Source organism: Mesorhizobium sp. WSM4828 (assembly GCF_055811175.1).
This window is the reverse complement of record NZ_JBVVQK010000024.1, coordinates 1-57671: the sequence shown is the minus strand read 5'-3', so window position 1 is coordinate 57671 and position 57671 is coordinate 1. Positions and strand designations below refer to the sequence as shown.

The following is a 57671-nucleotide window of genomic DNA, read 5'->3' as shown; positions in this document are numbered from 1 at the left end:
CTACATTGCCGGCCAGAAATTGGCGCGCACTGACGCCTGATCATTTCCGCGCCATTCTTGTGCATTGCACAAAAAATGTGCGTGCAACTGCGCTAATGAACAATCCTTAGCTTGCGCGCCCAGCGGGCCGGCGCGCCGAAGATTGTGGCATGTCATTGATCTCATTGATGTTTGTCATCCATTCCGAAACTGGCACGGTTCCTGCTTTGTAATAGGCAGACTCTTCTCGGAGTCACGGAATGCGCGTCCAATGGCGGGCGCTACAGGCAAAGCTGCCGCTCAGGTCAACACGCGATCCCGGATGGACGGACGCGCGAGGCCTGGCCGGCGGCTTTTTTGTTTTCACGCAATCGACGGCGCCGATCCCAAGCCGCGCCCAACCGGAGATGACGATGACGAAACGCATCAAGAGCCATTCCGCGCAGACCATCAGCCGTCGCGATTTCCTGAGGATCAGTGCGGCCACCGCGGCGACGCTGGCCGCGGCGCGTGCGCTGCTTCCCTCCGGCGCCTATGCGGCACCCGCCGCGCCGGAAGTCACCGGCGCCAAGCTCGGCTTCATTGCGCTGACCGACGCGGCGCCGCTGATGATTGCCAAGGAGAAAGGCCTGTTCGAGAAATTCGGCATGCCCGATGTCGAGGTGCTCAAGCAGGCCTCCTGGGGGGCGACACGCGATAATCTGGTGCTCGGCGGCGAAGCCAACGGCATTGACGGTGCCCATATCCTGACGCCGATGCCTTATCTGATGCACACCGGCAAGGTGACGCAGAACAACCAGCCGCTGCCGATGGCGATCGTGGCGCGGCTCAACTACGACTGCCAGGGCATTTCCGTCGCCCAGGAATATGCCGCCACCGGCGTCGGCCTCGACGCCTCCAAGCTGAAGGAGGCCTTCGCCGCCAAGAAGGCCGCGGGCAAGGAGGTCAAGGCCGCCATGACCTTCCCGGGCGGAACGCACGACCTCTGGCTGCGCTACTGGCTGGCCGCCGGCGGCATCGATCCCGACAAGGACGTCTCGACGATCGTCGTGCCGCCACCGCAGATGGTTGCCAACATGAAGGTCGGCAACATGGACGTGTTCTGCGTCGGCGAGCCGTGGAACGAGCAGCTCGTCCATCAGGGCGTCGGCTTCACCGCCGCCACCACGGGCGAACTGTGGAAGGGCCATCCGGAAAAGGCGCTCGGTCTGCGCGCCGCCTTCATCGACAAATACCCGAACGCCACCAACGCGATCCTGATGGCCGTCATGGAAGCCCAGCAATGGTGCGAGGCCAAGGAAAACAAGGACGAAATGGCCGCCATCATCGGCAAGCGGCAGTGGATGAACGTGCCGACAGCCGACATCAGCGGCCGCCTCAAAGGCGACATCAATTACGGCAATGGCCGCGTCGCCAACGGAACCGACCTCTATATGAAGTTCTGGCAGGGCGGCGTGTCCTATCCCTTCAAGAGCCACGACAGCTGGTTCCTCGCCGAAAACATCCGCTGGGGCAAGTTCGCGCCGACCACCGACATCAAGGCGTTGGTTGCGCAGGTCAATCGCGAGGATCTGTGGCGCGAGGCGGCCAAGGATCTTGGTGTCGCCGCGGCCGATATTCCGGCGTCTTCGTCGCGCGGCCCCGAAACCTTCTTCGACGGCAAGATCTTCGATCCGGAGAACCCGTCCGCCTATCTCGACAGCCTGAAGATCAAGGTGTCGGCCTGACCCTGACATAGACGCGCGGGGCAGGCGGTGGCAACGCCGGCTGCCTTGCACGTGCCGCCATGGAGTTTTTCGAAAAAATGTCTATGCAAGCCATCGAGGACAGCAAGGTCAAGCCGTTCCCAGCGCCGGCCAAGCCCGCCGAGGTCATCGCGTTCACAGCCAGGGCGCGGCGCCGCTTCGACCCGGCCGCGATCGCCGGCAAGCTGGCAAGCACGCTGGTGCCGCCGGTCATTGTCATCACCATCATGCTCGTCGTCTGGCAGGTCGCCTGTTCGTCGCCCACAGCCAGCCTGCCACCGCCAAGCCAGGTGTGGAACGAGGCCTATGACCTGATCGCCCACCCGTTCTTCGACAATGGCCCGCAGGACATCGGGCTCGCCTGGCGGGTGCTGATGTCGCTGCAGCGCGTCGCCATGGGCTTCGGCTTGGCGGCAATCGTCGGCGTCGCGCTCGGCGCCCTCGTCGGCCAGTCGATCTGGGCGATGCGCGGCCTCGATCCGGTCTTCCAGATCCTGCGCACGGTGCCACCGCTCGCCTGGCTGCCGCTGTCGCTGGCGGCGTTCCGCGATTCCAGCCCGTCGGCGATCTTCGTCATCTTCATCACCTCGATCTGGCCCATCATCATCAACACCGCGGTCGGTGTCCGCAACATCCCCGAGGACTACCGCAACGTCGCCCGTATCCTCCGGCTCAACCAGTTCGAGTTCTTCGTGAAGATCATGGTGCCGGCGGCCGCGCCTTACATCTTCACCGGATTGCGGATCGGCATCGGCCTGTCGTGGCTGGCCATCGTCGCCGCCGAAGTGCTGACCGGCGGCGTCGGCATCGGCTTCTTCATCTGGGACGCGTGGAACTCGTCGCGGCTGCCCGACATCATCGTCGCACTCGCCTATATCGGCGTCACCGGCTTTTGCCTCGACCGCCTGGTCGCGGCGGTCGGCGTCTTCGTCACCCGCGGCACAACGGCAAAGTGAGGAGAGCGCCATGACGGCCTATCTGAAGCTCGACCATATCGACAAATCCTTCGCCCGCGGCAGCCAGGTCAGCGACGTCCTGAAGGACATCCGGCTGACCATCGACAAGGGCGAATTCGTCTCCATCATCGGCCATTCAGGCTGCGGCAAGTCGACCTTGCTCAACCTGATCGCCGGCCTGACCAAGGTCTCGGCCGGCGCCGTGCTGCTCGAGGACAAGGAGGTCGACAGCCCCGGTCCCGAACGCGCCGTGGTCTTCCAGAATCACTCGCTGCTGCCATGGCTGACCGTCTACGAAAACATCAATTTGGCAGTCACGAAGGTCTTTGGCCGGAGCAAGAGCCGGGCCGAGCGGCATGACTGGATCATGCGCAATCTCGATCTCGTGCAGATGGCGCATGCCAAGGACAAACGTCCGGCCGAGATATCGGGCGGCATGAAGCAGCGCGTCGGCATCGCCCGGGCGCTGGCAATGGAGCCGAAGATCCTGCTGCTCGACGAGCCCTTCGGCGCGCTCGACGCGCTGACGCGCGCCCATCTTCAGGACGCGGTGATGGATATCCATTCCAGGCTCGGCTCGACGACGATCATGATCACCCATGATGTCGACGAGGCGGTGCTGTTGTCCGACCGCATCGTGATGATGACCAACGGCCCGGCGGCCACCATTGGTGAGGTTCTTCCCGTGCCGCTGGCCCGGCCGCGCCGGCGCATCGAGCTTTCCTCCGACCGCACCTTCCTGCGCTGCCGCGAGGCGGTGCTGAAATTCCTTTACGAACGCCACCGCTTCGTCGAGGCCGCGGAGTAAGGCGATAACGGAAAACTCGTCATCATCATTGGCAATCTGCATCGGCAATGGGCAATCTACCGCATTGCACAAATATTATGCTGCTGTGCAAGGCATTCTGACTAATCTTTGATCCGCTGCCGAGCTTGCTCAAAAGTCGCGCGGCTGCAGTTCACATTGATTTCATTCGATAATTCAGAGCGCTGTCGAATTGGCACGCTTCCTGCTTTCCAAAATGTAGGTCCGCAAGGGCCAAGTGACACGGCGTCCAATGGCGGGCGCCACAGGCAAAGCTGCCGCTCAGGTCCACACGCGCTCCCGGAACCCCGGACGCGAAGACCTGGCCGGCGGCTTTTTTGTTTTGACGCAATCGACGGCGCTGGTCCCAAGCGGCGCCCAACCGGAGACGACGATGATGAAACGGATCGGAACTGGCGCGTCCCTCGCGGACTTCACACGCCGCGATTTTCTGGCCGTCAGCGCGCTGACCGCGATGCCGCGCCGCTGACAGTCGCGAACGAACAGACAAGGGCGGTGCCTCCCACGCCGCAAACCGGAGCCAGAAAATGACCGCAAATCTCCCAGCAGCGCCCAGCCAGGACAGTGCTCCCCGGCAGGCGCTTGCCATGTCCACCATCGCCTTCACCGTCTGCTTCGCGGTGTGGACGATCTTTTCAATCATCGGCGTGCGCATCAAGCAGGAGCTGGGCCTGAACGAGACGGAGTTCGGCCTGCTCGTCGGCACGCCGATCCTCACCGGCTCGCTCGTGCGTATGGTGCTCGGTGTCTGGACCGACCGTTTTGGCGGACGGCTGGTATACACCGCGACTATGCTTGCGGCGGCGGTCGCGACCTTTCTGCTCGCTTTTGCGCACACCTACGGGCAGATGCTGGTCGCTGCGCTAGGCGTTGGGCTCGCCGGCGGTTCCTTCGCCGTCGGTGTCGCCTATGTCTCGCGCTTCTTCCCGGCCGGCAAGCAGGGCACGGCGCTTGGCATTTTCGGTGTCGGCAATGTCGGCGCCGCGGTCACCAAGTTCCTGGCACCGTTCGTGCTTCTCTCCTGGGGCTGGCAGTCGGTCGCGCTGATCTGGGCGGCAGCACTCGTCGTCATGGCCGCCGTCTTCTGGTTCACGACCGGCGACGATCCGGTCATCCGCGAGCGCCGCGCCGGCAAGGCAGCGCCCGCGAGAAGCTTCTGGCAGGAATTCGCGCCGCTCAAGAACCTGCAGGTCTGGCGCTTCGCCTTTTATTATTTCTTCGCCTTCGGTGCATTCGTGGCGCTCTCGCTGTGGCTGCCCCGCTACCTGATCGGCGTCTACGGCTTCGGGCTTGCGACCGCCGGCATGATCGGAGCGGCCTATTCAATTCCGGCAAGTATTTTCCGCGCCTATGGCGGCGTGCTTTCCGACCGGATCGGCGCCCGCACCGTGCTCTACTGGACCTTCGCTGTCAGTGCCGCCGCGACTCTCGTTCTGTCTCTCCCCTCGGCAGACTACGTCGTGCGCGGTGTCAGCGGGCCGATCGCCTTCCATTTCGAGGTCGGCCCGCTCGCCTTCATAGCCGTTGCATGTGTGCTCGGCTTCTTCATGAGCCTTGGCAAGGCTGCCGTCTACAAGCACATCCCGGCTTACTATCCGCAGAGTGTCGGCGCGGTCGGCGGCGTTGTCGGCATGATTGGCGGGCTCGGCGGCTTTATCCTGCCAATCGTCTTCGGCGCGCTCAACGACCTCACCGGCGTCTGGTCGAGCTGCTTCATGCTGCTCTTCGTCATCGTCGCCACCTGCTTTGCCTGGATGCATTTTTCCATCCGGCGGATGGAGCGCACGGCGTCTGACGAAGCGTCAGGCCTTTCCTACGCGGCTGAGTGAGACCGGAGTGGATCAGGACATGACCGAGAAACTCGTTATCATCGGCAACGGCATGGCCCCCGGGCGCATGCTGGAGCACCTCCTGGAAAAGGCGCCTGGGCGCTACCAGGTCACCATCTTCAACGCCGAGCCGCGCGTGAACTACGACCGCATCATGCTGTCGCCGGTTCTGTCGGGCGAAAAGGCCTATGAGGAGATCATCATCCATGGCGACGGCTGGTACATCAAGCACGGCATCACCCTCTACAAGGGCCACAAGATCGTCGCCATCGACCGGCAGGCAAAGACCGTCACCTCCGATCATGGCGTGACCGAGCCCTACGACAAGCTCGTCATCGCCACCGGCTCGGTGCCGTTTATCATTCCGGTGCCCGGCCATGACCTGCCGGGCGTGCTCACTTATCGCGATCTGGACGACGTCCGGGCGATGATGCTTGCCGCCCAGTCACGGGCCAAGGCCGTGGTCATCGGCGGTGGCCTGCTCGGGCTCGAGGCAGCAGCGGGCTTGAACGCGCAAGGTATGGACGTCACCGTGCTGCACGTCATGCCGACGCTGATGGAGCGTCAGCTCGATCCGGCCGCCGGCTATCTCCTGCAGCGCGCAGTCGAGCAGCGCGGCATCAAGGTCATCACCAAAGCCAACACCCAGGCGATCACCGGCAACGGCAAGGTCGAGCGGGTGGAGCTTGCCGACGGCACCATCATCCCGGCGACGCTTGTCGTCATGGCGGTAGGCATCAGGCCGAATGCGGCGCTGGCCAAGGAAGCCGGCATTGCGGTCAATCGCGGCATCGTCGTCGACGCCGGCATGCGCAGCAACGATCCCGACATCTATGCAATCGGCGAATGCGCCGAGGTCAACGGCCAGGTCTACGGGCTAGTCGCGCCGCTCTACGAGATGGCGCGCGTCGCCGCCAGCCATCTGGCCGGCAATGAGGCGGCGGCTTTCGTCCACATGGACACGCCGACCAAGCTCAAGGTCACCGGCATCGAGCTGTTCTCGCTCGGCGACTTCGCCGAGGGCGAGGATCGCCAGGAGATCGTGCTGCGCGATGCCGCAGCCGGCGTTTACAAGCGCCTGGTGCTCAAGGACGACCGCATCATCGGCACCGTGCTCTATGGCGAGACAGCGGACGGCGCCTGGTTCAACGACCTCAAGAAGAAGCAGACCGACATATCCGAGATGCGTGACACGCTCATCTTCGGCCAGTCCTACCAGGGAGGCGCCCCCCTGGACCCTATGGCGGCCGTTGCAGCCTTGCCGGATGATGCGGAAATCTGCGGTTGCAACGGCGTATGCAAGGGAAAGATCACCGGCGCGATCACGGCCAAGGGCCTTACCTCGCTCGACGACGTGCGCGCCCACACCAAGGCGTCCGCGTCCTGCGGCTCCTGCACCGGGTTGGTCGAAAAGCTGATGGTGCTGACCATCGGCGACAAATACAACCCCGCGGCGGTCCAGCCGATGTGCAGCTGCACCACGCTCGGCCATGATGAGGTCCGCCGGCTGATCAAGGCCAAGGGCCTGAAGACCATTCCCGCCGTTATGCAGGAGCTGGAGTGGAAAACCTCCTGCGGCTGCGCCAAATGCCGGCCGGCGCTCAACTATTATCTCGTCTGCGACTGGCCCGACGAATACGCCGACGATTACCAGTCGCGCTTCATCAACGAGCGCGTCCACGCCAACATCCAGAAGGACGGCACCTACTCGGTGGTGCCGCGCATGTGGGGGGGCGTCACCAACGCCGCCGAATTACGCGCCATCGCCGACGTCGTCGACAAGTTCGAGATCCCGATGGTCAAGGTCACCGGCGGCCAGCGCATCGACATGCTCGGCATCCGCAAGGAAGACCTGCCGGCGGTATGGGCCGATCTCGGCCAGGCTGGCTTCGTCTCCGGCCACGCCTATGCCAAGGGACTGCGCACGGTGAAGACCTGCGTCGGCTCGGACTGGTGCCGCTTCGGCACGCAGGATTCGACCGGCTTGGGCATCCGCATCGAAAAATTCATGTGGGGCTCGTGGACCCCGGCCAAGGTCAAGATGGCGGTCTCGGGCTGCCCGAGGAACTGCGCCGAGGCGACCTGCAAGGATGTCGGCGTGATCTGCGTCGACAGTGGCTACGAGATCCACTTCGCCGGCGCCGCTGGCCTCGACATCAAGGGGACCGAAGTGCTCGGCCTGGTCAAGACCGAGGACGAGGCGCTGGAGCATATCGTCGCGCTGACGCAGATGTATCGCGAGCAGGGCCGCTATCTCGAGCGTATCTACAAATGGGCCAAGCGCGTCGGCATCGCCGAGATCAAGCGCCAGATCATGGACGATGGCGAGAAGCGCAAGGCCTATTTCGAGCGCTTCCTCTTCAGCCAGAAATTCGCGCAGGTCGACCCCTGGTCGGAGCGCGTCTCCGGCAAGGACAAGCATGAATTCCGGCCGATGGCTTCGGTGGGATTTGCCGAGGCGGCGGAGTGATGGAGATGTCTGCGCGAGGCGCCCCCCTCTGGCCTGCCGGCCATCTCCCCCTCAAGTGGGGAGATTTGCTGTCGCAAATGCTTTCGCCACTCTCCAACGTTGCAGACTGGGCGGTGCCCGCGAAACTGCCAATCTCCCCCCTTGAGGGGGAGATGTCCGGCAGGACAGAGGGGGGTGCCTTGGCGCGTTCCTATCAAGCAAAGGCAGCCCAATGAACTGGATCGCTATCGGCACGCTCTCCGACATCCCCCGCCGTGGTGCGCGCTGCGTCGACACCCCTCAGGGAAAAATCGCCGTCTTCCGCACGGCGGACGACCAGGTCTATGCCATCGATGACCATTGCCCGCACAAGGGTGGGCCGCTCAGCCAGGGTATCGTCCATGACGCTGCGGTGACCTGTCCCTTGCACAATTGGGTGATCTCGCTGGAAACCGGCAAGGCGCTCGGCACCGACGAAGGTAGCGTGCGCACGATTCCGGTGAAGGTCGAGGGCGAGCGGCTGTTCATTGCGCTGGACGCGCTGGCCAGCCGCGCGGCGTGAACCATGCGGATTGATGAAGCGCGCGAGGTGAGGACCACCTGCCCCTATTGCGGGGTGGGTTGCGGCGTGCTGGCGAAGGTCGCCGCGGACGGTGAAATAACCGTTCGTGGCGACCCGGACCACCCGGCGAATTTCGGCCGGCTCTGCTCCAAAGGCTCGGCGCTGGCCGAGACCATCAACCTCGACGGCAGGCTGCTTCATCCGGAGATCCACGGTCGCCGCGCCGACTGGGACGAAGCGCTCGATCTTGTCGCTTCGACCTTCTCGCAAACCATAGCCGAGCACGGCCCCGGTTCGGTCGCCTTTTATGTTTCCGGCCAGTTGCTGACCGAGGACTATTACGTCGCCAACAAGCTGATGAAGGGCTTCATCGGCTCGGCCAATATCGACACCAATTCGCGCCTGTGCATGGCCTCGTCGGTCGCCGGCCACCGTCGCGCCTTTGGCTCGGACACCGTTCCGGGAAATTACGAGGATCTGGAACTTGCCGACCTGATCGTGCTGGTCGGCTCCAATCTCGCCTGGTGCCATCCGGTGCTCTACCAGCGCATTGCCGCCGCCCGGGAAAAGCGGCCCGAGTTGAAGGTGGTGCTGATCGACCCACGCCGCACTATGACATCGGATATCGCGGACATGCATCTGGCGATCGCGCCCGATGGCGACGTCGCTTTGTTCACCGGCCTGCTCGCCTATCTCGGCCAGCACAACGCGCTGGACCGCACCTATATCACGGCGCACACGACCGGCTTCGGGCAAGCGCTTTTCGCTGCCTCGGCGCTCGACCCTGCCGGCATCGCGGCGGCCACGGGTCTCAGTGAGGACGAACTGGCCCGCTTCTACAGCCTGTTTGCCGCGACGGCGAAGACGGTGACCGTCTACAGCCAGGGCGTGAACCAGTCGTCTTCGGGCACCGACAAGGTCAACGCCATCATCAACTGCCATCTGGCCACCGGCCGCATCGGCAAGCCCGGCGCCGGGCCGTTTTCGGTGACCGGTCAGCCCAACGCCATGGGCGGCCGCGAGGTCGGCGGCATGGCCAACATGCTGGCTGCCCACATGGAGATCGAAAACCCCGAGCACCGTAATCGCGTGCAGCGCTTCTGGAATGCCCCAACGGTCGCCGAAAAACCCGGCCTGAAAGCGGTCGAGATGTTCCAAGCGGTGGCCGACGGACGCATCAAGGCGCTGTGGATCATGGCCACCAATCCGGTCGATTCGATGCCGGATGCCGATGCCGTCGAAGCGGCGATCAAGGCCTGCCCGTTTGTCGTGGTGTCGGACGTGCTGCGCGAGACCGACACGGTCCGCCACGCCCATGTCCGGCTGCCGGCCACCGCATGGGGCGAAAAGGATGGCACCGTCACCAATTCGGAGCGCCGCATCTCGCGCCAGCGGGCTTTCTTGGCCACGCCCGGCGAGGCAAGGCCAGATTGGTGGATCATCGCTGAGGTCGCCAAGCGGATGGGGTTTGGCGAGGCGTTTTCGCATGTGTCGCCGGCCGACATCTTCGCCGAGCATGCCGCGTTGTCGGGTTTCGAGAATGACGGCGCGCGCGATTTTAATATAGGCGCGTATGCCGGGATTGATGCAGGGACCTATGAGAAGTTGGCGCCATTCCAATGGCCAGCGCCGGCCTCACCCTCCCCCTTGAGGGGAGGGTCGGCACGCGCGTTGAGCGAAGCGAAACAAGCGGGACGGGGTGGGGTCGGTGAAGCCTACGAGGTGGAGCCCGGTCGTGCCGACCCCCTCTGGCCTGCCGGAGGACAAAAGTACCCGCTTCTTCGCCAACGGCAACTTCTACACGCCCGACGGCAAGGCACGCTTCATTGCCATCCGCCCAACCGTCGAAACCCGCACCAACCCGGACTATCCGCTGATACTCAACACCGGGCGCGTGCGCGATCACTGGCACACCATGACGCGCACGGGAAAAAGCCCGCGCTTGTCGCAGCACATGGCCGAACCGTTCGTCGAAATCCATCCGGCGGATGCGCAGCACTACGGCATCGGCGATGCCGATATCGTGCGCGTCTCAACCGCGTATGGCGAGGTGCTGGTCCGCGCGTTGGTGACGGTGCGCCAACGCCAAGGCTCTGTGTTCGTACCGATGCACTGGACCGATCAGTTCTCCGCCCGCGCGCGCGTCGATGCATTGGTCGCGCCGACGACCGACGCGAGTTCAGGCCAGCCGGCCTCGAAGAATGTTGCCGCCCGCATCGAGCGGTTCGCCGCCACTGCCTTCGGCTTCGCCGTGCTTGCCGAACGGCCCGCATCCATCGACGCCGATTACTGGGGCCTCGCCCGCTGCCCCGCCGGCTGGCGGCTTGAAATTGCGCTGCAGGACAGCCGCGACTGGACCGCGTTTGCCGCCTCCCTGTTAGGCATGGAAGGCGAGACGCTCGCCTATCACGACATCGCCGGCGGGCACCATCGCTTCGCCCGTTTCGCGGGCAGTCGGCTGGTCGGCGCGCTCTATCTTGCGCCTACTCCGGTAGCGGTGTCGCGCGGCTGGGCGGTCGAACAACTGGATGCCGACCATGCCGATCGGCAGGCGCGGTTGGCGATTGTCGCCGGCAGGCCTGGTGGCAAGAGCGTCGATCGCGGCGCCATCGTCTGCGCCTGTTTCGGGGTCGGTGCCAACCAGATCGCGGAAGCGGTGCGCGGCGGCTGCACCAGCGTTGCGGCAATCGGCGCCGCCCTTCACGCCGGCACCAATTGCGGCTCCTGCCGCGCCGAGATCAAGACCATTATCGACGGGCGGCGTCTGCAAGCTGCGGAGTGATGCGCCGAGGAACTCTGCCGCGCCTCCGCATGATGCTTACTAGCAATTTACAAACCATGGGCTACCAACGTTCTGACTTCGATTCGTTCGGAACGGGAGCCCTATGAGCAAAGCCCTGACCTCATTCGCACTTGCCGCCGTGCTGACGGCCTTGCTGATGGCGCTCAGCCTGGCGGTGGCCAGGCATGGCTATCCCTATGGCGCGATCGGCGCCAAGCGCCTGAGCGACGTCGCCGATGCGGCGGCGTTCATTCCGCTCGCGGCGGTGTATTTTTTCAGCGCACTGCTGATGATGGTTCTGCCGATCAGGCTCGCTGGCATCGTCCTGACACATGCCGCCGATGCGATCTTCTGGACGGTCATCGTGTTGTTTGCGGTCATCGTTGGATGTCTCGCCGCGAGATTTGCTTTCGGTCAGCGCGATGTGCTCTCGACACTGCTGAACTGGCGGCTCCTGTTTGTCGCAGCCGTCGTCGGATGCCATCTCTTCATCAACGAGCTGCGCCGCAACATCCTGTTGAGAAGCCTGTTCTTCGTCGTCTTCGCTGCGGCGACACTGGCCTGCCTGTTTTGGTCCTTCAGCGTCTGAGTATGTGCGACCGTCGGGCGGACGGCTTAATTCTTGTCGACCGGCTTTGAGCGCATTCGCGAAACGGTCTCACGCTCGGCCCGCTTCGAACGCATCGGTGGCAGGCCGCGGTCGACCAAGTCCATGTCTTCCAGCACCATGTCGCCCATCCGCTTGAAGGCGACGTCGAGCGCACCGGCCCTATGGGCGGAGCGCAGGAACCCCGGCAATGTGCGGACCGGGTGATCCTGGGCCAGCGGCTCCTCAGGAAAAACATCGCTGGCGGCGACGATATGGCCGCTGCGGACAGCATCCATCAGTGCCGGGAAATCTACCACGCCGGCTCGGCTGAGCAGGATGAAAGCGGCTCCCTTGCGCATCCTGGCAAATGCCTCCGCACCGAGGAAACCCTGGTTTTCGCTGGTCACCGAAGCGACGACGAAGACGAAATCGCTGTTCGACAGAACGTCGTCGAGAGAGGCCGGCTCGACGCCGTTTTCGATCAGGATCGACGGCGGCAGCCACGGGTCGAAGACTTTTGTCCACGTGCGAAAGCCCGACAGCAGCCGGTTGAGCGCACGGCCAAGATCGCCGAAGCCGATAATGCCGACATCCGCACCGGAAAGAAGCCGCGCCGTCTGGTTGCCGTCGCCGCCCCACAGCTCCTTGCCCTGACGAAATGCAAGATCGGCGTCGACGATGCCGCGGGCGAGGTTGAGCGCCATGGCGAGGCCGAGCTCGGCCACCGGTTCGGCAAACACCAGGCCGGTGGTGACGACATGGATGCCGCGCGAAAACAGCGTCTCGTAGGGCATGTTGTTGATGAGGTTGCTCTCGACATTGAAGATGCAGCGCAGCGCCTTCATTTTTTCCAGCGTCTCCGGCGCGATCGGTGGCTGGCCGACGATGTAGCGGGTCTCGGCAAGGATATCCGCCGGCAGCGCCGCCACCCCATCGGGCGACGTTTCGACAATGCGGTATTTCGATCGAAATTTCGCCAGCGCAGCCGGCGTGAAGATCAGGTCGAGTGTCCGCGGTTCGGGTGCGCTGATCACCAGCGGCAAGGCGCTGTCGGACATGATACTTCCTCCCGTGCGATCCGCGTCGCACCACACTAGAATCGTCTTTTCCCGCCCCCGACACCTATCACATGCCGGTCGAGGAGGAGAAGTTTGCCTTCTTCGGCCTTGCGGTGTGGCGGTCGGTGGTCCAGATAGACGGCGATCGAAGGACGACAAGGAAGACAGTGACATGATCCCGTTTCGAAAGAACCTCATCGATGGCGAGTGGGTAGGCGATGCCGGCTCCCGCAACATCAACCCGTCCAATCTCGACGACGTGGTCGGCGAATATGCGTCGGGGGACGCCGAGCAGGCCCGGCAGGCCATCGCGGCGGCGAAAGCAGCATTTCCGGCATGGTCCCGATCGGGCCTGCTGGCACGCCATGCTGTGCTGAGGAAGGCGTCGGACGAGATCACCGCGCGGAAAGATGAAATCGGCCGGGCGTTGGCGCGCGAGGAAGGCAAGACGCTGGTCGAGGGCATCGGCGAGACTGTGCGGGCTGCACAGATATTCGACTTCTTCGCCGGCGAGACGCTGCGTCTGTCGGGCGAGCTGGTGCCGAGCGTGCGGCCCGGCGTCGGCGTCGAGATCACCCGGGAGGCGGTCGGCGTCGTCGGCATCATCACGCCGTGGAATTTCCCGATCGCCATTCCGGCCTGGAAAATCGCTCCGGCGCTGGCCTACGGCAACACCATCGTCTTCAAGCCGGCGGAACTCGTTTCGGAGAGCGCCTGGACCATTGTCGACATCCTGCACCGCGCCGGGCTGCCCAAGGGCGTGCTCAACCTGGTGATGGGCAAGGGTTCGGTCGTCGGCCAGGCCATGCTCGACAGTCCTGACCTCAACGCCATCACCTTCACCGGCTCGGTCGGCACCGGCAAGCGCGTCGCCGCCGCCAGCGTCGAGCACATGCGCAAGTTCCAGCTCGAAATGGGCGGCAAGAACCCGCTTGTCGTGCTCGACGATGCCGACCTTGCCGTCGCCGTCGATTGCGCCATCAACGGTGCCTACTTCTCGACCGGCCAGCGCTGCACGGCCTCGTCCCGCCTGGTGGTGACGGACGGCATCCATGACCGCTTTGTCGAGGCGCTCAAGGACCGCATGGCCAAGCTGGTCGTCGGCGACGCTCTCGATGCGAAGACCCAGATCGGACCGGTTGTCGACCAGAGCCAGCTCAAACAGGACGAAGACTATATCGCCATCGGACGTCAGGAAGGTGCCGACCTCGCTTTCGGCGGTGAGCGGCTCGATCGCGAAACCCGCGGCTTCTATTTGCAGCCGGCGCTGTTCACCGAAACCACCAACGCCATGCGCATCTCGCGCGAGGAGATTTTCGGACCGGTCGCCAACGTCATCCGCGTCAAGGATTATGACGAGGCGCTGACGGTGGCCAATGACACGCCGTTCGGCCTGACCTCCGGCATTTGCACCTCGAGCCTCAAGCATGCCACGCACTTCAAGCGCAATTCGGAAGCCGGCATGGTCATGGTCAACCTGCCGACGGCGGGCGTCGACTTCCACGTGCCTTTCGGCGGGCGCAAGGGATCGAGCTACGGCCCGCGCGAGCAGGGCCGCTATGCCGCAGAGTTCTACACCACGGTGAAGACCGCTTACACGTTTGCCGGCTAAGAAAAGGCGGCAGACCAGCCAGGCAGGCGAGCAAATCGATGACATCTGAGAATACCGACCTGACCTGGCTCAATCCGCCGCCGCACCACGCCTTCGGCAACGATACGGTGCAAGTGCGGACCGGCAAGGAGACCGACTTCTGGCGCGAGACGTTCTACGGCTTCTGGCGTGACAATGGCCATTTCCTCTATCGTGAGGTCGAGGGCGATTTCAGCGCCGAAGTCACGGTCAAGGGGCAGTATGAGGTGCTTTACGACCAAGCCGGCCTTATGGTCCGCCTGAGCGAGACGCACTGGATCAAGGCCGGCATCGAATACACCGACGGGCTGATGTATTTTTCCGTCGTCGTCACCAACGATGCCTCCGACTGGTCGCTGGGTAGCATTCCCGCCGACCCCGACGGGGTCAGAATCCGCCTGACCCGCCATGCCGAGACGATCCGCGTCCAGTATCTGGACGCGTCCGACAAGCACTGGAAACCGGTGCGGCTTGCTTATTTCCCGCCGTCGAAAACGGTCGATGTCGGCATGATGTGCTGTTCGCCGCAGCGCGAGGGCTTCGAGGTGACGTTCAGCGATTTTTCGATCGGCCCGCCGATCTCGCGAGAGCTTCACGACTGAGGCGCCGCGATGCGGTCGGGCGGTTTGCGTCGGGCCGGCCTCAGTAGGTCGCCCGGCCGCCGGAGACGTCGAAGACGGCAGCCGTCGTGAACGAGCATTCCTCGGACGCGATCCAGCAAATCAGCGCCGCCACCTCCTCGACCTCGCCGAACCGTGCCATCGGTATTTTGGACAGCATGAAGTCGATGTGCTGCTGGCTCATCTGCTGGAAGATCGCGGTGCGCACGGCCGCGGGCGTGACGCAGTTCACCGTCACCTTGGTCTTGGCCAGTTCCTTGCCGAGCGATTTGGTCATGCCGATCACCGCCGCCTTGGAGGTGCTGTAAGCCGAGGCGTTCGGGTTACCTTCCTTGCCGGCAATCGAGGCGATGTTGACGATCCTGCCGTAATTGCGTTCGAGCATATGCGGGACCAGCGCCTTGTTGCAGAAGAAGACGCCGTTGATGTTGATGTCGATGACCCGGCGCCAATCCTCCACCGAATACTCCCAGGTCGTCATGTTCGGTCCGGTGATGGCAGCGCTGGTGACAAGGACATCGACTGCGCCAAGCGCTTCGATCGTCTCTCCGGCGGCGGCTTCGACCGCTATGGGGTCGGCGACGTCTAAGGTGACGCTGTGCAGGCCTGGAAGAATGGCCTTGGCCTGCTCGATCTGAGCCGCATCGCGATCCCAGACCGAAACACGTCCGCCTTCGCCGGTGATCCTTTGCGCGACGGCCAGGCCGATGCCTGAGGCGCCGCCGGTGATAACAGCAGATCGTCCGGCAAATCGTCCTGCGAAACTCATCGGCATGTGGTCTTCCTCCCAATCGGCGGCGAATGTGCAGTCAACGGCGGACAAGTTCAAGCGCGGACTTGCAGCGTCAGAACAGCTTGTGATGGGCCAGCACCAGGCAATTGGACGGCACCGCCTCCTGGCCAAAATCGTCTCGTCCGGTATTGCGGAGAACGGCTGGAACGACTTGGCCGGCTGGCATCCGGGTGACAGGCGGCGCTGGATGGGTTATATTGCACTGCACAATGCGAGCGCCTGCAGGCGAGGCTCCCATCGATCCGACGAATCGGCCCATGAGCGGTCCATGAAATCGGCATTGAGCTGCAAGGACGGAAAACCGCTACCGAGATGAAGATTCCAAAATCTCTGTTGATTGATCCGGACAAGAACACGGTCTATGGCAGCTTTGCCGTTGCCGTCTCGATCTGGGCGTTCTCCTACTCGACCATTTTCGGCCAGGCCATGATCCTGGCCTACTATGCAGTCTGGCTGCCGCTCATCCTGGTCGACTATCGGAAGATATTAAGGCACGCTTCCAGCGCCTGGCTTCCGCTGGCCTTTGCAACCTATGTCTGCTTCTCGGTGTTCTGGTCGGCGTCTCCCGGCACCACGGCAAGGACGGCCGTCCAATATTGCTCCCATATCGCCTGCGCCTACATTGCCGCGCGCACCGTCAGCGTCCGGACTTTGACCATAGGCGCCCTGATCGGGATTTTCGTCGTCCTGCTCTACTCGCTCAAGGTCGCGAGTTATTCCTACGACGTTCTCGATGGGACGTATAATTTCGTCGGCGCGTTCAGCTCCAAGAACCAGATCGGCTTTGTCGCATCGCTTGGCATCTATTTCTGCGTTGTCTACCTCGCCTTTCTCAGGCGCGGCCGGATAAGCTTTTTGCTGATCGTACCGATTGTCCTTCTATCGGGCTATCTGCTGGTGGTGTCGCATTCGGCAACTTCGATGGCATCGACCCCGGCGGTTCTCGCTCTGGTCGCCCTGCTTTCCATCGGCAAGCTGCTTTCGCTCCGCCATCGCCGGGTGATTTTCATGATCGGTGCGGGCGGGCTGGTCGCCTGCACCGTGATTGCGCTGAATCTCGGGCTGATGGACTTTGTCCTTGGCCTTTTCGGCAAGGATTCGACGCTCACCGGACGAACCTACCTCTGGCAACAGGGCTGGAATGCCGCGCAGCAATCGCCCATCCTCGGCGTCGGCTACGCGGCCTATTGGGTGCAGGGCTTCTCCGAGGCCGAGCGGCTGTGGAACGAATTCTACATCGCCGCGCGAAGCGGCTTCCACTTCCACAACACCTACATCGAGACCTTGGTGGAACTCGGCTTCGTCGGCGCGACACTGCTTTCGCTGATCATCCTGCGCACGCTCTGGGGTCACGTCTCGGCGCTGATATTCAGGACATGGCAAGCCGACTCCGTGATTCTTGCCGGCGTCATGGTGCTTCTGTTCATCCGCTCCTTCGTCGAGGTCGAGACCCTTAACCCCTACATCATGGGATCGTTTCTGCTGTACTACAGCTACTTCAAGCTGGTGAGGGTGCCGGCCGTCGCTCCTTCCCGGTGGAGCGCCGTGAACCACCTAAAGGAACCGGACGCCGTGCGAGGCTAGAGCGGGCGGATCCAGGCGGTTCCTGCCCGAAGGCCGCCTTGTTTTCTGATCTATAAGATACCAAACGCAAAAACCCCGCAGACCGCTGCCTGCGGGGTTGGTGCTTCGCTCCGGTGGAAAGAAGCTACTGGATGGCCAAGGGCGCCGGTTTGACCTTGATCACGTCCCCTGGCAGCACCGGTGTGTCTTCATCGGCGGTGATTTCGCTGGTCTTGCCGTCGACCACCCGCACCAGGGAAAATGACAAGGCCGCTGGTTCGTTATTGCCGTAGAATTGCGGCATGGGGCTGCCCGACAAGGCCTCGGACATCAAGGCCTTTTCCATATTCAGCTTCAGCGTCACCTCGTTGAGATCGGCTTCCGTCTGTTGCCGGTCGGTCGCGAGGCTGGAGTTCTGGGTGTTCTCGAGATCGATGGCGTCCTGGGTGGCCTTGCTGATCGACTGCTTGGCCGTGAGAATTGCCGTTTCGTAATCCAGGATCTGGCCTTCAAGGTCGGCGATGGTTTGCTGCGAGTTCAAAACCCGCGTGTTGACGACCAGGCCCTTTTGCGCCAGCGAGCCGATGCCGTTGAGCTGCTCCTTCGCCAGATCGACCTGCTTCTGCTGGTTGACGATCTTTTTCTGCAGCGAATCGATCTCGCTCTGCAGCAGCGCCTTCAAATCGTCGAGCGCCTGCAAGCGCAGCTTGAGTTTCTTCTGGTCGGCCGCCAGGATCGCCGTTTCATCGGCAACGATGCTGGGCAGTTTCGGATCGTCGGCTACCTCTTTCGGCACCGCGAATGTCGGCTTGTCCGCCAGTTCCGCTTCGACGCGGGCGCGCTTGACGGTCAGCCTGACCAATTGGTCTTGTAGTACGTCGAAATTGCCCTTGGCATTGATCAGGTCGCGGTCGAAGCGCTGCCCGCTCTCCGGGTTCCGCCGGGCTCCGCCGGCAATGCTCATCGCTTTCAGCACGGACAACCCAGGCACACAAGGGTACTGGCCGGGCGATTGCACCTCGCCAGAGATGTAGAATGGCCGGTACTGCGCCATTTCGACGGAAGCCTCCGGCTTGTCGGCCAGAGCGAGCTTGCGCTGCAGTGCCTCGCCGAGCGATGCCGCGATCTCCGAAGTCGTCTTGCCGGATGCGGGCATCTCGCCGACGAAGGGAACCGACAAGGTTCCAGCGGGGCCGACCGTGTATTCTCCATTGATGGCCGACCAGTCACGGAACGTGCCTTCGACGGTCTGCCATTCCGCCACGCGGATGGTCAGCTTGTCCTGTGCTCCAAGCCGATAGTCGTCGGCGAAGGCGAACTGTGGCAGGGCTAGCGACAGCGTCAAGCCGGTCGCCATTGTGAGGCAAGTCGTCAAAAGCCGTACTCGCCGCATGTGTCTGGAGAGAATGCCGGTGCAAAAGATATCGATTATATCTGCTTTCAACTGAGCGTTTCCGATCTGGTTTGCCCCGCCCGATGAGCTGCCGATGCCTGAGTCAGGGGCCTGAGTTCCGGGCCCGAATTCTGGACAGTCGCTCCTCGATGCACGGCCAGCAAGCGGCCGTCAGTAGCAGCCTCGCGACATCCAGACCGCAGGTACGGTCTTGATGATGATGCGAATGTCTTCGAACATCGACCAGTTCTCGACATAGTGCCTGTCGAACGCGACGCGGCTGTCGTAGGAAACATCGTTGCGTCCGCTGACCTGCCAGAGCCCGGTCAGGCCGGGGCGCGATTTCAGGTAATAGACGGCCGAATTGCCATAGATCTCCAGCTCATCGCGCACCACGGGACGAGGCCCGACCAGGCTCATATCGCCCTGCAGGATGTTGATGATCTGCGGCAACTCATCGAGGCTGAGCTTCCTCAGCACCGCTCCGACGCGCGTGATCCGCGGGTCGTTCTTCAACTTGCGGGTCGCCATCCATTCGGCGTTGGCCTCCGGATTCGCGGCGAGATAGGCAGCAAGCACCCGCTCGCCGTCTGGAACCATGGTGCGGAACTTGAGGCACGGAAAAATCCGTCCTCCGCGGCCGATTCGGCTGTGACCATAGAAAATCGGCCCGCCATCGGAAAACCTGACAAGCAGCGCTATCATCACGAACAGCGGGCTGAGAGCGACCAGGCCGATCAGCGAACCGGCAATATCGAAGCTGCGTTTGAGCAGGCCGCCGATCGGTGGCGGAAAATCGAGGCCGGCCTGCGAAAAATCCGCATCGGCCGGCTTGGCTACGTCCCTCATGCGTAAACTCCATACGTTGAACGGATGGTTTGGCGCACGATACCAAAAAAATGTTGCAGCGCAACACACAATTTCCCAGCCGGCTGTAATAGTCGCGTCATGAACTGACTAAATAATAAACTCGTCCTGCACAAAATTTCGCCTTTATGTCGCAAAAGAGACAGATTATGGGCAATTTTGGAAAAGCTAGTCCAATTTTGGGGCTGATTTTAGGCGATTCGCTCTTTATACGCTGCTACGGAGCTTTGCCGTCATTTAGAATTTCAAAATATCGACTGATCTCATGATAAAATACTAGTCGATATTATAACTCTTACTAGAGCGAGTCGATATCCGGCAATCAGTGGTGATGCCGACGTGTGCATTGCACCATGGCAGAGTCGATCCCGAGGATTCGTTTAAAATTATTCCGCAGCTGCCCTTGCCGCCTATTGCGCGGCTCAATAGAGTTGCAAATTGTTTCTGTCGGACTATGGACAGATTGGGCTAGGCCGGAAGCAACCGGCCAGAAGCGGGCAACCTAAATAAGCTCGCAGAGTTTAAGGGAGGTGCTCGGGGTGGGCTTGTCGACATTTTTTCCCGAGCCGGTTGATGGGCTATCGGGTATGTCACTGCCAAAGTTCATTATCGGAATGTGTTTTGCGCTGGCGATCGTGATCGTCTGGTCCTATTTGGGCGGCGCCTCGCTCGGTACGACGCTTTTTCGCGTCATCGGCTGTGCCATAGTCATCCAACTCGGTTATTTTCTGCTGGTCTTTGCCATGGTCGCCAGAAATGCCCCGACCCCGGCCGACAAAATTCGCGACACAGAACGAAAGCTGAGTTCGAACGAAGCGGCCGAGGGCGAGAAACTCAGCGCCAGGAGAGGCCTTCACTGATTTCGGGCCTGGCCGTGGTCTGCGATGTCCCTGTGACCTGTGGGTCAAGCTCGCCGGTCCTCTGACGAATTGCTCGCCTCAACAACACCGGCAGTCGGCATTCCTGTTCTTTCAAATCCTTGACACTGCGGGCCTCGACGCTCTCGCTCCGCCCCACCGCCGTCCGGTCGGCGAGGATCAGCAACTGGTTTTCTGCCAGTCGAGCGCTCTGATGGAGCGTGTAGGAACGGCTCTGCCAAGCGGCGCATTTCTGGAGCCATCCCGATTGAGGCTCGCCGCCTGCCCAACCGGGCCATGACACCCAGCAAAATGAAAAACTGGACGGCGTCGATGATTTTGGCGATGCTTGCTTCGCAATTGCAGCATAGGCATTTCGGCCGATGCATTTCAGATGGGCGATGGGGCATTGAGCGGACGAGGCGAGGAAATCCGCAACGACTTCTGCAATCGAGAGGCATGTCCATGACATCATCCCAGGTCTGCGTGATCATCGCCGCCCGCAATGCGGCGCGCACAATCCCGGCTGCCATTGCATCGGCATTACGCGAGCCTGAGGTTGCGGAAGTTGTCGTCGTCGACGACGCGTCCACCGACGATACCGCGAAAGTCGCCCACGCGGCCGGCGACGGCACGGGCCGCCTTTCCGTCATCCGCTTCGACGTCAATCGCGGCCCATCCTTTGCACGCAACGCCGCGATAGCCGGTTCCAGGTCGCCGTTCATCAGCATTCTGGACGCTGATGATTTCTTTTTCGAAGGCAGGTTTCACAGACTGTTCGCCAGCACCGATTGGGATTTCGCTGCAGACAACATCATGCTTGTCAGGGACGACGCGGCAACTGATGTTTCGAAAATCGTCGCTCCACCGTTCTCGCCCGAACCGGAATTCCTCGATTTCGAGGGTTTCATCGACGCCAACATCTCCAGGCGCCGTGTGCAACGAGGGGAACTGGGCTTCCTCAAGCCACTGATCAGCCGCGCCTTCCTCGATCGGTATGGGCTGCGCTACGACGAGAAGCTGCGCTTGGGTGAAGACTATGAACTCTATGCGCGCGCGGTTGCCCATGGTGCGCGCTTCAAGGTCATCAAATCCTGTGGCTACGGCGCGATCGTGCGCGCCGATTCGCTGAGCGGACGGCACAAGACCCAGGACCTCAAGCATCTGGCCGATGCCGACCTGGCACTGCTGGCGATCGACAGTTTGCCGGAGGCATCGAAGGCTGCGCTGAGAAGGCACGAGCGGCACATCCGCGACAAATACCGGTTGCGGAAGTTTTTAGACGTCAAGGCTGAGCGCGGGCTGGCGCCGGCCGCGGCCTACGCCTTGGCCGGCCCGTCCAACCTCACAGCCGTCGTCCGCGGCGTCGCCTCCGACAAGCTGGATGCGCTGTTTCGCCGCGCTGGCCTCACCGCGAAACGTCAGCATGTGCCGCCGCTGCGCTTCCTCATGGCCGGAACCAGCACGGCTGGCGAAAGCTAGGCCCGTCAACGTGCGACGGCGGTAGCTACTCCCTTACCCTTCTGTCGGCTCGCACCGTTTCAACGAGATTCATGAGTTTACGATCTAGGTGGTTGCCTATCCGCGCAGGGAATGGCAATCTATGTTGCGGTGCAGCAATTTTGGACGGCCAACCGAACTGGCCCGAGACATCCCCTGTCGGAGGAGCTGGACGATGCAAGAAATGTCTTTCGAATGTGGACGGGCACCAAGGCCGTTCACCAGCTCGACGATGATGGGGCGCTGACTGCATGGCCTCGATCTTTCGCTTCCGATCGAGAGATCCGGCGCGCGACACGCAGACCGACACCTCGCGCCTCGATCGGTTGGCAAGGCTGCTGGACCAGATCGCGGCCGAAGTCGAGGCGGAGAAGAGCGGACTTGAGAACCGCTACAGGACAACGGCCACCAATGCCGCCTTTCTGGTCGAGGCCATGGAGAACGGAGCGGTCTCCTCTCGCAGGTCTTCAGAAGTCGGCGAACTGACCAGGTCGATCCTGAATTGCGAGCGGCGCATCGCAGCGTTGTCGCGCCAGATGCAGATGATGAAGGATCTCCGTCATTCGCTGGATGAAATCTTCGAACGGAGGCGGCAGAACGACCCCGACATAAGGAGCGATTTTGTGAAGCCTGCCGATTCCGGTACGGGCTGAGCGAACACCCCGGGTCGGCGTAATGGTTTTAGGCACAACACGGAGCTTGGGAGCGACAGAGGTCAAGATCAGGTTGTTTCGTCACGGTTCGAACGATCGCTTTGGGGGCGCACAGCACAAGGTGAGTTTGACATGAATGCAGATCCTAAAAGCACGTCCGCCCCGGCAACCCGCGGCACCCCGTTCGCGCGCCCGATCCCAGGCAAGCTGCGGCGGCTCCGTCCAGACGGCGCGTTTCTGCTGGTCGTTCTCGTCAGCCTGGTTGCGGGCCTGGTGCCCGTCCGCGCCCAGGATCTCCCAACCGCGCCGTCCTTTGTCGATGATTTCACCAGCCTCAGTCGCGCGCGCTGGTACATTTCCGACGGCTGGACTAACGGCAAGCATCAAAACTGCACCTGGTCCAAAAGCCTGATCGGGCTTTCCGACGGCATGCTGACGCTCGGTTTCGAGAAGCGAAAGCTGAAGGATCGCGAATTCGCCTGCGCCGAGATCCAGACCAAGCAGCGCTTCGGCTACGGCACCTACGAGGCGCGGATGAAGACCGACACGGGCTCCGGCGTCAACGCGGCATTCTTCAGCTTCGTCGGCGATGCCGACAAGCAGCCGCATGATGAAATCGATTTCGAGGTGCTGACCAAGGACACGTCCAAGGTCCAGGTCAACGCCTACATAGCCGGCAAAGGCAAGAACGAGAAACTGGTCGACGTCGCCGGCGGCACCGACAAGGCCTTCAACGACTACGCCTTCGTCTGGGAAAAGGACCGGCTGCGCTGGTACATCAACGGCAAGCTTGTCCACGAGATCACCGATCCGGCGAAATTGCCCACCCATTCGCAAAGGATCTATTTCAGCCTGTGGGGCAGCGATACGATGAAGGGCTGGATGGGGCCGTTCTCGGATCCCGGCCGCAAGCTCACGATGCAGGTGGATCGCGTTGCATTCACCGCACTTGGCCAGCCCTGCCAATTCCCGGAATCGCTGGCATGCAACACAAACTAGAAGCGCATCTGAACCGGCCGGGCCGAAGATGGTCCGAAGCCCGAAGCTCGAACAGGCCCGAAGCCTTGAACAGGAATGAAACCGAATGAATTTGACTGTCTTTGGAATCGGCTATGTCGGTCTTGTACAGGCAGCGGTGCTTGCCGAAGTCGGCCATCAGGTGGTCTGTGTCGACATCGATGCAAAAAAGGTCGAGCGGCTCAACCAGGGTCATGTCCCGATCTTCGAGCCGGGGCTCGAAAACATGGTCAAGGAGAACCATGCCGCCGGCCGCATCAAGTTCACCACCGACGCCGCCGCGGCGATCAGGCATGGCCAGATCCAGATGATCGCCGTCGGCACGCCGCCGGGCGAGGATGGTTCGGCCGACCTCAAATATGTGCTGGCCGTCGCCGAGGCCATCGGTCGTGAGATGGAGGAGCCCAAGATCGTCGTCGGCAAGTCGACCGTGCCCGTCGGCACCTGCGAAAGGATAAAGGCCAGGATCGCTGCAACGCTGAAGGCGCGCGGGCGCGAGGATCTGGCTTTCGACGTCGCCTCCAATCCGGAATTCCTCAAGGAAGGGTCCGCTGTAAGCGACTGCATGAAGCCCGACCGCATCATAGTCGGCACCAGCAACGAGGACACCGAGGCGGTGATGCGCGAGCTCTACGCGCCGTTCAACCGCAACCACGAAAAGATGATCGTGATGGACGTGCGCAGTGCCGAGTTCACCAAATACGCGGCCAATTGCATGCTGGCGACCAAGATCAGCTTCATGAATGAAATGGCCAACCTGGCCGAGCAACTGGGCGCCGACATCGAGGAGGTCCGCAAGGGCATCGGCAGCGACCCGCGGATCGGCTACCACTTCATCTATCCGGGCCTCGGCTATGGCGGCTCGTGCTTCCCGAAGGATGTGCGTGCCCTGATCAAGACCGCCGAGGCCGTCAAGTTCGACGCCAAGCTGCTGCGTGCCGTCGAGGAGCGCAACAACCAGCAGAAGTCGGTCCTGTTCGAGAAGGTGGACCGCTATTTCAAGGGCAATCTCAAGGGCAAGACATTTGCTCTGTGGGGCTTGGCCTTCAAACCCAATACCGACGACATGCGCGAGGCCCCGGCCCGCACGCTGATGGAAGCGCTCTGGGCCGCCGGTGCCAATGTCCAGGCCTATGATCCGGAGGCGATGCAGGAATGCCAGGCGATCTACGGGCTGCGCGACGACCTGCAACTGTGTGGCACCAAGGAGGCCGCGCTGCGAGGCGCCGACGCGCTCTTGATCGTGACCGAGTGGAAGAGCTTCAGCGCACCGTCCTTCGATGCCCTGAAGAACGCGCTAACCACGCCCGTCATCTTCGACGGACGCAACCTCTACGACCCCAAGGTCATCGCCCGCCACGGCATCGAATACCACAGCATCGGCAGAATGGCGGCGTGACGCCAGGGCGGTCCAGCAAGGAGCCAGGTCCATGAAAGTTCTGTTTGCAGGCGGCAACGGCTACACCCCGCAGTTCAGCGGTGGCGTTCAGTCGAGCACGCACCATCTGGTCGAGCAGCTGCGCGAGCACGGTCATGACGCCTCGGTTCTGGCGGCGCTGTTCGGTGACGGCATGTTCGGTTTCAAGGCGCGCGCCAAGATGAAACTGCTTCGCCAGCGTGCGGTCATCGACAGCTATCCCGGCTATCCGGTCGTGCGGGCATGGTTTCCCTGGGAGGCGGCGCGCTTCGCGGTCGAACGGCTCGATCCCGATGTCGCCGTCGTGCAGTGCCACAAATCGGTGCCGATCGGAAAGGCGCTGCAGGCGCTCGGCGTGCCACTAGTGGTCTACCTGCGGAACGTCGAATTCCACGAATTGGCCGGCGACCTGCGCGAATTGCATTCGGCGCTTTATATCGCCAACTCCGAATTCACCGCGCGCACCTATAAGGAAAAGTTCGGCATCGATTCGACCGTGATTCCACCGACCATCAATCCCGGGCTCTATAGCACGCCGACCACCGGCGAATTCGTCACGCTGATCAATCCTTACAATGAAAAAGGGTTCGAACTCGCCGTGCGCATCGCCGGCCAATGCCCCGAAATCCCGTTCCTGTTCGTCGAAAGCTGGAAGCTCGACGACGACCACCGGGCGCAGATCGAACAGATCATCGCGCCGCTGCGCAACGTCAGGCTGGAAAGCCGCACCAGCGACATGAAGACCGTCTACGGCCGCACCAAGATCCTGCTGGCGCCCAGCAAATGGGAAGAGGCCTGGGGGCGGGTGGCATCCGAGGCCCATTGCAGCGGCATTCCAGTCGTCGGGTCCCGTCGCGGTGGCCTGCCGGAAGCGATTGGCGCCGGCGGCGTGGTGCTCGACTACGACGCACCGCTCGACGACTGGGTCGCCGCGGTCAGGCGGCTATGGAGCGACAAGGCCGAGTACGACCGCCTATCGGCGGCGGCGCAGCTGTTTTCGGAGCGGCCGCAAATGAACCCCGACAGCCAGTTCGCGACTTTTCTCGGCGTTCTCGACCGCGCCAGGCAAGGCGCGCTGGAGCGTGCCGCCTGATGCATTTCGTCCAAAACCATGCATGTCGCGTAAAAGCCAGCGTTCGCGCCTGACCCGAGGGGATGGCTTGGGACAACATCACGCACAACACCAGACGCTTGAAGCGCCTCGCATGGCGGCGACGGGCATCAGCCCTCATCCGCGCGAGCCGATCGACCGGCCTCGAAAGATCGTCCATTCGATGAAGATTTGCTTCGTAGTTGATAAGTTCCCCTCTTTGTCGGAGACCTTCGTCCTCGACCAGATAGAAGGGTGCCTCGAGCGCGGCATGCAAGTCGGCGTCGTCTGCAACGAGACATCCTTCGGCAAGGACAGCAACATCGACGATCGCCGCTGGCAGGCTCTCCCTGGCAAGGTCGTCTGCTGGTGGGGCGGGCTAGGGCGCTTTCGCCCGACGCTCAGGAGATGGTCGGGCAGGTTCTGGGATAAGCTCTCGACCGCTGTCGACATCGCTTTTGCGCGCAAATTGCAGAACGCCGATGTGATCGTCGCGCATTTCGGCAATAACGGCATGCGCGTCGCCCGCGCCATGAAACGAGGCCGGATTTCCGCTCCGCTGGTGACCATATTCCACGGCCGCGATGTCGGCGAACCGCTGCATGACAACACGCTCACGCGCTACAAGGTCGTCTTCGAAAAGGGCGTTCTCCAGCTGCCGGTGAACGCGTTTTTTCGCGACGCCCTGATCGGCGTCGGCGCACCCCCCGCGCAGGTCATGGTTCACCATATGGGCGTGCGGCCCGGTGAGATCGGCTACCATTGGCGTTCCTGGGAACGGGACACACTGTCCTTCATCTCGGTCTGCCGGCTGACCGAAAAGAAGGGCATCGAATTCGCCCTTCGGGCGCTGGCCAGCCTGCCGCGGCGTGACTGGGTCTATTCGGTAATTGGCGGTGGCGAATTGCTGGAAGAGTTGAAGAAGCTCGCCGCAAATCTCGGCATTGCCGACCGGGTGACTTTCCTCGGGCCGCGTCCGCACGCCGAGGTCAAGCACCGCCTGCGAGATGCCCACGTATTCCTGCTGCCCAGCGTTGCCGCGCGAGACGGCGATCTAGAGGGTATTCCGGTGGCGCTGATGGAGGCCATGGCCGCCGGACTGATCGTGGTCAGCACCTATCACTCGGGCATCCCCGAGCTGATCGAGGATCAGGAGACAGGTTTCCTCGCACCGGAGCGAGACGTTGCGGCGTTGGCCCGCAAGCTTGTCTGGGTGGCCGAGAACCCGGACAAATGCGAACGCATCGCACGTGCGGCGCGCCGTAAGATCGAGCAGGATTTCAACGCGGACGTGCTCAACGAACGTTTTGCGCAGATCGTTGCCCAGCTGGCCGAAGCCAGGCACCCGGCATGAATGCCAACCCGCCCCCCCAGTTCGGTCGCGTCGCCCTGCGCGGCGGCGTGGTGACGATCGGCGCGCAAGGCTTCAAGATGGCGATCCAGTTTCTCTCGGTCATCGTGCTTGCGCGTCTGCTCGTGCCCGAGGATTTCGGCTTGGTGGCTTCCGTCGGGCCGATCGTGGCCTTTGTCGGACTGCTTCAAAACCTTGGCCTGCAGCAGGCCGTGGTCCAGCGCAAGGACATCAGCACCGAGCAGCTCAACCAGGTATTCTGGATCAGTGCGTTGGTGGGGCTGGGCAGTGCCGTGGTGGTTGCATGCCTCGCGCCCGCCATCGCTGCCTTCTATGGCGATCAACGCATGGTCGGGATCACCATCGGCTCTGCCTTGCCGCTGCTTCTTGGCAGTCTCGCCGCGGTGCCGCTGGCGCTGATGAACCGCCATTTGCGCTTTGGCCAGCTCGCATTGAACGATGTGATTACCGCCGCTGCCGGACTTGCGACTACCGCAGTGGCCGCCTATGCGGGGCTGGGCTATTGGTCGCTGGTCATCGGCCCGGCGGTTTCGGCTGTTGTCGCGCTCGCCGCGGCATGGCAGGTGGCGCGCTGGACGCCGTCACGGCCGGACCTGAAGGTCGATACCGACATATTATCGTTCGGCGCCAATCTGACCGGCTTCAATCTGGCCAACTTCTTCTCGCGCAATCTCGACAACATCCTGATCGGAAAATATTCGGGCGCGATCGAACTCGGCTACTATGACCGCGCCTACAAGCTCCTGCTGTTTCCGCTGCAGAACATCAACCAGCCGCTGACACGCGTGATGGTGCCGCTGCTGAGCCGCATCCATGAGGACAAGGCACGGTTTCGCGATATCTATGTGCGAACCAACTGGATGCTGGCGGCCATCACCATGCCCGGCATCGCGGCGCTGACGTTGACGTCGGACCAGGTCGTCGGGCTTCTCTTCGGCGAGCGCTGGACGGCGGTGGCGCCGATCTTCGCCTGGCTGGGCATTGCCAGCCTGATCCAGTCCGTCTCGAGCACCACCGGATGGATCTTCATCTGCCAGGGCAAGACCAAGACCATGTTCCACTGGGGCATCTACTCGTCGCTGACGACGGTCGCCGCCTTCATCATCGGATTGCACTGGGGCGCCGTCGGTGTCGCGGCGGCCTACGCGATCAGCGGCTATGTGCTGCGCGTCCCGGTACTTGCCGTTCTTGTCCACCGGGTCGGCCCGGTGACCGCAGCCGACTTCCTGGTCATGCAGGGGCTTTTCATAGCCTCGTCGCTGCTTGCCTGGTCCGTCTACCGCGAGTTGCCGGCATCGCTGACCGGCCAGTCAGACCTGCTCGCGGTGGTCCTGGCGGTTGCCCTCAATTATTCGATCGGACTGGTCCTCATGCTTGCCCTTCGCCAGTCGCGCAGCGCCCTGTTCAGCACGCTTTCCAGCGCCATGCGCAACGCCCGCTAGGCCGGCAATCACCGGCCTCAACAGCGCACCCGCCGACATCGCCGACGTATGCTCCTCAAGTACTGCCTGAAGGCTCGTCCTGCGATAGAGGTCGAGATTGGCGGTAAGTCTGCCGAGCTTCTCGCTCGCTTCCTCGGGCGTCACCGTGTCGATGTCGAGCAGCAGGTCGGCGACGCCGATCCGCTTGGCAAGTTCCTTGGTCTTGAATTCATAGGCAATCGGCAGCACCGGCGTGCCGACGCAGAGCGACATGATCATCATGTGCATGCGCGTTGCGACGACGAAGTCGAAGCCCTTCACCAGTGCCATCAGTTGCTCCGGCGTGTGGAACGAAGCGTCCACGCTGACATGCTTGGCGATCTCCGGATCGAGTTCGGCAACAATCGTCCGCGCCGTCTTGGAATCATCATGGGCGTATTCCGGCACGCCCTGGCAGGTGGAGACGAAGGTGACCTCCTTGGCGTGGTCCCTGACCAGGATGGTCGCGATCTCGCGGATCGAGTCGATGTAGCGGCGCATGCCACCCTCGCCGTCGCTGACATAGTTCCAGTGACGGACGGAAATGGCGACGCGGCCGGTGACGGTTGTCGACTGGCCGGAGGCCAGAATTTTTCCGATCCTGTCGGTGTCGGCCAGGGCAAAGACGGCGTCGGCCACGACGTGGCATTTGCCGGGGTCTTTCACCATGTCCACAATGTGGCCTCTCGAACGTTCGTCGCGCAGCAGGATGAGCGGGCTCCGGTCGAAGATCGGGCTCAACTCCTGGCGATTGTAACTTTTGTTGAACGGGCCGAGCGATTGCGTGAAGAAGACGGGGTCCTTGCCCAGAATCGCATCAATCCGGAATTGATTGAGCCGCCGCTCCAGATTGTAGGTCTCGACGAGATAGGTTCCGCCTGTCGTGACCACGAGGTCGGCGTCTCTGTAGATGTCGAGACCACGGCGATTGCTTGGGCTGAAAAAACGCCCGAGAACGCCGGTGCCGAACCGCCGCAGGGCAGTGAGCACGAGCCGATTGTAGAGCGGCTTGAACAGGTTCTTCAGTCCGCTGCCGTATTTGTAGCGGAACAGCGATTCCGACAGCAGCTTGTGGAATGCGAGATCCGGATAGTCCTTCTTCGTGTAGAGCCTCGCCGCCACCTCCGGCTGGCTGTCGAAGACGTAGAACTGGATATCTTCTTGCACGATCGTCTTGAAAACATGGCGGATCGCCAGGAGGATCGCTGCATCCCCGGTATTCAGGCAGACGGTGTTTTCAACCGCGATCTTCATGGAATGACCTCATTTCGTGAGTAGTCCCGTGCTTCCATCGACGGGTGCGAAGGGGGCGGATTGCAGGCGGGTTGGCCGAAAATGCTGCACGCCAAGGATGGTCCTCGCGTCGTGATTATTGGCGCGCAGCCCGATGGCAGGCCAACGCGCGGTCCATGCGGCCCAAGCAGAGCGAGATTAACCCATCGATTTTGCAGTGCAACAAAAAATGTGGATCTTTGTTACGCTGCAACCAAAAATGTTGCGATGCAGCAAGAGCTGTACTAGCATCGTAGCGGGCGGGCCAACAGCGGTCGAGTTTTCATGCTGCATGTCTTGTACTTGGTACACGACGTCTCCGACCCGGCAGTGCGCCGGCGGATCATAATGCTCAAGGCAGGCGGCGCCCAGGTTACGCTGGCCGGCTTTCGTCGTACGGCAAGCGCAGTTGCTGATGTCGAGGGCTTGCAGCCGATCGATCTCGGCCCGACTCGTGATGGCCGATTCGCCCAACGTCTGGCCGCGATCATGAAGGCGGTGGTCTCGACCGGCTCGAAGCTGGGCTCAATGCCACGGCCCGACCTCATTATCGCGCGCAATCTGGAAATGCTGGCGCTTGCCCGCCGCGCGAGGTCGGCCTTCCAGGCAACGGTGCCGATCGTCTACGAGTGCCTGGACATTCATCGCCTGCTGCTTCGCGACGATCCGCTGGGCTGGGCGATGCGCGGCGCAGAACGCTTCCTGGCCAGGGATGTGAAGCTTCTGGTGACCAGCTCTCCGGCCTTCATCGCCAACTATTTCAAGCCGTTCGGACAGATTGCCGCCCCGGTCGAACTGCTCGAAAACAAGTATTTCGAGCCGGCCGCGCCCCCGCTGGATGACCGGGCGGCGCCGGAGAACCCCGTTGCGCCGCCTTGGCGGATCGGCTGGTTCGGGGCGCTCCGCTGCCGCCGTTCCCTGGAGCTTCTGGCCGACTTCTCGCGCCGCCTCGACGGCCGCTTTGAAATCGTCCTCAGGGGCCGGCCGGCGCTGTCCGAATTTCCCGATTTCCACGGTTTCGTCGAATCGGAGCCCTGGCTCTCGTTTGGCGGTCCCTACCGCAATCCCGAGGATATGGCGGCGATCTACCGCGAGGTTCACTTTTCCTGGGCCATCGACTTTTTTGAGCAGGGCCTGAACTCCGAATGGCTATTGCCCAACCGGCTTTATGAGGGCTGCCGCTTCGGAGCCGTGCCGATTTCGATGGGAGCCACCGAAACCGGCCGATTCCTCGACCGGCAAGGCATTGGGGTTCTTTTGCCAGAAGCCACGCCCGAGGCGCTCGAAGCCGCCGTCGGCACGATTGAGCAGCATCGGTTCGAGACATTGAAGGCGCGTGTTCTCGCCCGCAATCCGCGCACCTGGAGCTACGACCGCGCCGATTGCCGGGCGCTCGTCGAAAAGCTCCGCGGGCTGACTGCGGCTCCCGGTCCATATGCTGCCGAAGCATTGGCATAGAAGGACTGCCGATGACGCAAACCGACATTCCATCCTGCATGATCGTGGTTCCGTGCCTGAACGAAGCGGCCCATATCGGCACGTTGCTTCGAGAGCTCCGCCCTGTGGCCGAGAGGCTGGGCGCCGTGATCATCGTTGCCGATGGCGGCAGCACGGACGGCACCAGGACGATCGTCGCGGACATCGCCGCAAAAGATCAGCGGGTGATCCTGCTGCACAATGAAAAGCGCTTGCAGAGCGCGGCGATCAATCTCGCCGTCGCCAGACTCGGGAACGGCGTCGACTATCTCATTCGCATCGACGCGCATGGCGGCTATCCCGCGGATTATTGCGACCGGCTGGTCGAAGAAGCGCAGGCCACCGGCGCGGATTCGGTCGTCGTCTCGATGCTGACCAGTGGCAGCGGCATGGTGCAGAAAGCAGCGGCGGCGGCGCAGAACTCCAGGCTCGGCACCGGCGGCTCCAAGCACCGGCACCTTTCGGCGGGGGAATGGGTCGATCATGGCCACCATGCGCTGATGCGGATATCGGCCTTCACCGCGGTCGGCGGCTATGACGAGACGTTCAGCCACAATGAGGATGCCGAACTCGACTATCGGCTCCGCCAGGCCGGCTACCGCATCTGGATGACCGGCAAGACGCAAATGATCTACTACCCGCGCTCCTCGCTGAAGGGCCTCTATTTTCAGTATCTCGGCTATGGCCGTGGCCGGGCGAGGAACGTTCTCAAGCACCGCATGATCCCGAAGATCCGGCAGATGGTGCCGCTTCTGGTGTTCCCCGTGGTTCTTCTCGCCGCCTTTTCCTTCGTCCACTGGCTGGCGGCCGTGCCGTTTTTGCTATGGGCGTCGGTCTGCCTCGGCTACGGCTTTTGGACCGCCGTCAGCCAGCGCAAAGCCGACATTGCGCTTGCCGGGGTCTCGGCAATGGTCATGCATTTCGGCTGGTCGGTCGGTTTCTGGCTGCAACTGCTCGCACCGCGACCGCAGCGCGGGGTAGCGTGATGGACCCGGTCAGGAAAAATCGAAGCATCGATATCTGCGTCTGCACATTTCGCCGGCCGGAGCTTGCCGACACGCTTAGCTCCATAGCGGCCATGGATATGCCCACGGGGTTCGACGTCGGTGTCATCATCGCGGACAACGACGATACGCCGACGGCTGAAACGCTGGTCGCCAAGCTGGCGGGGGAGTTGAAGCTGCCGGTGACCTACCGGCACGCTCCGGCCCGCAACATCTCGATCGCGCGCAACGCCTGCCTCGATGCCAGTGCGGCGGATTTCGTCGCCTTTATCGATGACGACGAGATAGCTACCGCTGGCTGGCTTGCCGAACTGGTTGCGACGGCGGAAGCAACTGGTGCTGCGACGGTGCTTGGGCCGGTGCAAGCCCGTTACCTGCCGGATGCGCCCGCCTGGATGCGCAAAGGTGATTTCCACTCGACCTTGCCGGTCTGGTTGAGCGGCGAGATCCGCACCGGCTACACCTGCAACGTCCTGCTCAGGATTGGTGCTGAGAGCCTGCGCGGCCGGCGCTTCAGCCTGGCACGTGGCCAGACCGGCGGCGAAGACACGGAATTCTTCGACCAGATGGTCAAGGCCGGCGGCCGCATCGCCTTTTCGCCGGAGGCTCGGGTCGACGAAGCGGTGCCACCTGCCAGGGCGGCATTCGACTGGCTCGGCCGCCGCCGGTTCCGCGTCGGGCAGACGCACGGTCATCTTCTGGGGCGCAACGCACACGGCCTTGCCCGGCTCAAGCAAGTCGGAATTGCCGCGGCAAAGGCCGGCTACAGTTTCCTGTCGGCAATTCCGGTCGCCATCGACCCCGTACGCCGGAACCGCAGCCTGCTTCGCGGCATTATGCATGTCGGCGTCGTCAGCGGCCTCGTCGGGGTTCGTGAAATCCGCCAATACGGCCTGTCTTCGCCGCAGCAAGGGGGCAAGCGTGCAGCCTGACGTGAGCTTCGTGATTGCCGCCTACAATGCCGAGGCGACCATCGATCGGGCGATTGCCAGCGCCGTCGCCCAGCGCAATGTCAGCGTCGAGGTCATCGTCGTCGACGACAAGTCGCGCGACCGGACGCTCGACCTGGCGAGATCCTATCCCGAAGACATCGTACGCGTTGTCGCGCTTGAGCAAAACAGTGGCCCCGGTGGCGCCAGGAATGCCGGCCTTGAGCTTGCTCGCGGCAGGTGGGTCGCGGTCCTAGATTCGGACGACGCGGTCTATCCCGGGCGAATCTGCACCATGATCGAACGCGCGGAGAAAGCGGGCGCCGAGATCGCGGTCGATAATCTGCAGGTCGTTCGCGAGGATGGCGTTGCCGAAGAGACGATGTTCCCGGCCGACTATCTGGAAGGGCTCGGTGAAATCTCGCTGGCGGATTTCATCGGCGGCAACGTCCTCTTCGAATCGAGGTTCAATCTCGGCTATCTCAAGCCGATCTTCCAGCGCCGGTTCCTGAACGAGAACGGGCTTCGCTACGATGAAAGCCTGATCATTGGCGAAGACTATATCCTCCTGGCCAGTGCTCTGGCCAAAGGCGGCAAATGCGTGGTCGAGCCGACGACGGGCTATATCTACCACATTCGCACGGGTTCCATCTCCCGGGTGCTCGAACTTCATCACGTCGAGGCGATGCGCAGGGCCGATGCCACCTTCGCCGCGACCCATTCCATGGATGCTGCGGCCGAGGTGGCGTTCGCCAGGCGCGCTCGCAGCCTGCGCCGGGCGGCATCATTCCTGTCGCTGGTTCAGCACATCAAGGCGCGATCGCCGCTCAAGGCGATATGGACGGCGCTCAGCGATCCGGCGGCGGTTCGGCATATGGGCATGCCGATCGCCGTCCGGCTGCGAAGGGTAGCGGCACAGTTTGCCGTGGTGGCGGGGAGGTGAAGGGCTGCAGGCGAATGGATGAAGACAGTTTTCGCCGCCTGCGACAGGTTGAAATCGATCTCCTCAGAAGGAACATGCAATGAAAAAAGTCAGGAAGGCAGTCATACCGGTGGCGGGGCTTGGAACGCGGTTCCTGCCGGCGACCAAGTCCATGCCGAAGGAAATGCTGCCGGTGGTCGACAGGCCTGTCGTGCAATATGCGGTTGACGAGGCGTTTGAGGCCGGCATCGAGCACATCGTTTTCGTCACCGGCCGCAACAAGGCGGTGATCGAAGACTATTTCGACCTGCATCCTGAACTGATCGGAACCCTGGAGCAGAGCGGCAAGAAGGCGCAACTCGAATCGCTTGAAAGCCTGCTTCCCGTCGCCGGCGCGACGAGCTTCATCCGCCAGCAGTCGCCGCAAGGCCTCGGCCATGCCGTCTGGTGCGCGCGCGAAGTCATCGGTGACGAACCCTTCGCATTGCTTTTGCCGGACATGGTGTCCTTCGGCGGGCGCGGGTGTCTCGCCGAGGTCGCCGATCTTTATGCGCAGACTGGCGCAAACGTTATCGCCGTCGAGCGGTGCGATCCGACCGAGACCAGCAAATACGGCATTGTCGGGCGCGGCGCGGATGTCGGTACGGGCTTCGAGGTGACGGCCATGGTCGAAAAGCCGGCTCCTGCCAATGCGCCGTCGAACTTCTACATCAACGGCCGCTACATCCTGCAGCCCGAGATATTCTCGCTGTTGGCCAGCCAGCAACGGGGCGCCGGCAACGAGATCCAGCTGACCGACGCAATGGTGCGTCTCGCACAGACCCAGGCCTTCTTCGCCCAGCCTTTCGACGGCCGCATGTTCGACTGCGGCTCGAAGGAGGGCTTCATCCAGGCCAACGTGGCTTTCGCGCTGGCGCGGGAGGATATGAAGGGCCCGATCTTCGAGATGCTGCAGGAATTCGTCCGGTCGCATCAGCGTCGGGAAGAAGCCGCATAATGTCCATTTTTTTGAGGCATTGTGTGTGCGGCTGATGACGCAGGACAGGCCGTTGCGCCGCGCGTAACGCGCACTGTCCGGCGCAAGGTTTGCACCCTATGTCCCGACCTTCGAGGCGGTAGCGCCTGCAAACTAGAATTGGACCGAAGATGAACTATGCCAATTTTCCTGTCGACAAGAGGACGCCGTTGCCGGCTTCAAATGCGGCAAACGCCGAAGACTTCATCGACATCGAGCGCCTGCTTGGCATGGCCGCGCGGCAGGCGAAAGTGGTTGCCGCCTGCGCCGTCATCGGTCTCTTTCTCGGCGTGCTCTATTTGCAGACGACGCCTCCTACCTATGTGGCGACGAGCAGCGTGCTGATCGACGAAGGATTGAACAAGGTCGTCGACGACATTTCGGCGGCGTCGGTCAGCATGCAGACCGACTCCGCCGTTCTAAGCCAGATCGAAATTTTGCAGTCGGCCAGGCTGGCGGGGGTGGTCGTCGACAAGCTGAAGCTCGATCAGAACGACGCTTTCATGAACCCTCCGACATCGGCCATTTCGAAGGTCGCAAGCTTTGTGCGCGGTATCATCCAGTCGGTCCGCCCCAAGCGCGCCGCTAGCACAACCGATGTCACTCAGCTTGATCCTGCGACGCGTGACGCGATCACCGCATCGTCGTCGCCCCGCGACTACGCAATCTTCAAGCTGCAGAACCAACTCGACGCCGAGCGGATCGGCCGAAGCTTTGTCATCAGCATCTCCTTCCAGGCGACGGATCCGGCGCTTGCGACCGCCATCACCAAGGCCTATGCCGATGCCTATCTCGCCGATCAGCTCGATGCCAGCTTCGACGCGACCGAACGGGCGGCGGTCTGGCTGCAAGGCCGGCTGACCGAGCTCCGCGAGAGCTCCCAGGCGGCCGCATTGGCGGTCGAAAAGTTCAGGGCCGAACATGGACTGGCTGTCAATGACGGCCAGTTGATCAGCGACAAGCAATTGTCCGATCTCAACACCCAGCTGATCGTCGCGCAGGCCGATACCGCACGTGCCGGCGCCCGCTATCAGCAGTACAAGTCGATCGTCGAAAGCGGCTCGGACAATGCGTTCAAGGACGCTGCGATATCGAATGACCAGCCGAGCAGCTCGGTCATCACGACGCTGAAGAACCGCTATCTCACCGTCGCCAAGCGGCAGCAGGACGTCGAAGCCAATTTCGGCCCGCAACATCCGCAGGCCGTCGCGCTCGCCAAGGAGAAGGCCGACATATCCGCGCAGATTTTCGGCGAGCTGAAGCAACTGACCGAAAGCTACCGCAACGAATACGAGGTCGCTCTGGCGCGCGAAACCGCGCTCCGCGCAAATGTCGCCTTGGCGGCTGGCAAGAGCTCCATCGACAACCAGTCGCAGGTCAAGCTGCGTGAGCTGGACCAGAAGGCGACGGCGCTGTCGACGCTCTACCAGACGTTCCTGAACCGCTATGAGGAGGCCGCCCAGCAGCAATCCTTCCCAGTCGGCAAGATCCGGGTCATCTCGGACGCGACGATGCCGCAGTCGGCCGCAACCCCGCGCACGGCTATCGTGCTGGGGCTTTCGCTGGCGCTTGGCATAATGATGGGAGCAGGGGTTGGTGGCCTGAATGAATTCAGGGAACGCTTCTTCAGGACCGGCGAGGATGTGCGCGACCGCGTCGGCCTCAAATTCCTCGGCTACCTGCCGGTCATCGGCAAGGCTGGCAAGGACGACCAGCGCGACGGAGGTCAGCCCGACGTCAAGGTCGTCGAATCCAGGACCGCCAAGTCCTCCAAATCCCAGCCCTCCAAAACATTGTCGGCAGCCGAAAAACGTGCGCGCATGCGAGTAACCGTCGATGCGCCGGCATCGATGTTCTCCGAGACGCTGCGCAACGCAAAGATTGCCTTCGACGTCGTGATTGAAGGCCAGGGCAGCCGGGTCATCGGTGTGGTCTCGGTGCTTCCCGGCGAAGGCAAGTCGACGGTGGCGGCCAATCTTGCCGGACTGCTTGCCGCCAACGGATCGAAAACGCTGCTGATCGACGGCGACCTGCGCAATCCCGGCCTCAGCCGCAGCCTTGGCATGGAGGCCGAGCAGGGCCTGATGGAAGCGGTGGTGAGCGGGCAGACCTGGCAATCGGTCGGCAAGATCGATCGGCAGACCAAGCTGGCGATCATCCCGGCCGTCCTACGTGGCCAGTTTTCGCATACAAGCGAGCTTCTGTCTTCAGCCGGCATGCGCCGCTTCATCGACAACGCCAAGGAAACCTTCGAATACATCATCGTCGATCTGCCGCCACTCGGGCCTGTCGTCGACGCCAAGGCCTTCGCTCCGCTTGTCGACGGCTTCGTGCTGGTCACCGAGTGGGGACGCACGCCGCGTGCGATGGTGCAATCCGTGCTCAGCTCGGAGCCCTACATCGCCAAGAAGATCATTGGCGCGGTGCTGAACAAGGTCGAACTGAAGAAACTGCCCAAGTATGGCGCGATCGGCGGCTCGGAAAAATTCTTCGACAAATATTCGAGCTACTATCTGGAAAAATCGGAAGCACGCACCAAGGCAGCCGCCTGAGCGACGATATCGCGCTTAGGAAAATATGAACTTGGCGCGGTTGTCGACGATCCTGAGGGCGGTCAGCCGGCCGGTTTGGAAGGCGCCGGTATCTATGCCGAGCCGGCGTCCCTCGAGCTTCGGAACCTCGACCGGCGTATGTCCGTGCACGACATAGCGGTCGAGAAGATGCGCGGCGTCGAAAAACTCCGAGCGGATGTTGAGCAGGTCTTCCTCGTCCTGCGCGGCCAGTTCGATGCCGGGCCTGATGCCGGCATGAACGAACACGAATTTCGCCGAATAGACCATGACCGGCAGCGCGCGCATGAAGCCGACATGGCCGGCGGGGATGATCTCCCGAATGCGCCGGTCAACCTCGTCGCTTGACCCATAGAGATCGGCCATGCGCGACGGGTCGACGCCGTAGGAAAACAGCGTTTGCAGGCCGCCTATCGCCAGCCACGACTCTCTCGAAATGATCCCGTCGAGATAGTTCAGCATCACGACTTCGTGGTTGCCGGCAAGGCAGATGCGCTGGAAATCATGGAGCGGCGGCGCCAGCAGATGATCGAGCACACGCGCCGACTGAGGCCCACGATCGACGTAGTCGCCGAGCATGATGATCAGCTTTCTTCCTTCGAAGGGCACCGAATCGAGCAGGATCTTCTGCTCCAGGGCGCGGAGTTCCTTGTAGCAGCCATGCACGTCGCCGATCGCGTAGACGATTGTGCCCCGCATATCGATCTCCAGCCGCCGGCGTGCCGCGGCCTGGGGCTTTCTCGATCGCTGGAACAGGGTCACGTATGGCATCTCGCATGGCTGTGTGTGCGTCTCGATTCCGAAGCAACATGACGACACACCGCGTGGATACCATGTCTGGCGCCGGTCGTTCCATACCGGAGCTTCGGACGCAACTCGGCTTCGGCCTCTTACAGGCCGATGCCGCGGCGGTTCAGCGCGGCGGTGATCTCGTCGAGGATGGCCGGGTCGTCGATCGTTGCCGGCATGGCCCATTCCTCCTTGTCGGCGATCTTCTGCATGGTGCCGCGCAGGATCTTGCCGGAGCGCGTCTTAGGCAGGCGCTTGATCGTCACCACCGTCTTGAAGGCAGCGACCGGGCCGATCCGGTCGCGCACCAGCGTGACCACCTCGTTTTCGATGATGCCGGCGTCGCGGTCGACGCCGGCATTCAGCACGACGAAGCCGAGTGGAACCTGGCCTTTCATAGCATCGGCAATACCGACGACGGCGCATTCGGCAACGTCGGGATGCGCGGCCAGCACCTCCTCCATGGCACCGGTCGACAGCCGGTGGCCGGCGACATTGATGATGTCGTCGGTGCGGGCCATGACATAGAGATAGCCGTCATCGTCCATCATGCCGGCATCCGCGGTTTTGTAGAAGCCGGGGAACTCCTCGAGATAGGCTTGGCGAAACCGCTCGTCGGCATTCCACAGCGTCGGCAGGCAGCCGGGGGGCAACGGCAATCTCACCACGACATTGCCAAGCGTGCCGCGCTTGACCTCATGCCCGGCATCGTCCAGCACGCGGATGTCGTAGCCGGGCATCGGCACGCCGGGCGAGCCGTATTTGACCGGCAACAGGCCCAGTCCGGCGGGGTTGATCGTCATCGGCGAGCCTGTTTCCGTCTGCCACCAATGGTCGACCACCGGCACGTTCAATTTCTGCTCCGCCCATTTGATGGTTTCCGGATCGGCGCGCTCGCCGGCGAGGAACAGCGTGCGGAATTTGGACAGGTCGTATTTCGGGACGAATTCGCCTTTCGGGTCCTGTCCTTTGATGGCGCGAAAGGCGGTTGGTGCGGTGAAAATTGCGACCACGCCATGCTCGGCGATCACACGCCAATAGGTGCCGGCGTCGGGCGTGCCGACCGGCTTGCCTTCAAACAGCACGGTCGTGCAGCCATGCAGCAGCGGGCCGTAGACGATGTAGGAATGGCCGACCACCCAGCCGACATCGGAAGCCGCCCAGAACACTTCGCCCGGCTTGACGCCGAACTCGTTTTCCATCGACCATTTCAGCGCGACCATATGGCCGCCATTGTCGCGCACGATTCCCTTCGGCTGGCCGGTCGTCCCCGACGTGTAAATGATGTAGAGCGGATCGGTGGCAAGCACCGGAACGCAGTCGACATTGGCGCCGGCGGCCCGCTCACGCGCCACGGCGTCGGCATAGTCGATGTCGTAGTTTGCCCTGAGCTCGCAGCGCAATTGGTCGCGCTGCAGGATGAGGCAGCTTTCCGGCTTGTGCCGCGACATCTCGATCGCCTTGTCGAGCAGCGGCTTATAGGCGACGACGCGCCCTGGTTCCAGGCCGCAGGAAGCGGAGATGATCAGCTTCGGCTTGGCGTCGTCGATGCGGGCGGCGAGCTCATGCGAGGCAAAGCCGCCGAAGACCACCGAATGCACGGCGCCGATCCGCGCGCAGGCAAGCATGGCGAAAGCTGCTTCCGGCACCATCGGCATGTAGATGATGACGCGATCGCCTTTTTGGATGCCACGATTCTTGAGCACCGAGGTCAGCGCGACCACCTCGCGCTTCAACTCGGCATACGTGAATTTCCTGATTGTGCCCGAAATCGCGCTGTCATGGATCAACGCGATCTGGTCGGCACGGCCGCCCGCCACATGACGATCGACGGCATTGAAGCAGGTGTTGCACGAGGCGCCGTTGAACCATCGGCCATAGACGCCGGCATTGGCGTCGAACACGGCCTCGAAGGGCGAGAACCAGTCGATTGCACTCGCCGCATCGGCCCAGAATTTTTCCGGGTCGCGTTTCCAGTCGTCATAGACCTCATGGTAGCGTGACGCCATCCAGCTTCCTCCCCAGGAATGTTTGCAGTCCTTGAAATAGCGTATGCTGCTTTCTGTAACCATGTATTTGTGCTTTACGTTTGCCGTCGTTCTAATTCGGCCGCAAATGCAGGGTCGTCGTGATCTGCGGGGCTGATATCGGCCGAATTTTCGACATGGGGGCAGGGCGCGATGAAACTGCGATACGGGCTTGAATTTGCCGCCGTTGCGACCCTGGCGGCGGTGCTCGCTTCAGCTGCTCAGGCCGGCGATGCGGCGGCACGGCGCATCATCGGCTTTTCGCCAGACGGTAACTACTTCGCCTTCGAACAGTACGGCACGCTCGATGCCGGTGCTTCGGATTCGGGCTGGTCGGAGATCGACATCATCGACACGCGCACCGATGAGTTCGCCGGCGGCAAGCCGATCGTCATCGTCGACGAGACGGAGGATGCGACACTGACGCTTGCGCAGGCGCGGGAGCGTGCCGCGGCGCAGGCGGCGCCCTTGCTGGCCAAATATGCCATAGCGCCGCGCGGCGAGCGGACGGGCTTAGACAAATTCACCTTTCCCGACGACCTGGTCGCCTACAACGACATTGCGCGCCTCGAGCAGGTTTCGCAGAAATGGCTTTCGCCGGCCTATGACGAGCTTGGCATCTCGACCATCCAGCTCGAGCAGATCCTTGCCGACAGCACGGCGGATTGTTCATCGAGTTTCGACGGGACGCAGCAAGGCGAAACGACCGGCAAGGCGCTCGGCTTTCGCCTGACGCTGCAGGGTCAGGACGGCAAGCCGATCAAGCTGCTGCATGAGGACAAGGCGGTGCCCGGTTTGAGGAATTGCCCGACTTCCTACAGCCTGTCGGAATCTTACGCATTCACCCCGGATGGGAAACCGGGCGTGCTTGTCGTGCTCGTGCAGCGCTTCAGCCAGGGATTTGAGGGACGTGACCGCCGTTTCCTCGCCGTGACTGGCCAGGTGCACTGAGGCAACGCGCTCAGAAGCTACCCGAGTTGTTGTCCCTAAAGCGGCAGCGCAGCGAGCATAAGGCCGACCCCGCCGACGATCAGCAAGGCGGCTGCCAGCACCTTTCCATGACGCTCGAAACCCGTCGGCGCCCGATCCCAATTGTAACGCATGCTCGAACTCCCCAAACCCGCAGATTCTTTATCTTACGCTGGGTGAGGAGGGCAACTGTCTGGTGATGTGCGGCGTTGCCGATGTCGGTTTTATCACCGACTATTTCTGGGGCATTCTCCGCCGCTACATGCCCCAGCGCAGCGCGGCCGTATGTACCGGGGCATCCCACCAAACAGCCGCCTCGTCGTCGAGCATGCTCAGCGTGATCGAACAGCCGGCCATGTCGAGCGAGGTCACATAGGACCCGACCAGCGACCGGGCCACCGTCACGCCGTGCTTCTCGAAGATTTTGCGGGCGCTGTTATACATCAGATAAAGCTCCATCAACGGTGTGCCGCCAAAGCCATTGACGAAGAGTAGCGCCTGGCCTCTGGCACCGTCGCCCAGGTCACCCAGGATTGCGGTACAGATCTCCTCGGTGATGGCATCGGCGCTCTTCAATGTGTCACGCCGCCTTCCCGGCTCGCCATGGATGCCGACCCCGAACTCCATCTCGCCGTCGCCGATGTCGAAGGTCGGCTTGCCCGCCGCCGGCACGGTGCAACTGGTCAGTGCCACGCCCATCGAGCGCGTCGCGCCGTTGATGCGCTCGCCCAGCGCCTTCAAAGACTCCAGTGGCATGCCTTGTTCGGCCGCCGCGCCGACGATTTTCTCGACCACCAGCGTACCGGCGACGCCGCGCCGGCCGGTGGTGTAGGACGAGTTTTCGACCGCGACGTCGTCATTGGTCACAATTTGCATCACGCCTTCCGTCATTTCAGCGGCCATGTCGAAATTCATCACGTCGCCCTCGTAGTTCTTGACGATGAACAGGCAGCCGGCGCCCGTATTGACGGCATCGGCGGCCCCCATCATCTGGTCAGGCGTCGGCGAGGTGAATACCTGGCCGGGGCAGGCGGCATCCAGCATGCCGTGCCCGACGAACCCGCCATGCAGCGGCTCGTGACCCGAGCCGCCGCCGGAGATCAGCGCCACCTTGCCCGGCTTGAGCACCTTGCGGCGGACAAATTTGTGCTCCTCGCCGAGCGCCAGGATATCGGCATGCGCGGCAACGAAGCCGTCGAGGCTCTCGGTCAGCACCGTATCGACCGAATTCAGAAATTTCTTCATGGCTGTCCTTCCGAAATAGCCCAGCGTCAGCTGCCCTTGCCGGCGATGCTGGTGATCTTCTGGATGAAATCATTGACCGCCCGGTCGAGCGCTGCATTCTGCTTATCGTCGCCGAAATCGGGAACGATCAGCGAGACATGCCGTGTCTTGCGCATGCCTGCAGCCAGCGACATCTTTCCCGGATGCGCCCGATGGTAGGCGTCAAGGAAATGATCGCGTTCGGCCGGGCTGAAATGGCAGACGGAGAAGATAGCCGGCAAATGCTTCGACGGGATGGGCGTCGAATAGGCGGGGCTGGAAATCTGCGTGACGAAGCTGCGATGCTTGCCCAGCGCATCGGCGAGGCGCTGGCGCATGCCGGACGGGCGCTGGTCGATCACCTGCGACAGGATCGTCTTGTAGGCGCGGATCGCCTCTTCGGGGCCGGATTGCGACGCTTTGTCTGACATGCCGGGGCCTAGATCGAAACGTCCGCGATGGCCGCCTTGGCCATCGCGAGTTGGGCGGGAGCGACGGAGAGGTCACGCAGGCCAGTTTCAAGCAGCGCCGGGATCGAGGCGGGGTCGCCGCCGGCGTCGCCACACAGGCTGACCGGGACATTATGCTCGCGGCCGAAGGCGGCAACCGAGGCGATCAGCCGGAGTACGGCCGGATGCCTGACCGAATTCAGATGTGCGACCGACGCATTGTCGCGAGCGGCGGCCATCACGTATTGGGTCAAATCATTCGAACCGATCGAGAAGAAGGCGGCCTTGGCGAATGCCTCCGGCGCAATCGCCACCGATGGCACCTCGACCATGATGCCAAGCGGCGGCATTTTTTGCGCGATGCCGCGCGCCAAAAGGTCAGCCTGCTCTTCCGCGAACAGCGCGGTGGCGTGTTCATACTCTTCCGGAACGGCGATCATCGGGAACATCACCTTCAGATTGCCGTGCATGGCGGCGCGTAGCAAGGCGCGGATCTGCACGCGAAAGACCTCTGGGCGCACCAGCGACAGCCTGATCCCGCGCAGGCCAAGGAATGGATTACCTTCCTCGACGGTCAGGCCCGGCACAGGCTTATCGCCGCCCGCATCGACGGTACGGATCGTCACCGGCTTGTCGCCTGCCCATTCCAACACTTTGCGGTAGGCGCGATATTGGGTCTCCTCGTCCGGCAGCGTCTTGCCGAACAGGAATTCGGTCCGCATCAGCCCGACACCGTCGCACGCCGCAGCATCGATGCTGTCGACATCGGATGGATCGGCAATATTCACCTGCACGCGGACCGCTATGCCGGTCTTCGTTGCTGCCGGCCTTGTCAGATAGGCTGCCGCTTTGCCGCGATGCGCTGCGAAAGCCAACGACGATCGTCGGAATGCATCGATCTCCGCTTTCGAAGGCGCCAACACGATGCCGCCATGTTCGGCATCGAGCAGAGCCATTCCGGCAAGGTGAGCCGGCGAAGCACCGGGCCCGGCCACCCCACGCGCCACGAGCCCAAGCCCCACCACCATTGGCACGCCGCGTGAGCGTGCCAGCATTGCGACATGACTTGCAGCACTTCCGGCCGTAAGTGCTATGCCGCCGCCGGCACTCCAGTCGGTCTCGAGGAAGCGCGTCGGTGCGATATCCTCGCCGTAGAAGATCGCACCCGCCGGTGCGGCAATGTCGCCGCCCCCGGTCAGCGCGCGTAGCACCTGGTCGCGTATATCGCGCATGTCGGCCGCGCGCGCCCGGAAATAGTCCTGGTCGGATGTTTCGTAGCCGGCGATCTCGGCGTCGAGCGCTGTTGGCCAAGCCACATCAGCAGCCATGCCCTCGACGATGTGCGCAAAGGCCGGACCGGTCAGCGCGTTGTCCTCCAGCATGGCGAGCTGGAATTCGAGGATCCCGGCCGCCTCGCTGTCGCTGGTTTCGATCAATGTCGCGAGCCGGCCTGCGGCAATGGAGATGGCGGCTTCAAGCGCCGCCTTCTCGTCCGCGGCAGTCGCCTTGCGGACATAACGCACAGCAGCCTGGTCCAGATCGAACAGCGGCCCCTCGGCATAGCCGGCCGATGCCGAAATGCCCTGCAGACTAAGCGGTTCGGGCATGGTCCTTGCCTTCGTCGAAATCGCGCCGCACCAGCTCGACCAGCGCGCCGACCGCCTCACCGGCGCCGTCCCCTCTGGCTCTGATATGCAGGACAGTACCTCTCGGCGCTTTCGCAGCCATTACCTTGACGATGCTCTTGGCGTCGAGCCACGGCCCGTTGGCGGCGAGTGCAATCTCGACGTCGGCCGAAAACGTCTTGGCAAGCTTGGTGAACTTCACCGAAGGACGCGCATGCAGTCCCACCTCATGGGTGATCAGGACGCTGGCTTCGGCTGCTGCGGACATGCTTGTCAAAATTCCCGTTCATTCACGACGGCGACAGTTCGTGCGCCGTCGCCACCACTTCCTTGAGCGAGGCGCCGCCGGAAGCCTCGGTCGCCGCCATCACCGCGCCTTCGACGATCGGCGCATTGCAGACGATGATCTTCTGGGCGCGTGGTTCGCCGATCATCTCGACCGCCATCTCGCTATTGGTCTCGGCACCGCCGAGATCGACGAGGATCGCGACACCCGCCTCCGACCAGGCCTTGTCGATGGCGCCCATGATCGCCTCGACATTGGTTCCCAGCCCGCCATGGCCGTTTCCGCCGCACCATGCAAGCGGCACTTCGTTGCCGACCATCTGCCGCACCATGTCGGCGGTGCCTTCGGCGACCAGCGGCGAATGCGATACGATGACGATGCCGACATTGCTCATGCGCGCCTCTCGATTGCTTCGGCTACGGCCCGCACCAGAAGGGCGGTCGAGCGTGCGCCGGCATCCATATGACCGATCGAACGGTCGCCAAGGAAGGAGGCGCGCCCACGCAGCGCCTTCATCGGCACGGTCGCGTCGGCCGCATTGTCGGCGATCTCGACGATGTCCGCTGCCGTCTTTCCCTCCAGCAGGGCCTCATGCACCGGCTGCAGCACGTCGAGCATGGTTTTTTGCCCGGCCTGCGACTTGCCTCGGGCGGCCACTGCTTCGATCGCCTTGCCGAAAGCCGCCGCCAGATCGGCGCGATCCGGCGCGGCGGGAATCTCCTTGCCGAGCGCCATGAACAGCGTGCCGAACAAGGGACCGGAGGCTCCGCCGACGGTCATCACCAGCTTGGTGCCGATCGCCTTCAGCGCCTCCGGCAACGGCTTTGCCGCGAACGCGCCGGCCTCGGCCCGCACTGCCTCGAAGCCGCGTTTCATGTTGAGCCCATGGTCGCCGTCGCCGATCGCCTGGTCGAGCCTGGTCAGCTCTTCGGCATGGGCGGCGATGGTGTTTGCCGTCGCCTCGATCAGCTTGGAGAGATCCGCTGCCGCCATGTCACCCATGCTCCTGGCCCCTGCGCTGCCGGCAGTACGAGAAAATTGCATATCCGGCAATTGAAGCATTCTTTTCCCCAGTCAAGCGGGTTCGAGCAACGCAGCGAGGGCAGTGAAGACCTCGGCGACGGCAAAGGCGCCCGGATCGACCACGCCGTCGAGCTGGCTGCCAATATAGGCGGACCGCCCGGCCTTGGCCTTGCGCATTGCAGCGGTGGCCTCGGCTCCGCTTCGCGCCGCGACCGCCGCATCTTCCAGACTCCCCCTATCCAGCGCCCTCAAGGCGGGTTCCAGGGCATCGATCATCGTGCGATCGCCGATCCTCGCTCCACCATAGAAGGACACCCGATCCAGGCCGGCGAGAAGCGCCTTGGGAAGCGTTTCGCCAGACTGCAGCGCCTGCGCGGCGGCGGTGAAGAAGATCGACAGCAGCACGCCGCTAGAGCCGCCCATACTGGCGCTCAGGATGTCGCCGACGGCGGCGAGCGTTGCGGCAGGGTCGGCGAGCGGCAGTGTCGCAATGCGGCCTAGCACGCTGCGCGCACCGGCCGCCACAGTCGATCCGGTGTCGCCGTCTCCAGCCTTGGCGTCCAGTCTGTTCAACGCGCCTTCAAGCGAGATCAGCCGTTCGCAGACCGCGACCACCAGCCGCTCGGTGCGCGCGTCCTGGCTGGCTTTCGACGCGTTGCCAAGGCTGGCGGCTTTTGCCATCGGCACGATGCTCATTGGGCCAACCGCTCTTGCCGGCAGCCAGGCGTGAGGACCTACCGGCGCCCGCAACGCCGCTTCGCGCGGCGCATCGAGCCGGATCAGCGACAGAGAAAAGCCGTTCATGTTGAGCGCCGTCATAAGCTGCCCAGGCCCGATCGTCAGCGTCACCTTTCGTGCCAGCGGTGATGCCAATACCGCATTGGCGACAAGCAACATTTCCAGCGGTGGCACCGAACCGAGATTGTTGATCAGCAAGGCGTAGTCGCTGGCGGGATCGAGCCGCGCGGCAAGGCGCTCCGACATGATCGCAACCAGTCTTTCGGCACTTTGTACCGCAATCCGCTCAACGCCCGGTTCGCCATGGATGCCGAGGCCGAGTTCAGCGTCGTCGGCGCCAAATCTTTCGTCATGGCTCTGGCCGGGGATCGAGCAGGACGACAGCGATATGCCGAGTGAAACGATATCCGCCACCGCGGCGCGCGCCGCAGCGGCAATCGTCGCCAGATCGTTGCCGGCTTCCGACAGATAGCCTGCGATCTTGTGCACGAACAAGGTGCCGGCAACGCCGCGCGGCTGGGCAATGTCCGGCAGGGCAATGTCGTCGGCGACGATCGCCATCTCGACGCGAAAGCCTTCCGCGCGCGCCTTCTCGGCGGCCAAGCCGAAGTTGAGGCGATCGCCGGTATAGTTCTTGACGATCAGCAGGCACCCGGCGGGACCGGTCACCGCGCGGATGGCGGCCAATACTGCTTCCACGCTCGGCGAAGCAAAGATCTCGCCCGAAACCGCCGCCGTCAGCATGCCCACGCCGACGAAACCGGCATGCGCGGGTTCGTGCCCGGCCCCGCCGCCGGAGATGATGCTGACCTTGGTCTTATCCCAGTCCGCGCGGAGAATGACCTTGATCTCGGGATAGCCGTCGAGGCGAGCGAGATCGCCGGCGCCGGTCGTGCCGAGAAAGCCGTCCAGGGCCTCAGTTACGATCGTATCCCTGCGATTGAAAAAATGCTTCATCGAATTGGTCCAGTCCGGTGCCCGAAATTGCCGGTTGAAAGGTGCCAGGAAAACACTCGCGCAGCACTCACATCAGCCGTCGCCCATCGGCGCCGAAATACAGCGGCGAGCGATAGCGGATCATGATCTTGTCGCCCTGCGCCAGATCGGTGTCGGGGTCGGTCAGCGTCACCAGCTTCCTGGTCCCCACCGTCACGTGCAGATGGTTCTGGTCGCCGAGATGCTCGACCCAATCGACGACGCCGTCGGCATGGCCGTTCGCCGCCTTCTCGATCGAAAGATGTTCGGTGCGCGCTCCGATCGTCCTGGTCCCCGTCGGCGCGCCGCCATCCGGCAGCAAGCCGACCGGCAACAAATTGATTGCCGGTTGGCCGAGCCTTGCCGCGACGTGAAGGTTTGCCGGCTCAGAATAGATCGTGCGCGGGGAACCGATCTGCACCAGCACGCCGTCGGCGAGGATGCCGATGCGGTCGGCCATGGTCATCGCTTCGATCTGGTCGTGTGTGACGTAGAGCATTGTGGCGCCGAGTTCGGCCTGGATGCGCTTCAGCTCGAGCCTGAGATCGGCACGCAGCTTGGCGTCGAGCGACGACAGCGGCTCGTCCATCAGGTAGATCGACGGCTTGCGCACCAGAGCGCGGCCGATGGCGACGCGCTGCATCTCGCCGCCCGACAGTTTGGTCGAGCGATTATTCAGCTTGTGGTGGATGCGCACCATCTTGGCCACGTCCTCGACACGGCGGCGGATCTGGTCCTCCGGCATTTTCCGCGCCGGCGAGCGCAGCGGAAAGGCGAGGTTGTCGTAAACCGACAGATGCGGATAGAGCGAATATTGCTGGAAGACGAAAGCGGTGTCGCGCTCGGCCGGCGACAGCGTCGTCGTGTCGTGGCCGGCAATATGGATCGAGCCCGCTTCGGGCCGCTCCAGCCCGGCGATCAGCCTGAGCGTCGTCGTCTTGCCGGCGCCGGTCGGCCCGAGTAGCACGACGAATTCCCCGTCGGCGATATGCAGGTCGAGATTGTCGACGGCGACATGCTCGCCAAAAGCCTTGGTCACGCCTTTGATGTGAACGTCAGCCATGATGCGCTCTCCCCTGGGAGGCCGAGTCATGGATTTCGGTGCGCACCGCACGGCCGGATCCTTTTGCGAACAGCGACAGCCGCGCGCTGCTCAGCGCCAGGCCGACATGATCGCCCGGATTGAGCCGGATTTCGGCCGGCACCCTGGCCTTGATGATGCCGTCTGCCGTCTCGACCGCCACGATCTGAGTGGTGCCGAGATATTCGGTGCCATAAATGGCGCCGCGCAGCTTCGAAGCGTCGTCGAAACGGATGTGCTCCGGTCGGATGCCAAGCGCCATCTCGGCCGGCGCGACATCCTCGCGCACCTCCGGCACCGCCACCTTCGCGCCTTGCACAACAATTTCCCTGACGCCCTTTGAAAGCCCGCCGCCGAAGCCGAGGAAATTCATCGGCGGCGAGCCGATGAAGTCGGCGACGAACATCGTTGCCGGCCGATCGTAGATCTCACGCGGCGTGCCGAACTGCTCGATGACGCCGTGGTTCATCACCGCGATCTTGTCGGCCATCGACATCGCTTCCATCTGGTCATGCGTGACATAGACGGTGGTGGCGTGGATGCGGTTGTGCAGTTCGCGCAGCTCATGGACCATCAAATCGCGGAATTCAGTATCAAGGGTCCCCAGCGGCTCGTCCATCAGAAAACACTTTGGCCGCCGTACGATGGCGCGGCCGAGCGCCACGCGCTGGCGATCGCCGCCGGCTAGCCCGGAGACCGATTTGTTGAGCAGATGGTCGATCCGCAAAAGCTTCGCCGTCTCTTCCACCCTGGCCCGGATTTCAGCGCCTGGCATGCCTTGCGCCAGCAGTGGAAAGCCGATGTTCTTCCGCACATTCATGTGCGGATAGAGCGCGAACAGCTGGAATACGAAGGCAATGTCGCGCTCGCGGGCACGCCGCATGGTGACGTCCTCGCCGCCAAGCAGGATCTTGCCGCCGGTCGGCAGTTCGAGCCCGGCGATCATACGAAGCGTCGTCGTCTTGCCGCAGCCCGACGGCCCTAGCATGACGAAGAATTCGCCGTCCTCGACGACGAAGTTGGAATCCTGCACAGCGACGAAATCGCCGAATGCCTTCCTCAGATGTTCGACCCTGATCTCGGCCATCGTCTACTCCGGAAATTTCGAGACGACGATGAACATCGCCGTGCCCGCAAGCATGGTGATGAAGGAATAGGTGTAGAGCACCAGTGCGAAGGGCTGGAACAGCATCAGGAAGCCGATCGCGATGATCGCGGTGGCGACGTTTTCCATCAGCCCGCGCCTGGCCCAAACGGGCCAGCGCGATTTGCGTTTTGCTGTCAGGTTCATTTGCGCACCGCGCCAAAGGTGATGCCGCGCAGCAACTGCTTGCGAAGCAGGATGGTGAAGACCAGGATCGGCACCAGGAAGATCGTCGTGCCGGCAGCGACCGCCGGCCAGTCCTGGCCGCCTTCGCCGATGATGGTTGGGATGAAGGGCGGCGCGGTCTGCGCCGTGCCCGAAGTCAGCAGCGCGGCGAAGGCATATTCGTTCCAGGCAAAGATCAGGCAGAAGATGGCTGTTGCGGCAATGCCGGTAGTCGCCTGCGGCAGTACGGTGCGCCAGAACGCCTGCAGCCGCGTATAGCCGTCGATCATCGCCGCTTCTTCATACTCGCGCGGGATCTCGTCGATAAAGCCTTTCAGCAGCCACACTGCCAAGGACACGTTGACTGCCGTATAAAGCAGGATCATGCCGAGCGCCGTGTCCGACAGGCCAAGCTCGCGATACATCAGGTAGATGGGAATCGCGACGGCGATCGGTGGCATCATCCGTGTCGACAGGATGAAGAACAGAAGGTCGTCGGCGAGCGGTACCTTGAAGCGCGAAAAACCATAGGCCGACAGCGTGCCGAGGAACACCGCGCAAAACGTCGAGCCGAAGGCGATGATCAGCGAATTGACGAAGCGCGGCATGAAGTTGGACGGGCCGGCGATCACCATGTTGCGCTTGCGCACCGTCTCGTCGCACAGGCCCGTCGCCGGTCCAAGCGAGTTGATGTATTCCGGCGTCTGCCTGGTCCGTGTCGTGAACAGGTTGCAGTAGCCTTCAACGCTCGGCTGAAACAGGATCTTCGGCGGATAGGCGATAGAATCCGGCGGCGTCTTGAAGCTGGTGGCGAAGATCCACAGCAGCGGCACGATCGAGATCAGCGCGTAGGCGACGATGATCGTGCCGGCGACGCGCTTCGACGTGGCCGACGGTGCGACAACGGAGTGGGCTGACGTCAGGCTCATCTCTGCTTCACCTTGTTGAGCGCCTTGACGTAGATGTTGGCCAGCCCGAACACCGCGACGAACAGGATGATGGCGAAGGCCGAGGAATAGCCCGTCCGCCAGCTTTCGAAGGCCTGCCGCTTCAGCGTGATCGAGGCCACTTCGGTGGTCGATCCCGGCCCGCCGCCGGTGAGCAAATTGACCATGTCGAACATCTTGAAGTTCTCGATGCCGCGAAACAGCACCGCCAGCATGATGAAGGGCAGCGCCATCGGCAGTGTGATCGACCAGAACTGCCGCCAGTTGGAGGCACGGTCGACCTCGGCCGCCTCGTAGATGTATTCGGGGATCGAGCGCAGGCCGGCGAGGCAGATCAGCATCACGTAAGGCGTCCACATCCAGGTGTCGACGATGATGATCGACCATGGCGCCAGTGACACGTTGGAGAGCATGCTGATTTCGGTTGCTGGTATGCCGGTGACGAACGAAACGGCGTAGGCGAACAGCCCGATCTGCGGCTCGTAGAGGAAGCGCCAGAAATTGCCGACCACCGCCGGCGACAGCATCATCGGCACCAGGATGATAGTCGTCCAGAAGGCGTGGCCACGAAACTTGCGGTCGATCAGCCAGGCCAGCGTAAAGCCGATCAGCGTCTGCAGCAGGATGGTCCAGAACACGAAATGCGCCGTCGTCTGCATGGCGATCCAGATGTCCTGGTCAGCGAGGATGCGCTGGTAGTTCGCCAGCCCAAGGTTTTTCACAACCTCGTTGGGCCGATTGGCGCGAAAATTGGTGAAGGACAGATAGATTGCCCAGAACAGCGGAAAGATGTTGATGGCTAGAAGCAACAGGATCGTCGGCGAGATGAACAGCCAGGCGAGGCCCTTGTCGCTGATGCCCCGGACCTTGCGGGCCAACGGCTCAGGCGTAGCCCGGGCAACGCTGTCCGCCGTCCGATTGAGCATGGTCAGTCCTGCTTCGGTCACTTGGATCGTCTCGACAATGGAATTTATCTGAACTGTGTCCCGTGCCAAGGGTGGCACGGGACGGTTCGGTCATGGGCTCGGGAGGAGCCGTTTACATCTTGCCGTCGTCCTGGAAGACCTCGGTCCAGTCCTTGACGAGGCCGTCGAGCGCATCTTTGGCCGAGCCTTGCCCGGCAACGACATAGTCGTGGAAACGCTTCTGCGATGCCTGCAGCAGCGGCGCGTAGCTCGGCTCCGCCCAGAAGTCCTTCACGATTGCCATCGAGTCGAGGAAGGTCTGCGCATAGGGCTGGCTGGCCGGGAAGCCCGGGTCCTTGACGACCGCGTTGAGGCAGGAATAGCCGCCGAGCGACCACCATTTGGACTGCACGTCCTTGTTGGCGAACCATTTGATGTATTTGAGCGCGGCTTCCTGCTTGTCGGAATAGGAGACCACCGAGATGCCCTGGCCGCCGAGCTGGGCGAACTGGTCGCCGTCCGGACCTTTGGGATTGACGAAATAGCCGATCTTATCGCCGCCGACATTCTCGTCCTTCTGCAGGCCTGGCCAGGTGAAGGCGAAGTTCATATGCATCGCCACCTGGCCGGATTTGAAGGCATCGACGCCTTCGCCCATGTAGCTGTTCGAGGCGCCGGGAGGGGTGCAGCAATCGTAGAGGGCTTTGTAGAACTCCAGGCCCTTCACCGATTTATCGGAGTTGACGAACCCTTCCATTTCGTAGGGCTTTTTCGGGTTTTCGTACTGGAAGCCGAAGCTGTAGAGTACGTCCATGGCACCCATGGTGATGCCTTCCGAGCCGCGCTCGGTGTAGATCGACGCGCCATAGACGGTCTTGCCGTCGATCTCGCGCTTCTGGAAGAATTCGGCGATCTGCTTCAGCTGGTCGAAGGTCGTCGGCGGGCCGAGATCCCAGCCGTACTTTTCCTTGAATTCCTTCTGCAGCTCCGGCTTGGAGAACCAGTCCTTGCGGTAAGTCCAGCCGACGACGTCGCCCATGGCCGGCAGCGCCCAGTAATTCGGCGAGTTCTTCGGCCATTCCGAGTAGCCGACGACGGTCGCCGGCACGAAATCGTCCATGCTGATCTTCTCCTTGTCGAAGAAGTCGTTCAGCTTGACGTAGTGGCCGTTCTCGGCGGCGCCGCCGATCCACTGGCTGTCGCCGATGATCAGGTCGCACAGCTTGCCGTGCGAATTCAGCTCGTTGAGAAAGCGATCGGCATAGTTGGTCCACGGCACGAATTCGAATTTCATGCCGATGCCGGTTTCCTTGGTGAAGTCCTTGGACAATTCCACAAGCGCGTTGGCCGGGTCCCAGGCTGCCCAGCAAAGCGTCAGATCTTCTGCCTGCGCGACGTTCGAAACGGCTGTCGACGCAAAGAGTGTCGATGCCAGTCCCAACGCCAATTTCAAGGTCGATTTCATTGCCTTCCTCCCATTTGCGAAACGCGTCCGGATGACGGTCTCAAGAGCCCGCTAAACCCCTCCTCCGGGGCCCAAACACAACGATGCGGCAACGCACCGGATGTTTAGTAATTTGTTTAGTGATGCAATTTTTACTAAACAAGGCAAGCGAATTCGTTGCTGCATCGCAGCATGCTGGATAGGAAGCAACGTGAGAAGTTGCGGCGGCCTGCCTAGGTTACCGTCTTGTTGCTGACCGCCACCGGACGGATCACTGGGGCCGGCGGCAGCAGGGCGCGGATGTCGGCGAAGGGGAAGACCGGCTCGAAGCGGAAGGCCTCGGCGAACGATCCGGCTGGGCCGTTGCACTGGCCGGCGCGAAAGGCGTTCTGCGTGCGCGCCGCGTCGACGAAACGCTCGGGATCCTGCGACTGATGCGCCCGGATGGCGTCCGCCTTGAGATCGAAATGCCTGGAGATATCGACATAGTGCGTTGGCGAAAACCCGGTGCCGCCGAACGTGTCGGCATGCAGCACCGGCACCGAGAATGACGCTGCGATGCGCACGCCGTCCGACAGCGCGCGATGGTCGCCGTGATAATCGTTCGGCGCATGGGTGATCGCCAGATCCGGCCCTATCTCGCCGATCAGTGCTTTCAGCGCCCCGATCAGCGCGGCATCGGCGACCAGTGCGCCATCGGGAAAATCGAGAAAGCGCGGCGTCACGCCAAGCAAGCCGGCCGCCGCCATCGCCTCCTTGCGGCGCGTGCGGATAAGTGCGGCCGGATCGCCATAGCCGCCCCTGGCGCCATCGGTGGCTATGGCAAAAAAGAGTTCTGCGCCTTGCGCGGCATAGGCCGCCATCGTACCGAACACGAAGATTTCGATGTCGTCCGGATGCGCGCCAAGCGCCAGTATCTTCACTCTCATCTCTCCCGGAAACGGAAAAACGTGCCCAACGGAATTCTGCTCGCTCTCATCGCCTATGCAAGCTATTCGTGCAGCGACGCCGTTGTCAAAAGCCTGGGCGGGCAGTTCAACGTCTTCGAGATCGGCTTCTTCTCGACATTGTTTGCCGGCTGCTTTCTGCTCTTTGCCAGGCCGGCAGGCGAGCGCTGGCGCGATTTCTGGCGCACGAGCCGGCCGTGGGCGGTACAGGCCCGCGCCTGGGCCGGCATAGCCTCGGGCGTGCTCAGCGTCTATGCCTTCACCACCATCCCGCTGGCAGAAGTCTATGCGCTGATCTTCCTGGCGCCACTGTTCGTCACCATCCTGGCCACGCTGGTCCTCAAGGAGAAGGTCGGCCCATGGCGGTGGCTGGCGGTCGTCGCCGGCTTTGCCGGGGTCATGCTGGTCGTCAGGCCTGGTTTTCGCGAGTTGCAGCTTGGCCATCTGGCGGCGTTCATCATCGCCTTCCTGGCCGCCACCAATGTCATCCTGATGCGTTCGCTCGCCGCGCAGGAAAAGCGCACGACGATGCTCGGCGTGCTGATCGGCTACGGCCTGCTCTTCAACGGCGTCGGTGCGGCGGCTACGTCGTTCTCGCTGCCGGATGGCAGGCAATGGGCCTGGCTGGTACTGGCCGGCGCCTTCACCGCCGGCGGCCAGCTGCTGCATCTGCTGGCGGTCAAATACGCACCGGCCAACCGCATCGCGCCGACGCATTACTCGCAGATCGTCTGGGCGGTGGTTCTAGGCGCGCTGTTCTTCAGGGAATATCCTGATTTTCTATCGCTGGTCGGGCTCGCTGTGGTCGGCGGTTCCGGCCTGCTGACGATGGTGCGCGAGGAGGTGCGGCTCGGCACGGTGCGCTGGAACCCGTTTTCGCGGATCAGGCTTTGAGTCGGCGCCGAGGTTGCGCCGCGACCGCCACCGCTGATATGCGATCGGCGCCAACTGGCTGCACATCCTTGGGACAATGACCACAAAACCCTTGCCGGAACTGCCGGTCTCCGCTGTCTTGCCGGCGCTCAATGAAGCGCTCGGCCGTGGCAATAGCGCCGTGCTGGTGGCGCCGCCCGGCGCCGGCAAGACGACGCTGGTTCCATTGGCGCTGCTCGACGCTGAATGGCTCGGCGCCGGAAAGATCATTCTGCTCGAGCCGCGCCGCCTAGCCGCCCGCGCTGCCGCCCGCCGCATGGCCGAATTGCTCGGCCAAGAGCCCGGCGAAACCGTCGGCTATGCCATGCGCATGGAAAACCGCACTTCCGCAAAGACCAGGATTCTCGTCGTCACCGAAGGCGTGCTGTCCCGCATGATCCTCGACGATCCCGAACTGCCCGGTGTCGCGGCGGTGTTGTTCGACGAGTTCCACGAACGCTCGCTCGACGGCGATTTCGGGCTGGCGCTGGCGCTCGACGTGCAAAGTGCGCTGAGGCCCGAACTCAGATTGCTGGTGATGTCGGCGACGCTCGACGGCGCGCGTGTCGCAAGACTGCTGTCCGGCGCGCCGGTGATCGAGAGCGCAGGCCGCGCCTTTCCGGTCGATGTCCGCTATGACGAGCGGCCGGCCGGCGTCACCATCGAGGATGCCATGGCCAGGGTGATCCGCTCGGCGCTTGCCGGGGAGCAGGGCAGCGTGCTCGCTTTCCTGCCCGGCCAACGCGAGATCGAGCGCACCACCGAGCGGCTGGCGGGCAAGGTCGGCGCCGACACCGACATCGTGCCGCTCTACGGCATGCTCGACAACAAGGCGCAGGACGCGGCGATCAAGCCGGCGCCGCCCGGCCGCCGCAAGGTCGTGCTGGCGACGTCGATCGCCGAAACCTCCATCACCATCGACGGCGTGCGCGTCGTCATCGATTCCGGCCTGTCGCGGCTGCCGCGCTATGAGCCGGCGAGCGGCCTGACGCGGCTGGAGACGGTACGTGCTTCCCGCGCTTCCGCCGACCAGCGCGCCGGCCGTGCCGGGCGCACGCAGCCGGGCGTCGCCATCCGGTTATGGCGGGCCGAGCAGACGGCGGCCCTGCCGCCCTTCACGCCGCCGGAAATCCTCGAGGCCGATCTTTCCGGCCTGTTGCTCGATTGCGCCGCGTTCGGCGTCGCCGATCCGACCAGCCTGTCCTTCCTCGACTCCCCGCCGGCTCCGGCGCTCACCGAGGCTAGGGCGCTGCTGCGCGCGCTCGATGCTGTCGATGCGGCAGGCCGCCTGACGGAAGCCGGTGCCGCGATGCGCAGGCTGGCGCTACCGGTTCGGCTCGCCCATATGGTCGCCGAGGCGGCAAGGACCGGACAGGCGCTCGAGGCGGCGATGCTCGCCGTGCTGCTCACTGAGCGTGGCCTTGGCGGCGATGGCGCCGATCTCGAACGGCGGCTGATGCGCTTTCACGCCGAAAGATCGCCGCGTGCCACCGCTGCCCGGCAGCTGGCCGAGAGATTGGCAAAGCAGGCTTCACCCTACCCCTTGAGGGGAGGGTCGATCCGCGAAGCGGAGCGGGGTGGGGTCGGGTCGGGCACGCCATCGCCGGGGGGGGGCCCCCCCCCCCCCCCCGCGGCGGGGGGGGGGGGGGGCCCCCCCCCCCCCCCCGCGCCCGGGGGGGGGGGGGGGGGGGGGGGGGGGGGGGGGCGGCGGCCGCCCCCCCCCCCCCCCCCCCCCCCCCCCCCCCCCCCCCCCCCCCCCCCCCCCCCCCCCCCCCCCCCCCCCCCCC

Annotated in this window: 49 protein-coding genes and 2 pseudogenes (1 of these 51 running past the window's edge); 29 read left to right on the top strand and 22 right to left on the bottom strand. The window is 62.9% G+C overall.

Annotated features, from left to right (window positions below; genetic code table 11):
* The 9 genes and pseudogenes from AC0L2X_RS23985 to AC0L2X_RS23945 form a co-directional block, all read left to right on the top strand.
* A protein-coding gene (locus AC0L2X_RS23985; protein ID WP_473557654.1) for a CmpA/NrtA family ABC transporter substrate-binding protein crosses the window boundary here: on the top strand, positions 1–40 show its final stretch. The gene continues 1199 nt to the left of window position 1, outside the view; the window shows 40 of its 1239 coding nt (coding positions 1200–1239); the start codon falls outside the window, past its left edge; its stop codon occupies positions 38–40.
* A gap of 352 nt (positions 41–392) precedes the next feature.
* A complete protein-coding gene (locus tag AC0L2X_RS23980; RefSeq protein ID WP_473557652.1) occupies positions 393–1706 on the top strand; it encodes a CmpA/NrtA family ABC transporter substrate-binding protein in 1314 nt (437 codons plus the stop codon).
* Positions 1707–1783: 77 nt separating this feature from the next.
* Complete coding sequence (gene ntrB / locus AC0L2X_RS23975; RefSeq protein WP_473557649.1) at positions 1784–2680, top strand: nitrate ABC transporter permease; 897 nt, start codon at positions 1784–1786, stop codon at positions 2678–2680.
* A gap of 10 nt (positions 2681–2690) precedes the next feature.
* On the top strand, positions 2691–3488 hold the full coding sequence (locus AC0L2X_RS23970) for an ABC transporter ATP-binding protein (RefSeq protein WP_352487941.1): 798 nt from the start codon (positions 2691–2693) through the stop codon (positions 3486–3488).
* 545 nt (positions 3489–4033) lie between these two features.
* Entirely contained in the window at positions 4034–5335 is a 1302-nt protein-coding gene (locus AC0L2X_RS23965; protein WP_352487943.1) for an MFS transporter, read from the top strand.
* 19 nt (positions 5336–5354) lie between these two features.
* Positions 5355–7805: a nitrite reductase large subunit NirB gene (gene nirB, locus AC0L2X_RS23960; RefSeq protein WP_473600409.1), complete on the top strand. Its 2451-nt coding sequence runs from the start codon at positions 5355–5357 to the stop codon at positions 7803–7805.
* 211 nt (positions 7806–8016) lie between these two features.
* Positions 8017–8346, top strand: coding sequence for a nitrite reductase small subunit NirD (nirD, locus tag AC0L2X_RS23955; RefSeq protein WP_473557641.1), 330 nt, complete (start codon positions 8017–8019; stop codon positions 8344–8346).
* Positions 8347–8349: 3 nt separating this feature from the next.
* Positions 8350–11128, top strand: a pseudogene (locus tag AC0L2X_RS23950) (nitrate reductase).
* 103 nt (positions 11129–11231) lie between these two features.
* Positions 11232–11717 carry a hypothetical protein gene (locus AC0L2X_RS23945; RefSeq protein ID WP_473557636.1) on the top strand — a complete coding sequence of 162 codons (486 nt, stop codon included), beginning with the start codon at positions 11232–11234 and terminating at the stop codon, positions 11715–11717.
* 26 nt (positions 11718–11743) lie between these two features.
* Here AC0L2X_RS23945 and AC0L2X_RS23940 read toward each other — a convergent pair whose 3' ends face one another.
* On the bottom strand, positions 11744–12775 hold the full coding sequence (locus AC0L2X_RS23940; protein ID WP_473557633.1) for a hydroxyacid dehydrogenase: 1032 nt from the start codon (positions 12773–12775) through the stop codon (positions 11744–11746).
* A gap of 175 nt (positions 12776–12950) precedes the next feature.
* Here AC0L2X_RS23940 and AC0L2X_RS23935 point away from each other — a divergent pair, with 175 nt between their 5' ends.
* Together AC0L2X_RS23935 and AC0L2X_RS23930 are read left to right on the top strand one after the other, a co-directional pair.
* Entirely contained in the window at positions 12951–14387 is a 1437-nt protein-coding gene (locus AC0L2X_RS23935; RefSeq protein ID WP_473600415.1) for an aldehyde dehydrogenase family protein, read from the top strand.
* A 38-nt stretch (positions 14388–14425) separates the two neighbouring features.
* Complete coding sequence (locus AC0L2X_RS23930; protein WP_473557632.1) at positions 14426–15007, top strand: DUF1349 domain-containing protein; 582 nt, start codon at positions 14426–14428, stop codon at positions 15005–15007.
* A 40-nt stretch (positions 15008–15047) separates the two neighbouring features.
* Here AC0L2X_RS23930 and AC0L2X_RS23925 read toward each other — a convergent pair whose 3' ends face one another.
* Complete coding sequence (locus AC0L2X_RS23925) at positions 15048–15800, bottom strand: SDR family NAD(P)-dependent oxidoreductase (protein ID WP_473557630.1); 753 nt, start codon at positions 15798–15800, stop codon at positions 15048–15050.
* A gap of 330 nt (positions 15801–16130) precedes the next feature.
* On the opposite strand from AC0L2X_RS23925, the gene AC0L2X_RS23920 reads away from it, so the two are divergent.
* A complete protein-coding gene (locus tag AC0L2X_RS23920) occupies positions 16131–17402 on the top strand; it encodes an O-antigen ligase family protein (RefSeq protein WP_473557627.1) in 1272 nt (423 codons plus the stop codon).
* A gap of 124 nt (positions 17403–17526) precedes the next feature.
* Here AC0L2X_RS23920 and AC0L2X_RS23915 read toward each other — a convergent pair whose 3' ends face one another.
* Together AC0L2X_RS23915 and AC0L2X_RS23910 are read right to left on the bottom strand one after the other, a co-directional pair.
* Positions 17527–18738 carry a polysaccharide biosynthesis/export family protein gene (locus AC0L2X_RS23915; RefSeq protein WP_292659420.1) on the bottom strand — a complete coding sequence of 404 codons (1212 nt, stop codon included), beginning with the start codon at positions 18736–18738 and terminating at the stop codon, positions 17527–17529.
* A gap of 207 nt (positions 18739–18945) precedes the next feature.
* Positions 18946–19623: a sugar transferase gene (locus tag AC0L2X_RS23910; RefSeq protein ID WP_352487956.1), complete on the bottom strand. Its 678-nt coding sequence runs from the start codon at positions 19621–19623 to the stop codon at positions 18946–18948.
* A gap of 557 nt (positions 19624–20180) precedes the next feature.
* On the opposite strand from AC0L2X_RS23910, the gene AC0L2X_RS23905 reads away from it, so the two are divergent.
* Positions 20181–20501, top strand: a complete 321-nt coding sequence (locus tag AC0L2X_RS23905; RefSeq protein ID WP_352487957.1) for an exopolysaccharide production repressor exox — start codon at positions 20181–20183, stop codon at positions 20499–20501.
* Here the strand turns inward: AC0L2X_RS23905 and AC0L2X_RS23900 are convergent.
* A complete protein-coding gene (locus AC0L2X_RS23900) occupies positions 20476–20973 on the bottom strand; it encodes a hypothetical protein (RefSeq protein WP_473557624.1) in 498 nt (165 codons plus the stop codon). The genes AC0L2X_RS23905 and AC0L2X_RS23900 overlap by 26 nt on opposite strands.
* Here AC0L2X_RS23900 and AC0L2X_RS23895 point away from each other — a divergent pair.
* From AC0L2X_RS23895 to AC0L2X_RS23865, 7 genes are all read left to right on the top strand, one after another.
* The gene (locus AC0L2X_RS23895) at positions 20958–21980 is read left to right on the top strand and encodes a glycosyltransferase family 2 protein (RefSeq protein ID WP_473557622.1); all 1023 of its coding nucleotides are present in this window, start codon (positions 20958–20960) and stop codon (positions 21978–21980) included. The two genes, AC0L2X_RS23900 and AC0L2X_RS23895, sit on opposite strands and share 16 nt — an antisense overlap.
* A gap of 269 nt (positions 21981–22249) precedes the next feature.
* On the top strand, positions 22250–22651 hold the full coding sequence (locus AC0L2X_RS23890) for a hypothetical protein (RefSeq protein ID WP_473557620.1): 402 nt from the start codon (positions 22250–22252) through the stop codon (positions 22649–22651).
* 132 nt (positions 22652–22783) lie between these two features.
* A complete protein-coding gene (gene exoK, locus AC0L2X_RS23885) occupies positions 22784–23650 on the top strand; it encodes an endo-1,3-1,4-beta-glycanase ExoK (RefSeq protein ID WP_473557617.1) in 867 nt (288 codons plus the stop codon).
* Positions 23651–23735: 85 nt separating this feature from the next.
* Positions 23736–25067 (top strand): UDP-glucose dehydrogenase family protein, encoded by a 1332-nt coding sequence (locus tag AC0L2X_RS23880; protein WP_473557615.1) that lies wholly within the window; start codon positions 23736–23738, stop codon positions 25065–25067.
* A gap of 31 nt (positions 25068–25098) precedes the next feature.
* Positions 25099–26178, top strand: a complete 1080-nt coding sequence (locus AC0L2X_RS23875) for a glycosyltransferase (protein WP_352487965.1) — start codon at positions 25099–25101, stop codon at positions 26176–26178.
* Between the two features lie 112 nt (positions 26179–26290).
* Positions 26291–27529, top strand: a complete 1239-nt coding sequence (locus tag AC0L2X_RS23870; RefSeq protein WP_473557613.1) for a glycosyltransferase — start codon at positions 26291–26293, stop codon at positions 27527–27529.
* On the top strand, positions 27526–28989 hold the full coding sequence (locus tag AC0L2X_RS23865; RefSeq protein WP_473557610.1) for a lipopolysaccharide biosynthesis protein: 1464 nt from the start codon (positions 27526–27528) through the stop codon (positions 28987–28989). The genes AC0L2X_RS23870 and AC0L2X_RS23865 overlap by 4 nt, the downstream gene beginning before the upstream one ends.
* A 222-nt stretch (positions 28990–29211) precedes the next feature.
* Here AC0L2X_RS23865 and AC0L2X_RS23860 read toward each other — a convergent pair.
* Positions 29212–30261 (bottom strand): annotated as a pseudogene (locus tag AC0L2X_RS23860) (polysaccharide pyruvyl transferase family protein); the annotation flags it as partial.
* Between the two features lie 303 nt (positions 30262–30564).
* Between AC0L2X_RS23860 and AC0L2X_RS23855 the strand changes: the two are divergent.
* The 6 genes from AC0L2X_RS23855 to AC0L2X_RS23830 all read left to right on the top strand — a co-directional run bounded on the left by AC0L2X_RS23855 (position 30565) and on the right by AC0L2X_RS23830 (position 38177).
* Positions 30565–31737 (top strand): glycosyltransferase family protein, encoded by a 1173-nt coding sequence (locus tag AC0L2X_RS23855; RefSeq protein ID WP_473557608.1) that lies wholly within the window; start codon positions 30565–30567, stop codon positions 31735–31737.
* 11 nt (positions 31738–31748) lie between these two features.
* Positions 31749–32741 carry a glycosyltransferase family 2 protein gene (locus AC0L2X_RS23850; RefSeq protein ID WP_473557605.1) on the top strand — a complete coding sequence of 331 codons (993 nt, stop codon included), beginning with the start codon at positions 31749–31751 and terminating at the stop codon, positions 32739–32741.
* Positions 32741–33691, top strand: a complete 951-nt coding sequence (locus AC0L2X_RS23845; protein WP_473557603.1) for a glycosyltransferase family 2 protein — start codon at positions 32741–32743, stop codon at positions 33689–33691. The genes AC0L2X_RS23850 and AC0L2X_RS23845 overlap by 1 nt, the downstream gene beginning before the upstream one ends.
* Positions 33681–34631 (top strand): glycosyltransferase family 2 protein, encoded by a 951-nt coding sequence (locus AC0L2X_RS23840; protein ID WP_473557600.1) that lies wholly within the window; start codon positions 33681–33683, stop codon positions 34629–34631. Before AC0L2X_RS23845 ends, AC0L2X_RS23840 begins: the two co-directional genes overlap by 11 nt.
* Positions 34632–34710: 79 nt before the next feature.
* A complete protein-coding gene (locus AC0L2X_RS23835) occupies positions 34711–35607 on the top strand; it encodes a UTP--glucose-1-phosphate uridylyltransferase (RefSeq protein ID WP_023676320.1) in 897 nt (298 codons plus the stop codon).
* A gap of 149 nt (positions 35608–35756) precedes the next feature.
* Positions 35757–38177 carry a polysaccharide biosynthesis tyrosine autokinase gene (locus AC0L2X_RS23830; RefSeq protein ID WP_473557597.1) on the top strand — a complete coding sequence of 807 codons (2421 nt, stop codon included), beginning with the start codon at positions 35757–35759 and terminating at the stop codon, positions 38175–38177.
* Positions 38178–38192: 15 nt separating this feature from the next.
* On the opposite strand, the gene AC0L2X_RS23825 is transcribed toward AC0L2X_RS23830, so the two are convergent.
* Together AC0L2X_RS23825 and AC0L2X_RS23820 are read right to left on the bottom strand one after the other, a co-directional pair.
* Complete coding sequence (locus AC0L2X_RS23825; protein WP_473557594.1) at positions 38193–38894, bottom strand: metallophosphoesterase family protein; 702 nt, start codon at positions 38892–38894, stop codon at positions 38193–38195.
* Positions 38895–39085: 191 nt separating this feature from the next.
* Positions 39086–40993, bottom strand: coding sequence for a propionyl-CoA synthetase (locus AC0L2X_RS23820; RefSeq protein ID WP_473557592.1), 1908 nt, complete (start codon positions 40991–40993; stop codon positions 39086–39088).
* 171 nt (positions 40994–41164) lie between these two features.
* Here AC0L2X_RS23820 and AC0L2X_RS23815 point away from each other — a divergent pair, with 171 nt between their 5' ends.
* Positions 41165–41962 carry a DUF2259 domain-containing protein gene (locus AC0L2X_RS23815; protein WP_473557590.1) on the top strand — a complete coding sequence of 266 codons (798 nt, stop codon included), beginning with the start codon at positions 41165–41167 and terminating at the stop codon, positions 41960–41962.
* Between the two features lie 276 nt (positions 41963–42238).
* Here AC0L2X_RS23815 and dhaK read toward each other — a convergent pair whose 3' ends face one another.
* The 14 genes from dhaK to AC0L2X_RS23745 all read right to left on the bottom strand — a co-directional run bounded on the left by dhaK (position 42239) and on the right by AC0L2X_RS23745 (position 54948).
* Positions 42239–43225, bottom strand: a complete 987-nt coding sequence (gene dhaK / locus AC0L2X_RS23810; RefSeq protein ID WP_473557587.1) for a dihydroxyacetone kinase subunit DhaK — start codon at positions 43223–43225, stop codon at positions 42239–42241.
* A gap of 26 nt (positions 43226–43251) precedes the next feature.
* Complete coding sequence (locus tag AC0L2X_RS23805) at positions 43252–43674, bottom strand: hypothetical protein (RefSeq protein ID WP_473557585.1); 423 nt, start codon at positions 43672–43674, stop codon at positions 43252–43254.
* A gap of 8 nt (positions 43675–43682) precedes the next feature.
* Positions 43683–45299, bottom strand: a complete 1617-nt coding sequence (ptsP, locus tag AC0L2X_RS23800) for a phosphoenolpyruvate--protein phosphotransferase (protein WP_473557582.1) — start codon at positions 45297–45299, stop codon at positions 43683–43685.
* Positions 45283–45585, bottom strand: coding sequence for an HPr family phosphocarrier protein (locus AC0L2X_RS23795; protein WP_473557580.1), 303 nt, complete (start codon positions 45583–45585; stop codon positions 45283–45285). The genes ptsP and AC0L2X_RS23795 overlap by 17 nt, the downstream gene beginning before the upstream one ends.
* A gap of 22 nt (positions 45586–45607) precedes the next feature.
* Positions 45608–45997 carry a dihydroxyacetone kinase phosphoryl donor subunit DhaM gene (dhaM, locus tag AC0L2X_RS23790; RefSeq protein WP_292659370.1) on the bottom strand — a complete coding sequence of 130 codons (390 nt, stop codon included), beginning with the start codon at positions 45995–45997 and terminating at the stop codon, positions 45608–45610.
* Positions 45994–46596, bottom strand: a complete 603-nt coding sequence (gene dhaL / locus AC0L2X_RS23785) for a dihydroxyacetone kinase subunit DhaL (protein ID WP_352487980.1) — start codon at positions 46594–46596, stop codon at positions 45994–45996. Before dhaL ends, dhaM begins: the two co-directional genes overlap by 4 nt.
* 81 nt (positions 46597–46677) lie before the next feature.
* The gene (locus AC0L2X_RS23780) at positions 46678–48321 is read right to left on the bottom strand and encodes a dihydroxyacetone kinase subunit DhaK (protein WP_352487981.1); all 1644 of its coding nucleotides are present in this window, start codon (positions 48319–48321) and stop codon (positions 46678–46680) included.
* A gap of 67 nt (positions 48322–48388) precedes the next feature.
* Positions 48389–49402, bottom strand: a complete 1014-nt coding sequence (locus AC0L2X_RS23775) for an ABC transporter ATP-binding protein (protein ID WP_473557577.1) — start codon at positions 49400–49402, stop codon at positions 48389–48391.
* Entirely contained in the window at positions 49395–50507 is a 1113-nt protein-coding gene (locus AC0L2X_RS23770) for an ABC transporter ATP-binding protein (RefSeq protein ID WP_473557575.1), read from the bottom strand. The genes AC0L2X_RS23775 and AC0L2X_RS23770 overlap by 8 nt, the downstream gene beginning before the upstream one ends.
* Before the next feature lie 3 nt (positions 50508–50510).
* A complete protein-coding gene (locus AC0L2X_RS23765) occupies positions 50511–50711 on the bottom strand; it encodes a hypothetical protein (RefSeq protein WP_352487984.1) in 201 nt (66 codons plus the stop codon).
* On the bottom strand, positions 50708–51658 hold the full coding sequence (locus AC0L2X_RS23760; protein WP_023717959.1) for a carbohydrate ABC transporter permease: 951 nt from the start codon (positions 51656–51658) through the stop codon (positions 50708–50710). Before AC0L2X_RS23760 ends, AC0L2X_RS23765 begins: the two co-directional genes overlap by 4 nt.
* Positions 51655–52602: a carbohydrate ABC transporter permease gene (locus AC0L2X_RS23755; RefSeq protein WP_473557839.1), complete on the bottom strand. Its 948-nt coding sequence runs from the start codon at positions 52600–52602 to the stop codon at positions 51655–51657. The genes AC0L2X_RS23760 and AC0L2X_RS23755 overlap by 4 nt, the downstream gene beginning before the upstream one ends.
* 112 nt (positions 52603–52714) lie before the next feature.
* Positions 52715–54046, bottom strand: coding sequence for an ABC transporter substrate-binding protein (locus tag AC0L2X_RS23750; RefSeq protein ID WP_473557573.1), 1332 nt, complete (start codon positions 54044–54046; stop codon positions 52715–52717).
* Positions 54047–54258: 212 nt separating this feature from the next.
* Entirely contained in the window at positions 54259–54948 is a 690-nt protein-coding gene (locus AC0L2X_RS23745) for a PIG-L deacetylase family protein (RefSeq protein ID WP_473557570.1), read from the bottom strand.
* A 27-nt stretch (positions 54949–54975) separates the two neighbouring features.
* Between AC0L2X_RS23745 and AC0L2X_RS23740 the strand changes: the two genes are divergently transcribed.
* A complete protein-coding gene (locus tag AC0L2X_RS23740; RefSeq protein WP_352487988.1) occupies positions 54976–55866 on the top strand; it encodes a DMT family transporter in 891 nt (296 codons plus the stop codon).
* A gap of 76 nt (positions 55867–55942) precedes the next feature.
* A partial coding sequence (hrpB, locus tag AC0L2X_RS23735) for an ATP-dependent helicase HrpB (protein WP_473600408.1) occupies positions 55943–57671 on the top strand: 1729 nt, incomplete at its 3' end.

Coding starts and splice junctions, on each gene's coding strand:
- AC0L2X_RS23910 (WP_352487956.1), bottom strand. CDS start 19,623: ATGAGGGACGTAGCCAAGCCGGCCGATGCGGATTTTTCGCAGGCCGGC.
- exoK (WP_473557617.1), top strand. CDS start 22,784: ATGAATGCAGATCCTAAAAGCACGTCCGCCCCGGCAACCCGCGGCACC.
- AC0L2X_RS23945 (WP_473557636.1), top strand. CDS start 11,232: ATGAGCAAAGCCCTGACCTCATTCGCACTTGCCGCCGTGCTGACGGCC.
- AC0L2X_RS23855 (WP_473557608.1), top strand. CDS start 30,565: ATGCTGCATGTCTTGTACTTGGTACACGACGTCTCCGACCCGGCAGTG.
- AC0L2X_RS23795 (WP_473557580.1), bottom strand. CDS start 45,585: ATGTCCGCAGCAGCCGAAGCCAGCGTCCTGATCACCCATGAGGTGGGA.
- AC0L2X_RS23845 (WP_473557603.1), top strand. CDS start 32,741: ATGGACCCGGTCAGGAAAAATCGAAGCATCGATATCTGCGTCTGCACA.
- AC0L2X_RS23965 (WP_352487943.1), top strand. CDS start 4,034: ATGACCGCAAATCTCCCAGCAGCGCCCAGCCAGGACAGTGCTCCCCGG.
- AC0L2X_RS23940 (WP_473557633.1), bottom strand. CDS start 12,775: ATGTCCGACAGCGCCTTGCCGCTGGTGATCAGCGCACCCGAACCGCGG.
- AC0L2X_RS23755 (WP_473557839.1), bottom strand. CDS start 52,602: ATGCTCAATCGGACGGCGGACAGCGTTGCCCGGGCTACGCCTGAGCCG.
- AC0L2X_RS23835 (WP_023676320.1), top strand. CDS start 34,711: ATGAAAAAAGTCAGGAAGGCAGTCATACCGGTGGCGGGGCTTGGAACG.
- AC0L2X_RS23870 (WP_473557613.1), top strand. CDS start 26,291: ATGGCGGCGACGGGCATCAGCCCTCATCCGCGCGAGCCGATCGACCGG.
- nirD (WP_473557641.1), top strand. CDS start 8,017: ATGAACTGGATCGCTATCGGCACGCTCTCCGACATCCCCCGCCGTGGT.
- AC0L2X_RS23920 (WP_473557627.1), top strand. CDS start 16,131: ATGAAGATTCCAAAATCTCTGTTGATTGATCCGGACAAGAACACGGTC.
- AC0L2X_RS23890 (WP_473557620.1), top strand. CDS start 22,250: ATGGCCTCGATCTTTCGCTTCCGATCGAGAGATCCGGCGCGCGACACG.
- ntrB (WP_473557649.1), top strand. CDS start 1,784: ATGTCTATGCAAGCCATCGAGGACAGCAAGGTCAAGCCGTTCCCAGCG.
- dhaK (WP_473557587.1), bottom strand. CDS start 43,225: ATGAAGAAATTTCTGAATTCGGTCGATACGGTGCTGACCGAGAGCCTC.
- AC0L2X_RS23900 (WP_473557624.1), bottom strand. CDS start 20,973: ATGATGTCATGGACATGCCTCTCGATTGCAGAAGTCGTTGCGGATTTC.
- AC0L2X_RS23925 (WP_473557630.1), bottom strand. CDS start 15,800: ATGCCGATGAGTTTCGCAGGACGATTTGCCGGACGATCTGCTGTTATC.
- AC0L2X_RS23765 (WP_352487984.1), bottom strand. CDS start 50,711: ATGAACCTGACAGCAAAACGCAAATCGCGCTGGCCCGTTTGGGCCAGG.
- dhaM (WP_292659370.1), bottom strand. CDS start 45,997: ATGAGCAATGTCGGCATCGTCATCGTATCGCATTCGCCGCTGGTCGCC.
- AC0L2X_RS23825 (WP_473557594.1), bottom strand. CDS start 38,894: ATGCGGGGCACAATCGTCTACGCGATCGGCGACGTGCATGGCTGCTAC.
- AC0L2X_RS23895 (WP_473557622.1), top strand. CDS start 20,958: ATGTCCATGACATCATCCCAGGTCTGCGTGATCATCGCCGCCCGCAAT.
- AC0L2X_RS23880 (WP_473557615.1), top strand. CDS start 23,736: ATGAATTTGACTGTCTTTGGAATCGGCTATGTCGGTCTTGTACAGGCA.
- AC0L2X_RS23970 (WP_352487941.1), top strand. CDS start 2,691: ATGACGGCCTATCTGAAGCTCGACCATATCGACAAATCCTTCGCCCGC.
- AC0L2X_RS23850 (WP_473557605.1), top strand. CDS start 31,749: ATGACGCAAACCGACATTCCATCCTGCATGATCGTGGTTCCGTGCCTG.
- AC0L2X_RS23760 (WP_023717959.1), bottom strand. CDS start 51,658: ATGAGCCTGACGTCAGCCCACTCCGTTGTCGCACCGTCGGCCACGTCG.
- AC0L2X_RS23805 (WP_473557585.1), bottom strand. CDS start 43,674: ATGTCAGACAAAGCGTCGCAATCCGGCCCCGAAGAGGCGATCCGCGCC.
- nirB (WP_473600409.1), top strand. CDS start 5,355: ATGACCGAGAAACTCGTTATCATCGGCAACGGCATGGCCCCCGGGCGC.
- AC0L2X_RS23780 (WP_352487981.1), bottom strand. CDS start 48,321: ATGAAGCATTTTTTCAATCGCAGGGATACGATCGTAACTGAGGCCCTG.
- AC0L2X_RS23815 (WP_473557590.1), top strand. CDS start 41,165: ATGAAACTGCGATACGGGCTTGAATTTGCCGCCGTTGCGACCCTGGCG.
- dhaL (WP_352487980.1), bottom strand. CDS start 46,596: ATGGCGGCAGCGGATCTCTCCAAGCTGATCGAGGCGACGGCAAACACC.
- AC0L2X_RS23775 (WP_473557577.1), bottom strand. CDS start 49,402: ATGGCTGACGTTCACATCAAAGGCGTGACCAAGGCTTTTGGCGAGCAT.
- ptsP (WP_473557582.1), bottom strand. CDS start 45,299: ATGCCCGAACCGCTTAGTCTGCAGGGCATTTCGGCATCGGCCGGCTAT.
- AC0L2X_RS23750 (WP_473557573.1), bottom strand. CDS start 54,046: ATGAAATCGACCTTGAAATTGGCGTTGGGACTGGCATCGACACTCTTT.
- AC0L2X_RS23820 (WP_473557592.1), bottom strand. CDS start 40,993: ATGGCGTCACGCTACCATGAGGTCTATGACGACTGGAAACGCGACCCG.
- AC0L2X_RS23865 (WP_473557610.1), top strand. CDS start 27,526: ATGAATGCCAACCCGCCCCCCCAGTTCGGTCGCGTCGCCCTGCGCGGC.
- AC0L2X_RS23875 (WP_352487965.1), top strand. CDS start 25,099: ATGAAAGTTCTGTTTGCAGGCGGCAACGGCTACACCCCGCAGTTCAGC.
- AC0L2X_RS23930 (WP_473557632.1), top strand. CDS start 14,426: ATGACATCTGAGAATACCGACCTGACCTGGCTCAATCCGCCGCCGCAC.
- AC0L2X_RS23830 (WP_473557597.1), top strand. CDS start 35,757: ATGAACTATGCCAATTTTCCTGTCGACAAGAGGACGCCGTTGCCGGCT.
- AC0L2X_RS23770 (WP_473557575.1), bottom strand. CDS start 50,507: ATGGCCGAGATCAGGGTCGAACATCTGAGGAAGGCATTCGGCGATTTC.
- AC0L2X_RS23915 (WP_292659420.1), bottom strand. CDS start 18,738: ATGGCGACCGGCTTGACGCTGTCGCTAGCCCTGCCACAGTTCGCCTTC.
- AC0L2X_RS23980 (WP_473557652.1), top strand. CDS start 393: ATGACGAAACGCATCAAGAGCCATTCCGCGCAGACCATCAGCCGTCGC.